The organism is Phyllobacterium sp. TAF24, from assembly GCF_052113785.1.
GTDB lineage: Bacteria > Pseudomonadota > Alphaproteobacteria > Rhizobiales > Rhizobiaceae > Phyllobacterium.
Window position 1 is genome coordinate 168,755 of the sequence record NZ_JBFRDN010000005.1, and the last position, 57,342, is coordinate 226,096.

The 57,342-nt window shown below is 55.2% G+C and carries 53 protein-coding genes, 1 other RNA gene, 1 pseudogene and 1 riboswitch (2 of these 56 only partly in view); of the genes and pseudogenes, 25 read left to right on the forward strand and 30 right to left on the reverse strand.

The features are described 5' to 3' along the window. From AB4Y96_RS06830 to AB4Y96_RS06890, 13 genes and pseudogenes are all read right to left on the reverse strand, one after another. Nucleotides 1-125: the 5' end (the start) of a DUF6958 family protein gene (locus AB4Y96_RS06830; RefSeq protein WP_091878634.1), read on the reverse strand. 172 nt of this gene lie to the left of the window's left edge; only the first 125 of its 297 coding nucleotides appear in the window; the start codon lies at nt 123-125; the stop codon falls past the left edge of the window. Nucleotides 126-271: 146 nt separating this feature from the next. Further along, nucleotides 272-1,933, reverse strand: coding sequence for an L-lactate permease (locus tag AB4Y96_RS06835; RefSeq protein ID WP_441916411.1), 1,662 nt, complete (start codon nt 1,931-1,933; stop codon nt 272-274). 190 nt (nt 1,934-2,123) lie between these two features. Beyond that, the gene (locus AB4Y96_RS06840; protein WP_441916369.1) at nt 2,124-2,828 is read right to left on the reverse strand and encodes a glutathione S-transferase N-terminal domain-containing protein; all 705 of its coding nucleotides are present in this window, start codon (nt 2,826-2,828) and stop codon (nt 2,124-2,126) included. 125 nt (nt 2,829-2,953) lie between these two features. Then, complete coding sequence (gene recF, locus AB4Y96_RS06845) at nt 2,954-4,120, reverse strand: DNA replication/repair protein RecF (RefSeq protein ID WP_441916370.1); 1,167 nt, start codon at nt 4,118-4,120, stop codon at nt 2,954-2,956. A 423-nt stretch (nt 4,121-4,543) separates the two neighbouring features. Further along, nucleotides 4,544-5,662: a DNA polymerase III subunit beta gene (gene dnaN / locus AB4Y96_RS06850; RefSeq protein ID WP_091878630.1), complete on the reverse strand. Its 1,119-nt coding sequence runs from the start codon at nt 5,660-5,662 to the stop codon at nt 4,544-4,546. A gap of 185 nt (nt 5,663-5,847) precedes the next feature. Next, nucleotides 5,848-7,296, reverse strand: a pseudogene (gene dnaA, locus AB4Y96_RS06855) (chromosomal replication initiator protein DnaA); the annotation flags it as partial. Nucleotides 7,297-8,261: 965 nt separating this feature from the next. Further along, nucleotides 8,262-8,528: a 30S ribosomal protein S20 gene (rpsT, locus tag AB4Y96_RS06860; RefSeq protein WP_091878628.1), complete on the reverse strand. Its 267-nt coding sequence runs from the start codon at nt 8,526-8,528 to the stop codon at nt 8,262-8,264. 156 nt (nt 8,529-8,684) lie between these two features. Beyond that, nucleotides 8,685-9,458, reverse strand: coding sequence for an enoyl-CoA hydratase (locus tag AB4Y96_RS06865; RefSeq protein ID WP_091878627.1), 774 nt, complete (start codon nt 9,456-9,458; stop codon nt 8,685-8,687). Between the two features lie 13 nt (nt 9,459-9,471). Further along, nucleotides 9,472-10,365 (reverse strand): bifunctional DNA-formamidopyrimidine glycosylase/DNA-(apurinic or apyrimidinic site) lyase, encoded by an 894-nt coding sequence (gene mutM / locus AB4Y96_RS06870; RefSeq protein ID WP_441916371.1) that lies wholly within the window; start codon nt 10,363-10,365, stop codon nt 9,472-9,474. Continuing rightward, nucleotides 10,358-11,593 carry a phosphopentomutase gene (locus AB4Y96_RS06875; RefSeq protein WP_441916372.1) on the reverse strand — a complete coding sequence of 412 codons (1,236 nt, stop codon included), beginning with the start codon at nt 11,591-11,593 and terminating at the stop codon, nt 10,358-10,360. The genes mutM and AB4Y96_RS06875 overlap by 8 nt, the downstream gene beginning before the upstream one ends. Nucleotides 11,594-11,688: 95 nt before the next feature. After that, complete coding sequence (locus AB4Y96_RS06880) at nt 11,689-12,201, reverse strand: TadE/TadG family type IV pilus assembly protein (protein WP_441916373.1); 513 nt, start codon at nt 12,199-12,201, stop codon at nt 11,689-11,691. A 140-nt stretch (nt 12,202-12,341) separates the two neighbouring features. Continuing rightward, the gene (locus AB4Y96_RS06885; protein WP_091878620.1) at nt 12,342-12,857 is read right to left on the reverse strand and encodes a TadE/TadG family type IV pilus assembly protein; all 516 of its coding nucleotides are present in this window, start codon (nt 12,855-12,857) and stop codon (nt 12,342-12,344) included. A 219-nt stretch (nt 12,858-13,076) separates the two neighbouring features. Further along, entirely contained in the window at nt 13,077-13,496 is a 420-nt protein-coding gene (locus AB4Y96_RS06890) for a pilus assembly protein N-terminal domain-containing protein (RefSeq protein ID WP_441916374.1), read from the reverse strand. Between the two features lie 276 nt (nt 13,497-13,772). Here AB4Y96_RS06890 and AB4Y96_RS06895 point away from each other — a divergent pair, with 276 nt between their 5' ends. From AB4Y96_RS06895 to AB4Y96_RS06935, 9 genes are all read left to right on the forward strand, one after another. Then, on the forward strand, nt 13,773-13,979 hold the full coding sequence (locus AB4Y96_RS06895; RefSeq protein ID WP_091878619.1) for a Flp family type IVb pilin: 207 nt from the start codon (nt 13,773-13,775) through the stop codon (nt 13,977-13,979). A gap of 49 nt (nt 13,980-14,028) precedes the next feature. Next, nucleotides 14,029-14,553 carry an A24 family peptidase gene (locus AB4Y96_RS06900; RefSeq protein WP_091878617.1) on the forward strand — a complete coding sequence of 175 codons (525 nt, stop codon included), beginning with the start codon at nt 14,029-14,031 and terminating at the stop codon, nt 14,551-14,553. A gap of 188 nt (nt 14,554-14,741) precedes the next feature. After that, nucleotides 14,742-15,545, forward strand: a complete 804-nt coding sequence (gene cpaB / locus AB4Y96_RS06905) for a Flp pilus assembly protein CpaB (RefSeq protein ID WP_441916375.1) — start codon at nt 14,742-14,744, stop codon at nt 15,543-15,545. 22 nt (nt 15,546-15,567) lie between these two features. Next, complete coding sequence (locus AB4Y96_RS06910) at nt 15,568-17,106, forward strand: type II and III secretion system protein family protein (RefSeq protein ID WP_441916376.1); 1,539 nt, start codon at nt 15,568-15,570, stop codon at nt 17,104-17,106. Beyond that, nucleotides 17,103-17,798 carry a CpaD family pilus assembly protein gene (locus AB4Y96_RS06915; protein ID WP_441916377.1) on the forward strand — a complete coding sequence of 232 codons (696 nt, stop codon included), beginning with the start codon at nt 17,103-17,105 and terminating at the stop codon, nt 17,796-17,798. The genes AB4Y96_RS06910 and AB4Y96_RS06915 overlap by 4 nt, the downstream gene beginning before the upstream one ends. 40 nt (nt 17,799-17,838) lie before the next feature. Next, complete coding sequence (locus tag AB4Y96_RS06920) at nt 17,839-19,122, forward strand: AAA family ATPase (protein WP_441916378.1); 1,284 nt, start codon at nt 17,839-17,841, stop codon at nt 19,120-19,122. 18 nt (nt 19,123-19,140) lie between these two features. Then, on the forward strand, nt 19,141-20,610 hold the full coding sequence (locus AB4Y96_RS06925) for a CpaF family protein (RefSeq protein ID WP_441916379.1): 1,470 nt from the start codon (nt 19,141-19,143) through the stop codon (nt 20,608-20,610). Between the two features lie 27 nt (nt 20,611-20,637). Next, entirely contained in the window at nt 20,638-21,651 is a 1,014-nt protein-coding gene (locus tag AB4Y96_RS06930) for a type II secretion system F family protein (RefSeq protein WP_091878610.1), read from the forward strand. Between the two features lie 14 nt (nt 21,652-21,665). Next, complete coding sequence (locus AB4Y96_RS06935) at nt 21,666-22,691, forward strand: type II secretion system F family protein (RefSeq protein ID WP_441916380.1); 1,026 nt, start codon at nt 21,666-21,668, stop codon at nt 22,689-22,691. A 46-nt stretch (nt 22,692-22,737) separates the two neighbouring features. On the opposite strand, the gene AB4Y96_RS06940 is transcribed toward AB4Y96_RS06935, so the two are convergent. After that, complete coding sequence (locus AB4Y96_RS06940) at nt 22,738-23,568, reverse strand: tetratricopeptide repeat protein (protein ID WP_091880088.1); 831 nt, start codon at nt 23,566-23,568, stop codon at nt 22,738-22,740. 147 nt (nt 23,569-23,715) lie between these two features. Here AB4Y96_RS06940 and AB4Y96_RS06945 point away from each other — a divergent pair, with 147 nt between their 5' ends. Next, complete coding sequence (locus tag AB4Y96_RS06945; protein ID WP_441916381.1) at nt 23,716-25,089, forward strand: leucyl aminopeptidase family protein; 1,374 nt, start codon at nt 23,716-23,718, stop codon at nt 25,087-25,089. An 11-nt stretch (nt 25,090-25,100) separates the two neighbouring features. Here AB4Y96_RS06945 and AB4Y96_RS06950 read toward each other — a convergent pair whose 3' ends face one another. Beyond that, entirely contained in the window at nt 25,101-25,730 is a 630-nt protein-coding gene (locus AB4Y96_RS06950) for a chloramphenicol phosphotransferase CPT family protein (RefSeq protein WP_441916382.1), read from the reverse strand. A 120-nt stretch (nt 25,731-25,850) separates the two neighbouring features. Here AB4Y96_RS06950 and AB4Y96_RS06955 point away from each other — a divergent pair, with 120 nt between their 5' ends. Then, the gene (locus AB4Y96_RS06955; protein ID WP_091878605.1) at nt 25,851-26,201 is read left to right on the forward strand and encodes a MarR family transcriptional regulator; all 351 of its coding nucleotides are present in this window, start codon (nt 25,851-25,853) and stop codon (nt 26,199-26,201) included. Beyond that, on the forward strand, nt 26,189-27,055 hold the full coding sequence (locus tag AB4Y96_RS06960; RefSeq protein WP_441916412.1) for a C40 family peptidase: 867 nt from the start codon (nt 26,189-26,191) through the stop codon (nt 27,053-27,055). Before AB4Y96_RS06955 ends, AB4Y96_RS06960 begins: the two co-directional genes overlap by 13 nt. 184 nt (nt 27,056-27,239) lie before the next feature. On the opposite strand, the gene AB4Y96_RS06965 is transcribed toward AB4Y96_RS06960, so the two are convergent. From AB4Y96_RS06965 to AB4Y96_RS07000, 8 genes are all read right to left on the reverse strand, one after another. Further along, nucleotides 27,240-27,731 (reverse strand): 6,7-dimethyl-8-ribityllumazine synthase, encoded by a 492-nt coding sequence (locus AB4Y96_RS06965; RefSeq protein WP_091878602.1) that lies wholly within the window; start codon nt 27,729-27,731, stop codon nt 27,240-27,242. 79 nt (nt 27,732-27,810) lie between these two features. After that, nucleotides 27,811-27,973, reverse strand: a riboswitch (FMN riboswitch). Nucleotides 27,974-28,021: 48 nt separating this feature from the next. Then, nucleotides 28,022-28,978 (reverse strand): 2-hydroxyacid dehydrogenase, encoded by a 957-nt coding sequence (locus tag AB4Y96_RS06970; protein WP_091878601.1) that lies wholly within the window; start codon nt 28,976-28,978, stop codon nt 28,022-28,024. Then, nucleotides 28,975-30,606 (reverse strand): ABC transporter ATP-binding protein, encoded by a 1,632-nt coding sequence (locus AB4Y96_RS06975; protein WP_441916383.1) that lies wholly within the window; start codon nt 30,604-30,606, stop codon nt 28,975-28,977. The genes AB4Y96_RS06970 and AB4Y96_RS06975 overlap by 4 nt, the downstream gene beginning before the upstream one ends. Then, nucleotides 30,603-31,748, reverse strand: coding sequence for an ABC transporter permease (locus AB4Y96_RS06980; protein WP_441916384.1), 1,146 nt, complete (start codon nt 31,746-31,748; stop codon nt 30,603-30,605). The genes AB4Y96_RS06975 and AB4Y96_RS06980 overlap by 4 nt, the downstream gene beginning before the upstream one ends. Beyond that, entirely contained in the window at nt 31,748-32,851 is a 1,104-nt protein-coding gene (locus AB4Y96_RS06985) for a microcin C ABC transporter permease YejB (RefSeq protein ID WP_441916385.1), read from the reverse strand. The genes AB4Y96_RS06980 and AB4Y96_RS06985 overlap by 1 nt, the downstream gene beginning before the upstream one ends. Nucleotides 32,852-32,881: 30 nt before the next feature. Next, a complete protein-coding gene (locus AB4Y96_RS06990) occupies nt 32,882-34,756 on the reverse strand; it encodes an extracellular solute-binding protein (RefSeq protein WP_441916413.1) in 1,875 nt (624 codons plus the stop codon). After that, entirely contained in the window at nt 34,756-36,579 is a 1,824-nt protein-coding gene (locus tag AB4Y96_RS06995) for an extracellular solute-binding protein (RefSeq protein WP_441916414.1), read from the reverse strand. Before AB4Y96_RS06995 ends, AB4Y96_RS06990 begins: the two co-directional genes overlap by 1 nt. Before the next feature lie 206 nt (nt 36,580-36,785). Beyond that, nucleotides 36,786-37,439: a c-type cytochrome gene (locus tag AB4Y96_RS07000; RefSeq protein WP_441916386.1), complete on the reverse strand. Its 654-nt coding sequence runs from the start codon at nt 37,437-37,439 to the stop codon at nt 36,786-36,788. Nucleotides 37,440-37,617: 178 nt separating this feature from the next. Between AB4Y96_RS07000 and AB4Y96_RS07005 the strand changes: the two genes are divergently transcribed. Beyond that, nucleotides 37,618-38,358 carry a 3-deoxy-manno-octulosonate cytidylyltransferase gene (locus tag AB4Y96_RS07005; RefSeq protein WP_441916387.1) on the forward strand — a complete coding sequence of 247 codons (741 nt, stop codon included), beginning with the start codon at nt 37,618-37,620 and terminating at the stop codon, nt 38,356-38,358. Between the two features lie 2 nt (nt 38,359-38,360). Next, entirely contained in the window at nt 38,361-39,224 is an 864-nt protein-coding gene (locus AB4Y96_RS07010) for a prephenate dehydratase (protein WP_441916388.1), read from the forward strand. An 802-nt stretch (nt 39,225-40,026) separates the two neighbouring features. On the opposite strand, the gene nudC is transcribed toward AB4Y96_RS07010, so the two are convergent. Both nudC and AB4Y96_RS07020 read right to left on the reverse strand, forming a co-directional pair. Then, nucleotides 40,027-40,971, reverse strand: a complete 945-nt coding sequence (gene nudC / locus AB4Y96_RS07015; RefSeq protein ID WP_441916389.1) for an NAD(+) diphosphatase — start codon at nt 40,969-40,971, stop codon at nt 40,027-40,029. Nucleotides 40,972-41,023: 52 nt separating this feature from the next. Next, nucleotides 41,024-41,428 carry an HIT domain-containing protein gene (locus tag AB4Y96_RS07020; RefSeq protein ID WP_091880083.1) on the reverse strand — a complete coding sequence of 135 codons (405 nt, stop codon included), beginning with the start codon at nt 41,426-41,428 and terminating at the stop codon, nt 41,024-41,026. A gap of 69 nt (nt 41,429-41,497) precedes the next feature. On the opposite strand from AB4Y96_RS07020, the gene ffs reads away from it, so the two are divergent. The 5 genes from ffs (at nt 41,498) to AB4Y96_RS07045 (ending at nt 46,167) form a co-directional block, all read left to right on the forward strand. Continuing rightward, an RNA gene (gene ffs / locus AB4Y96_RS07025) (signal recognition particle sRNA small type) lies at nt 41,498-41,594 on the forward strand. A gap of 72 nt (nt 41,595-41,666) precedes the next feature. Beyond that, entirely contained in the window at nt 41,667-43,529 is a 1,863-nt protein-coding gene (locus AB4Y96_RS07030) for a DNA polymerase III subunit gamma/tau (protein ID WP_441916415.1), read from the forward strand. Between the two features lie 18 nt (nt 43,530-43,547). After that, nucleotides 43,548-43,871 carry a YbaB/EbfC family nucleoid-associated protein gene (locus AB4Y96_RS07035; protein WP_091878585.1) on the forward strand — a complete coding sequence of 108 codons (324 nt, stop codon included), beginning with the start codon at nt 43,548-43,550 and terminating at the stop codon, nt 43,869-43,871. 428 nt (nt 43,872-44,299) lie between these two features. Next, entirely contained in the window at nt 44,300-44,905 is a 606-nt protein-coding gene (gene recR / locus AB4Y96_RS07040) for a recombination mediator RecR (RefSeq protein ID WP_441916390.1), read from the forward strand. 26 nt (nt 44,906-44,931) lie between these two features. Continuing rightward, entirely contained in the window at nt 44,932-46,167 is a 1,236-nt protein-coding gene (locus AB4Y96_RS07045) for a lytic murein transglycosylase (RefSeq protein ID WP_441916416.1), read from the forward strand. Here AB4Y96_RS07045 and AB4Y96_RS07050 read toward each other — a convergent pair. Then, nucleotides 46,151-47,062 (reverse strand): LysR family transcriptional regulator, encoded by a 912-nt coding sequence (locus tag AB4Y96_RS07050; RefSeq protein WP_441916391.1) that lies wholly within the window; start codon nt 47,060-47,062, stop codon nt 46,151-46,153. The two genes, AB4Y96_RS07045 and AB4Y96_RS07050, sit on opposite strands and share 17 nt — an antisense overlap. A 126-nt stretch (nt 47,063-47,188) precedes the next feature. Between AB4Y96_RS07050 and ilvD the strand changes: the two genes are divergently transcribed. The 5 genes from ilvD (at nt 47,189) to AB4Y96_RS07075 (ending at nt 53,034) form a co-directional block, all read left to right on the forward strand. Next, nucleotides 47,189-48,862, forward strand: a complete 1,674-nt coding sequence (ilvD, locus tag AB4Y96_RS07055) for a dihydroxy-acid dehydratase (RefSeq protein ID WP_441916392.1) — start codon at nt 47,189-47,191, stop codon at nt 48,860-48,862. 92 nt (nt 48,863-48,954) lie between these two features. Then, a complete protein-coding gene (locus AB4Y96_RS07060) occupies nt 48,955-49,953 on the forward strand; it encodes a glutathione S-transferase family protein (RefSeq protein WP_441916393.1) in 999 nt (332 codons plus the stop codon). 218 nt (nt 49,954-50,171) lie between these two features. Further along, nucleotides 50,172-50,723 (forward strand): MaoC family dehydratase, encoded by a 552-nt coding sequence (locus AB4Y96_RS07065; protein WP_441916394.1) that lies wholly within the window; start codon nt 50,172-50,174, stop codon nt 50,721-50,723. Next, the gene (locus AB4Y96_RS07070) at nt 50,723-51,886 is read left to right on the forward strand and encodes a CaiB/BaiF CoA transferase family protein (RefSeq protein WP_441916395.1); all 1,164 of its coding nucleotides are present in this window, start codon (nt 50,723-50,725) and stop codon (nt 51,884-51,886) included. Before AB4Y96_RS07065 ends, AB4Y96_RS07070 begins: the two co-directional genes overlap by 1 nt. Nucleotides 51,887-51,906: 20 nt before the next feature. Continuing rightward, nucleotides 51,907-53,034, forward strand: coding sequence for an extracellular solute-binding protein (locus tag AB4Y96_RS07075; protein WP_441916417.1), 1,128 nt, complete (start codon nt 51,907-51,909; stop codon nt 53,032-53,034). On the opposite strand, the gene AB4Y96_RS07080 is transcribed toward AB4Y96_RS07075, so the two are convergent. Beyond that, nucleotides 53,025-53,291, reverse strand: coding sequence for a hypothetical protein (locus tag AB4Y96_RS07080; protein ID WP_441916396.1), 267 nt, complete (start codon nt 53,289-53,291; stop codon nt 53,025-53,027). The two genes, AB4Y96_RS07075 and AB4Y96_RS07080, sit on opposite strands and share 10 nt — an antisense overlap. Nucleotides 53,292-53,503: 212 nt before the next feature. Beyond that, nucleotides 53,504-54,430 (reverse strand): transglutaminase-like domain-containing protein, encoded by a 927-nt coding sequence (locus AB4Y96_RS07085; protein ID WP_441916397.1) that lies wholly within the window; start codon nt 54,428-54,430, stop codon nt 53,504-53,506. A 302-nt stretch (nt 54,431-54,732) separates the two neighbouring features. On the opposite strand from AB4Y96_RS07085, the gene AB4Y96_RS07090 reads away from it, so the two are divergent. Continuing rightward, nucleotides 54,733-54,915 carry a hypothetical protein gene (locus AB4Y96_RS07090; RefSeq protein ID WP_091878572.1) on the forward strand — a complete coding sequence of 61 codons (183 nt, stop codon included), beginning with the start codon at nt 54,733-54,735 and terminating at the stop codon, nt 54,913-54,915. 8 nt (nt 54,916-54,923) lie between these two features. On the opposite strand, the gene AB4Y96_RS07095 is transcribed toward AB4Y96_RS07090, so the two are convergent. Then, nucleotides 54,924-55,073, reverse strand: a complete 150-nt coding sequence (locus tag AB4Y96_RS07095; protein ID WP_162700273.1) for a hypothetical protein — start codon at nt 55,071-55,073, stop codon at nt 54,924-54,926. 105 nt (nt 55,074-55,178) lie between these two features. Next, nucleotides 55,179-57,342, reverse strand: partial view of an efflux RND transporter permease subunit gene (locus tag AB4Y96_RS07100; protein WP_441916398.1) — the 3' portion only. The gene runs 935 nt beyond the window's last position; 2,164 of the gene's 3,099 nt are visible here — the last part of the coding sequence; its start codon lies off the right edge, out of view — the gene reads right to left on this strand; it ends in the stop codon at nt 55,179-55,181.

The window sequence follows — 57,342 nt, forward strand, 5'->3', positions numbered from 1 at the left end:
GGCGTTGCTGCTGGCAGGACCTGCAGATATGCTTCTTTCATGGCATCGTACTTAGCCTGATCAAGGCGCTGTTTGTTGCCGGGATGGTTGACGTTCTCTACCTGCACTTTCTGTGACTGGGGCATTTCATTCTTTCCTTCTGACGTCCGCCCCACACCGGGCGTTGCTCAATAGGACGTATAGGCGGGTTAAAAACCGACAGCCGTACGAAAATAGCTCAAACCAATCGCGGCCAACGGAAGCCGCGACGTCTGTTAGCTGGTGATTACGCTCAAGGTGGCGTAACGATCATCCAGGTAAAGACGTAGGCCTGAAGCATCACAAGCACGCCGACGAGACAGGCAAGGATGATCGAGTGCTTGAAGACGAAGCGCAGGATCGTCCCTTCATGCCCGTACCAGTTGGTGGCTGTCGAAGCGACGACGATGGACTGCGCGTCGATCATCTTGCCCATGACACCACCCGATGAGTTGGCGGCGCCCATCAGGATCGGCGAGAGACCAAGCTGTTCGGACGTGATTTTCTGCAGATTGCCGAAGAGCACATTGGAAGCGGTGTCCGATCCCGTCAGGGCAACACCCAGCCAGCCCAGCAATGTGCCGAAGAACGGGTAGAGCACACCCGTGGCGGCGAAAGCGAGCCCGAGGGTGGCATCAATGCCCGAAAGGCGCGTCAGCGTTCCAATGGCCAGCATGGCTGAAATGGTGATGAGGGAATAGGAGCACAGTTTGATCGTGCGCCCATATACCTTCAACATTTCTATAGGCTTGTAGCCCATGACAAGCCCGGAAATAACAGCCGCAATCAGCATGCCTGAACCCGTATAGGACAGCCACGTAAAGGCAAAGACCGCTTTCTCAGGCGTTGGCTGTGCGGCGATGGGCGCTACTTTCATAATCAGGTTGTTAAGGCCGGGAACGCTGTAGCTCAAGGTCGCCCATGGATTGACTGTATTCTTGAACCAGTCGGTGCCCCAGAGCAGAAGCACAGCGCAGACAATGATCCACGGGGTCATTGAAGCCCAGACTTCTGCCCGGGTTGGTGTGGTCTTCGTTGTCTTCACCGGCGGAACTTGTGAGGCGGAATCATCGCGGGTGCGCAATGCGGCGGATGTCCATATGACTTTTGGCTGCCATATGCGCAGGAAGCCGATGAGACAGGCCATGGAGATCAGCGATGCACCGATATCAACGATCCATGGATTGATAAAGTTCGAGATGAGAAACTGCGGTACCGCAAAGGAAACGCCGGTAACGAGAATTGCCGGCCAGACCTCTTTCATGCCCTTATATCCGGCAAAGGCCCAGACAACCCAGAACGGCACGATCAGCGAGAAGAACGGTAGCTGGCGGCCAACCATGGCGCCAAGCAGGAAAGGATCAATGCCGGTGACGCTGGAAAGCCCGGCAATGGGTGTGCCCAGAGCACCATAGGCCACCGGCGCCGTATTGGCGATCAGCGAAAGCCCGGATGCCGCCAGCGGCGAAAAGCCAAGGCCGATGAGGATCGCGGCAGTCACTGCCACAGGCGTTCCGAAACCCGAGGCACCTTCGAAGAACGCACCAAAGGAAAAGGCAATCAGCAGGATTTGCAGACGCCGGTCGCGCGTTACGCCGCCAATGGTGTTTTGCAGCGTTTCGAACACGCCTTTCTCCACCGTGAGCCGGTAGAGAAAGATGACGTTGAGGACGATCCACCCGATGGGAAAAAAGCCGGTGATGACGCCAAGCAGCGATGCCCGGATCGACATATCCGCTGGCATGGTGAACACAAAAATTGCAATGAGATTGGCGACAATCAGCGCAATGATTGCCGCGATGTGCACCTTGACCTTGTTGGATGCGATCATCGCCAAGAGCACGACAACAGGTATCGCTGCTGCCAGTGTTGAAAGAACGGAATTGCCAAACGGATTATAGACCTGATTCCACATCATAATGCCCCCCATCATGGAGCACCGCGACGATCCGAATACCTCGAACAATCGTCCGGTACTCTAGTATATGTGTCAGATCGCTCTATTTGTGCGGCGTTCGAAGGAGAATGCAACCGGACAAAAAGCAAACGCCGCCGAAATGGCGGCATTCACTGGCTTTTCAACAGGAATGACTGATTAAAAGCGTCTAGAGGCGCTTGGGAATATCCAGGCCGCGCTGTACTGCCGGACGTGCAAGACCACGTTCCAGCCATGCCGGAACGTTCTTCAGGCTGGCATAGTCAACAAGATCGCCCGCGCCATAGAAGCCCACCAGATTGCGCACCCAGCCAAGCGTGGCGATATCGGCGATAGTGTATTCATCGTCCATGATCCACTGGCGGCCTTCCAGACGCGTTTCAAGCACGCCAAGCAATCGCTTGGATTCATTCTGGTAACGTTCAAGCGGGCGCTTGTCCTCGATCTCACGACCGGCAAACTTATGGAAAAAGCCAACCTGACCGAACATCGGGCCAATTGCGGCCATCTGGAAAAACACCCACTGAATTGTCTGGTAGCGGCGCGCTGGATCAGAAGGCAGGAATTTGCCGGTCTTTTCGGCGAGGTAAAGCAGGATCGCGCCGGATTCGAACAGTGCCAGCGGCTTACCATCAGGACCATCCGGGTCGATGATCGCAGGAATTTTGCCATTCGGGTTGAGCGACAGGAATTCCGGTGTCCAGCTTTCGTTCTTTCCGATGTCGATGAGATGAACCTCGTAGGGCAGACCAAGCTCTTCCAGCATGATCGACACTTTCACGCCGTTCGGTGTTGGCAGGGAATAGAGCTGAAGAAGCTCAGGGTGCTGGGCTGGCCAGCGTTGGGTGATTGGGAAGGACGAAAGATCAGACATAGGGATTCCTTTGTTGGATCAAGTGGCCGAGGGCCGTAGAAGCTTTGTTTGATGGGGGTTGCTGCAGAAGATTTCGATTCCAGGACATGCTAACACGGTGACAGACAGACTTTCCATGGTCTGTGCTAACCGGCATGCACTTCTCCGTGAGCCACGTCGAAAAACTGGGCGCGACCGGCGAGACTTGAAAACAGCGCCCGGTCGGTGCCGGTCATGAAGGCCTGACCGCCAAGCTCTTCGATAATGTCGAAAAGTGCCGCCCGGCGACCCTCGTCAAGATGGGCGGCGATCTCGTCCAGCAGAAGGATGGGCGCCATGCCTGCCAGTTCGCCTGTTAGCCGCGCATGTGACAGGATAAGGCCAATGAGCAGGGCTTTTTGCTCGCCCGTCGAGCAAAGTTCAGCGGGCATGCCCTTGGGCCGGTGCCGCACCAGCAGATCGGATCGATGCGGTCCATCAAGTGTTCGCCCCGCTGCCCGATCACGGCTGCGCCCGTCATGCAGTGCGCGGCGAAAGGTTTCTTCCACATCGGTGGCCGATTCGATGCCAATGCGGGCTTCCAGTTCGCCGTTGAGGATGCAGTCAGCTTTCGGGAAGGGACTGTCGTCGGGCAATCGCTCGATCATGCCGTTGATCAGGCGCATAAGCTCGGCTCGGGCCGCTGCAATGGCAATGCCAAGCTCCGCCATAGGGGTCTCGATAGCATCAAGCCAGGCGCTGTTGCTGCGCTCTTCCGTCAGCAGGCGGTTACGGCTGCGCATGGCTTTCTCATAGTCGAGAACGCGGCGGCCATGCGCCGGATCAATGGCAAGCACCATACGGTCAAGAAAACGCCTGCGATCACCAGCAGGACCGGTGAAGAGCCCATCCATGGACGGCACCAGCCAGAGAATGCGGGAATATTCCAAAAGGTCATCGGCGCTCGATGCAGTCACGCCATTGATACGCACACGCCGTGCCGTATCCCCCGGGGCATTGCCGGCAAGCCCGGTACCAACGTCGACGGAGCCGTCCTCCGTTTCGATAGCCGCGTGGATGGCAAAACCATCAGGCGCATCATTGCGGGTAACATCCGTATAGGTGGCGCGGCGCAACCCGCGGCCCGGTGAGAGGAACGAAATCGCCTCAAGCAGATTGGTCTTGCCCGAACCGTTTTCACCCGTCAGCACCACATGCGAGGGCCCAAGCCGTAGCGACAGGTTTTCATAATTGCGGAAATGAGCGAGCTTCAACCGGCTGATCGAAACGCGGGCCGGTTTGCCAGCTTCGGGAGAAGGGAAGTCGTTTGTCATGCTGATGTACTGCCGCTCTTTACTCTCCCCCAATGTGGGGAACGTCCTGATTGGAGGGAGGAAAGCGTTGGCATCAGTGAACAGTCGCGTTGATGAAAGAAATCATATGACATTGCATTGTTCATTCTCCCACTGCGCTATTGATGATGTTTGTCGGGGTTCAGAGCGTGGTTGGTGTTGCAGGGTGCGTGGTTCGTGGTTCGACAAGCTCACCATGAGGGAGAGAGGTGATGCAACGCTAATCGCAAAGGTTGCAGATCACAAAGATCGCGGATCATAAAGGGTCCAGAACTTGACCCCCTTTCATCCACACTCTCCCTCATGGTGAGCTTGTCGAACCACGAACCACGAACCCCATCTCTTACCCCTACACTGCGGAGGAGGGCTAGCAACTCCAGCGTCAGAAACGTTCGTCAGCCAGCGTTAAACCCGCATTGGCATGAGCACATAGAGCGCATTCGCATCGCCCGTATCACGCACCAATGTTGGCGAACCCGCATCAGCCAGCATGAAAATCGCCTCGGAGCCGGAAAGCTGGGCTGTGATATCAAGGAGATATTTGGCGTTGAAACCAATCTCGATGGGATCGGAGTCGTAATCAGCGGCAAGCTCGTCCGTAGCGCTGCCCGAATCCGGGTTGTTCACGGTCAAGGTCAGCTGCCCGTCGGCAATGGTCAGTTTGACCGCGCGGCCACGCTCGCTCGAAATGGTCGAAACGCGATCAACAGCGGAGGCGAAACTCTGGCGGTCGATGGTCAGCTTCTTGTCATTGCCGGATGGAATGACGCGCTGATAGTCAGGGAATGTGCCATCAATCAGCTTGGAGGTGAGAACCACCGAGCCAATGGTGAAGCGGATTTTTGTGTCTGACAATTCGATTGTGACCGCGACATCCGGATCATCGACCAGCTTCTGCAACTCGGCGACAGTCTTACGCGGGATAATAATGCCGGGCATGCCTTCGGCACCTGACGGCGCTTCGAGTTCCGCGCGCGCCAGACGATGTCCGTCCGTGGCGACAGCGCGCAGTTTCAGGGAACCCTCGCTTTCAATGGCATGGAAGTAAATGCCATTGAGATAATAGCGGGTTTCTTCAGTGGAGATGGCGAACTGGGTCCGCTCGATCAGGCTTTTCAGCGCTGTCGAGGTAATGCGGAATGTGTGAGTGAAGGAGCCCGCCGTTAGCTCGGGAAAATCCGATTGCGGGAGGCACTGCAGGCGGAAGTTTGACCGGCCAGAGGTCACAGTCATCGAATTGCCGTCGGTGTTGGTCGCCAGCATGACTTCCGCACCATCAGGCAGCTTGCGCACAATGTCATAAAGCAGATGTGCGGGTACAGTGGTCGCGCCAGATTGTTCGATCTGGGCTGCCGTGGCTTCGGTTACTTCAAGATCAAGGTCGGTCGCTTTGAGGGCAAGACTTGCACCCTCGGCCTGCAAAAGAACGTTCGAAAGAATCGGAATGGTGTTACGCCGTTCCACCACGCGATGGACATGGTTGAGCGACTTCAGAAGATTGGAACGTTCAAGAGTTACACGCATGATAAACCGGTCTCACTGTCTTTTTCGACCCAAAGCCTTTAGGGGCCTGCGGCGCTTTTTCTGGCGAGAGGGTGAAGTTCCCCCAAGGTCAAGCAAATTGGCAGAAAGTCACCATAAAAAGCAAGCCTGCGGCTGGCATCAACGTACCATACCACAGGCTTTCTGTTGATAAGTGGTGTGGTGGCTTACTGGGCCTGATCGTTGATCAGGCGCTTGAGGAGTTCAAGTTCCTGCGACAGTTTCTGGTCCTTGCCGACAATATCCTCGATCTTGCGCACCGCATGCAGAACTGTGGTGTGATCACGGCCGCCAAAGCGCCGGCCGATTTCCGGCAGCGAACGCGGTGTAAGCATCTTGGCAAGATACATGGCAATCTGGCGTGGCTTCACGATGGTGCGTGTACGACGGTTGGACAGAAGGTCCTGCTTGGACACGTTGTAGTGGCGGGCAACAATGCGCTGGATTTCTTCGATGCGGATGCGCTTGGCTTCGCCGCCGCGCATCAAATGGCTCAGCAACTCATCGACCCGGTCTACGGAAAGGTTGGGCTCGAACGTCTGACGGAACAGAAGCTGGTTGAACGCGCCTTCGAGTTCGCGGCCGCTTCCCGTAACGGACTGGGCAACGTGATCGAGAATCTCGGGCGAAATATCAAGCGACTGGTCTTCGTGCTGAGCTGAAACCAGACGGCGCTTGAGAATTTCCAGACGCATTCCATAATCAGGGGAGATCATTTCAAGAGCTACACCACCCTGCAGGCGCGAACGTACACGCGCATCAAGCGATTCCAGTTCTGACGGCGGACGGTCGGCGGCCACAACAACCTGCTTGGCACTGTCGAGCAAGGTGTTGATCAGATGGCAGAATTCATGCTGGATCGACTTGCCCTGCAGGAACTGCATGTCATCGATAATCAGAAGGTCGATATCGCGTAGCTGTTCCTTGAACGACAACGCGTTGTTGTCGCGGATAGCGGTTGCAAAACGCCACATGAAATATTCAGCTGTGAGATAAACCACACGGGCGCGTTCCGAGCGCTTCAATGCATCAGCAGCAATTGCCTGCAAAAGGTGTGTCTTGCCGAGACCCACAGAGGCATGGATGAACAGCGGGTTGAAACGGACGGCGCTGGCACCTGCATCAGCGATGGTGCGCGCAGCAGCGAGGGCAACGCGGTTCGGCGTACCATCAACAAATGTCTCGAATGTATAGCGAGGGTCCAGCGGCGAACCGAAGACAGAGTTCTGTCCTGGACGATCCGTCGCGCGGTCAGCGAAATGTGCCGGTGCCTTCTTGTCCTGCGATGTGCTGCCGACAGGGAAAACTGGCTTGTCACGGGTAATGGCACGAGGGTCGGCACGCAATGCTGGCTCTGCTTCCAGCGAAGGACGGCAGGCACGGCTGGCGCTACGGAATACGATCTCGACCTTGAGAACCTGTTCGTCCTCTTCACGCCACAGCGTGTTGATCATGTCGGAGTAGTGGTTGTTGATCCAGGAACGGAGAAATGCGGTTGGCACGGAAAGGCGAACGATGCTCTTCGACGTTTCATCCAGTTTCAGACGACCAAACCAGCTGGAGTAAACTTCGTTTCCGAGTTTGGCCTTGAGCTTGGTCTTGACCCTCTCGAAAATCATTTCGCCCTCGTTKCCGGCCGACATGTTTTTCCCTTCATCCATATGGAGCGGTACCATGGCTGCATTCGTGCCGTTTTCCATTATTCCGCTGGTCATTGTCATCGCCTCATCCTGATATTTATCTGTTCGGGCTTTATTGTGCCCGTGTTCTCATGTGGACCGGTCTGAGACCGGTTGGCAGTCCTGAAAAACCGATCACCCCTATGATCGGCTCCCACTCTCCTGAAGCTAATGGTTGGACAGGGTCAAGGACGCGTAATACAGATCAGAACAATCTCGCACTGAAATTCTAAAAACTGCCACGTCCATTTCCTTCTCAACTTAGGCGCAAAAAGACTCACGCCCGGCTGATGCCAGCGCCGCCAACTTGCTTCTTTTCTGAAACGACCCAGGCCCGTATAAAACCTGAATACCGACAAAACTTACTCGTTACGCAAACAAAAAATCTGCGTCCGAACCCACTAAATTTATAAGCCTGTTAAATGGGTTTTTGCCCACCCCTTCGATGTCTGGACCTTACAAAAACCTTTGCGGTGAGGGCAAGGGCAGGCACGACGCTTTTTTAGTAAATAAAAGGTTAACGCTTTTACGTTTTTTTTAACGACTCCCGGTTCAGCCGGGAAAAAGCCTTCGGATTCAAAGCCTTTTTTGGAATGCGGATTTTGCTGCACCGCAGACTCACGCGATCAAAAAAAAATATTAAATTATCGCTTGACAGTGGCTGGGGTGGCAGATTCTCCCGGCTGGGGTCGGCATACAATGACTACCTTCTGTAAGTCATTGATATTAAACAAGAAATGATGATTGTCGCTTTTTGTATGAAACTCTTTGTGACCGGCATATGTCAGGGTTTTGATATGCCACAATCTTTTTCACTGGAAACGAATTTATGCTCAAAAAAACGGCAAATAAAAAACCCGGCTAAAGACCAGCCGGGTTCAAAATAGACTATTTCTGTCTAGTTACGCAGACATGCCCTTAAGGCGCTGTGCAAGACGGGAAACCTTCCGGGATGCCGTGTTCTTGTGCATCACGCCTTTGGTAGCAGCGCGCATTACTTCCGGTTCAACAGCCTTGAAGGCTACGGAAGCGGCTGCCTGATCACCGCTTGCCACCGCATCTTCGAACTTGCGAAGGAAGGTGCGCACGCGTGAGCGGCGGGATTTATTTACTTCGGTGCGGGCTTCAATCTTACGCGCCGCTTTCTTGGCCGAAGGAGTGTTGGCCATGATGCCTCTCTTTTCTGTCAGCTACTCGGCAGCTTCAAAGCGGCCGTCACAAAATAATAGGGTGGCCGAGGGGCCACCAAACGTTGTCGGGCTTATAGATGACGTTTCCTGTTGCGTCAACTTGGAATCGTCGCCTTGCCGGTGGATATTTCTCCCTCAACGATTCTTGAAATTTGGCGTGCGCTTTTCCGCAAAGGCCGCCATTCCCTCTTTCTGATCTTCCAGCGCAAACATGGAATGGAACAAGCGCCGTTCGAACCTCAATCCTTCTGACAGCGTTGTTTCATAGGCGCGGTTGACCGTCTCCTTGGTCATCATGACAACCGGCAGAGAAAAGGAGGCAACTTTCTTGGCCGCCTTCAATGCTTCCTCAATAAGCTCGCCAGCGGGCACCACGCGCGCCACAAGGCCGCTCCGCTCCGCTTCTGCAGCGTCCATCATGCGTCCGGTCAGGCACAGGTCCATTGCCTTGGACTTGCCGACAAAGCGCGTTAACCGCTGGGAGCCACCCATGCCGGGCATGACGCCAAGTGTAATCTCGGGTTGCCCGAATTTGGCGGTATCTGCTGCAATGATGAAATCGCACATCATGGCAAGCTCGCAGCCACCGCCCAGCGCATAGCCGGCCACCGCGGCGATCAGTGGTTTGCGCAGACGCGTGACCCGCTCCCATTCGCTGAAATAATCGCTGAGATAAGCATCGGCGAATTGGAGTGTCTGCATTTCCTTGATGTCGGCACCGGCAGCAAATGCCTTCTCAGAGCCGGTAATGACAACGGCACCGATCCGGTCGTCCTTTTCGAAGTCTTCCAGCGCCGCGCTCAGCTCGGCAAGCAAGGCGGAATTCAGCGCATTCAGTGCCTGCGGTCGATTAAGTTGAATGAAGCCAACCTTCTCGCGCGTTTCGACGATGATATTTTCGTAGGCCATGCGGGTACTCCTCCTAATGCTGGCAGATCGGGCAGAAAAATGTCGACCGTCCGCTTTGGACGATGCGCGTTACCGTGCCATCACAGGCAGGACGCGGGCAAGGCTCGCCTTCGCGATCGTAGACAGAAAATGAATGCTGGAAATAGCCAAGCTCCCCGTCGGTCTGCCGGTAGTCCTTCAGACTGGACCCGCCTGCGGCAATCGCATCGGAGATGACGGAGCGAATGGAGGTGGCAAGCCGCTCCGCCATGAGAGTAGGTTCGCTGTTCCCGCCAGTTATGGTCCCGGCGACGCGCAGAGGTGACAGCTCGGCGCGCCAGAGAGCTTCGCAGACATAGATATTGCCAAGGCCGGCAATCAATGTCTGATCCAGCAGGGCTGCTTTCAACGGCGCATTCTTGTTCTCGAAAAGTTTTGCGAGCAGTGCGCCATCCAGTCGGTTGCCCGTGGGCTCGATGCCGAGATCCTGAATGAATTTGTGGGTGTTGAGCGCACCGGGTTCAGCAAACAGCATAAAGCCGAAACGGCGTGGATCGTTGTAGATGATACGACTTTTCACACGTTCTTTTGATTCCACATGGATCACCACATGGTCGTGTGTCGTATTGCGCGATCGTTCATGGTGAAACACACCCGGCGCCGTTTCTTCCTCGTCCTGCTCGATCCGGTAGGAGCCAGACATTCCCAGATGGCTGATCAATCCCAAACCATCGTCGAGATGTACAATCAGATATTTGGCCCGGCGTTCCAGAGAATCGATCCGGCGCCCCGTCAGCCTTTGCGCGAAATTTTCCGGAAAGGGAAAGCGCAGATCCGGCCGGCGCTGCTCGACACGCGCAATGGTGGCGCCTTCCATGAAGGGCTGCAACCCACGGCGAACTGTTTCGACTTCAGGAAGTTCAGGCATGGGATGCTGTGCCTCGCAGAAAGCTCTTGCCGTGTGGGCCGGGTGCAATGTCGAGATGAGCAGCAATAGTTTCACCAATATCGGCAAAGGTCGGACGCACACCCAGCGATCCGTGCGGCAGGTCAGGCCCGAAACACAGAACCGGAACGCGTTCGCGCGTGTGATCTGTCCCCTTGAAGGTTGGATCACAACCATGATCGGCTGTCAGGATGAGCAGATCACCGGCCCGCAATTTTGCCAATGCTTCCGGCAGGCGGCGGTCAAAGGCTTCGAGGGCTGCGGCGTAACCGGGTACATCACGGCGATGGCCGTAAAGCATGTCAAAATCGACGAAGTTGGTGAACACCAGATCACCGTCCTGCGCATCGTCCATGGCAATCAACGTTTCGTCAAAAAGGGCCATATTGCCATTGGCCTTGCGCACTTGCGATACGCCCTTATGCGCATAGATATCGCCGATCTTGCCGATCGCGATGACAGTGCGGCCAGCATCGGTCAGGCGGTCGAGCAATGTCGGTTCGGGTGGTGGGACGGAATAGTCGCGGCGATTACCGGTGCGCTCAAAGGTTTCTTTGGTTTCGCCCACGAAGGGCCGCGCAATCACCCTGCCAATATTCAGCGGATCGACCAGCTCGCGCATGATCTCGCAAAGCTTGTAAAGCCGGTCGAGGCCAAAATGCTGTTCGTGCGCAGCGATCTGGATTACGGAATCCGTTGACGTATAGAAAATCGGCTTGCCGCTGCGAATATGCTCTTCGCCATACTCCTCGATGATGTCAGTTCCAGACGCATGTTTGTTGCCCAGAATACCCGGTAAATTGGCACGGCGGACGGCTTCTGCAATCAGACTGTCAGGAAAGGTCGGGATTACCTGCGGGAAGTAACCCCAGTTAAAGGTTACGGGTACGCCAGCGATTTCCCAATGACCTGACGGTGTATCCTTGCCATTGGAAACCTCTTCTGCGGCTCCCCACAATCCGACCGGATCAGTTATATCAGACGGAATTTCAAAGTCAGACGCAAGATTGGCTGCGTGGAAGAGACCGAGTGAAGCCATTTTTGGCAGAGCGAGCGAGCCGGAACGCAACCCATCCTTGTCGCCGCGTCCTTGAGCGCATGCTTCCGCAATATGCCCCAGCGTTGTTGCGCCTGCATCACCAAAAGCTGCAGCATCCGGCGCGCCGCCTATGCCAAAGGAATCGAGCACAAAAAGAAAAGCGCGAGACATGCATTACTCCATCAGAACCACCTTCCACAGATAGGTGAAACTGAAGCGGATGACAAACATCAAGTAACAGCAGCTCTTGAAGGCGATCTGCTATCTCAGCAATTGCTGCAAGCGACCGCTGTACCTTGACGGACGCGGCCATAGATCATCTTCGCCATGGCAATGCCTTTGCCTGAGGTGTCGATTGTCCAGGCGACGAGCGGTATGTAGGTGATATTTGTGTCAACACGTACAAATGTGATGTTTGTGCCCGCGACGCGCAGATTGGGATCAATGGCGATTGTGCTGCCTTTCGCATAAGGCGTTGTGACCGACTGGTTGACCCGGCGCTGCGACCACGCAACCGTCGCACTGCTGCCATCTCCAGGAACATTGATGGATGTCACCGTGATTTGCGGTAAATCACGCTGGTAAGGCAGAAGCGTCAGACCGGCGATCTCCATGATATTGTTAATCTGGTCCTTCGTGACCGATTGCTGCTGCGTCACCAGATCGGCCACCATACTCCCGGAGCGCGCGAGTTTTCTGTTGACGTCAATTCCATTCGTCACTTCAACGCTGCCAAGCAGAAGCAGGATCATCACCGGTGCAATCAATGCAAATTCCATTGCTGCAACACCACGTTGATCTCTCAGGAAATCCGTAAAAGAGGCTTTCAAATTACTGGCGATTGCAAACAGGCTTTTACAGGGCTGCATGGTGCGGGCTCTCGCTGAAGACAGGGAATGTTGGGAAGGCTGGCGGACAATCACAGATAGGGCTCGTTTTGCCAGGTTGCCGTTGAGAAGAGCAGGGTCTTCCCTTGCCCCTTTATGCTTTCAATGCGGGGCTTCATCAAATCGGTAAGGATAGGCCAGCGGTAAAAGACCCGCAGCTGATTGATTGTTCCTGCGCCACCGGGAGCGTTCTTGAACCCGGACGCGTCGACATCGTTGTCCGCCTTGAGTGGAATGGTCTTCGGCACAGCCTTGAAGGTCGCATATGTTTGCAAATCGACGACGAGATCAGGGCAACCGGCTGCGGGCATGAGCAACTGGCCGCAAATGAGCGTCGCCAACTTGGTGCCGCTTACGTCGCTGGCTTTGAGCTGGCCGGTTCTCAGTTTGCGCGAGAGATCATCAACGGTGTTGGACATGACCTGTTCGGCGGTAAAGCTCAGGCTGATTTCAATAATAGCAAAAATGAGCAGGAAGAAGGGAAGGGCAATCAGGGCAAACTCGATTGCAACGGTACCGCGATTGTTCCTGCAGAACCGTGCAAACATTGAAGGCCTGCGTTCGCCGCATGCTGGTCCAGAAGGGCCATTACCTTCCTGTAAATCAGTTGTAACAGCTCCCCGCACCATGGATTGTCTTTCTCCGTATTATCGCGCCGGACAAAGCTCTATCAGCCAGATGTTAGAATCTCGTTTGAAGCCAGATGCAAATTGCGACGAGCGAATTCACTCTTTCTCAACTTTGATGCAGGTGAACGGGGGAGATTATCAGTTGCCGCCGATTTCCGTATCGGATTTCTTTTCAGCGTCGGTCTTCTGGGACGTTTCGCAAAAGGGCGAGCATGAGAGTGTCTGGACAGCAGCGCGCCTATAGACACGCACGGTGTTGGCGACGCTGCGGCTGACGAGAACGTGATCATCGACAATGGCGCTGCCATCGGCGTCCATGATGACAATGTTCGTCACACCGAAACCTTTTCCTGTCAGCACCACCGTTTTTGAATCTTTCACAACCGCATCGGCTATTTCAGGATCGCCGACAACGACCGTATCCGCAGGGCGGGCCAGCTTCAGAACGGTGGCCTGATTCATCACAACATGGATGCCGGTATCAGCACCAGCTTGTGCCGCGCTCGACAGAGCAGCCAAAAGCGCAAGTGCAATGATCGTGCCGTGATGTCGAACCATGGGAATGCCCTTCGCAAAATCGTTGGATGAACCATGCCCGTGATTGGTGAAAGAAGGCTTAATCCGTGAACCGCTTGTTAAGCATAATTTTGAGCGGCTGCTCTGTTCGCGGCAATAGGTTATGAGTGCACGTCGAGCCAACAATTTTAGGCTTCAGGTTCATCCTTTCGTAACGGTCTTTTTTAAGATGAAAGCAATTCGTCGCGGATAATCTCCAAACATATCACGTTACAAAAATGGCCACGATAAATGGCAACAGAAGTGCGGGAGATCACAATGTTCAACGTAAAACATCTCGCAGAGCCGGGTGACAATGCTTTCACCGGCTTTCCCCGGAACAGATCCGGAGCAACTGCCATTGAATATGCCCTGATTGCGGCCATCATCTCCATCGGGATCGTCTCCAGCGCAGGAACGCTCGGAACTGCCGTCAAAGCCACCTATGAAAGCGTCTCTACCAAAGTTGTAGACGTGGCCCAGTGATGTTCAAACGCAAAAACGGCTCAGACGCTCGGCGTGATGGACAAGAGCGATGATTGAAGCAGCAATATTGATCGTCTTCCCCTTTGCGATGGCATTTGCGGGCGTATCCGATCTTCTCTCCATGACAATCCAGAACCGTGTCTCGGTCATCTTGCTCGTTTCGTTTGCCGTGCTGGCTCCTCTCACCGGAATGCCTTGGGATATTTACGGCCTGCATTTTGCAGCCGGTGGTGCAGTTCTTGCGGTCACGTTCCTGCTGTTTGCGACCGGAACCATGGGCGGCGGCGATGCCAAGCTTATGACGTCAACGGCAGTCTGGATCGGATGGAACATGGAATTGGCAGGCTATCTGCTCATTCTGTCGCTGCTTGGCGGGGCTCTGACACTGGCAATCCTTAGATATCGAAGCTCGCATCTGGCTATTGTATATGCGGGGCGGCTTAATTTCATGCAACGATTGGCACAGAAAGAGGAAGGCGTGCCCTACGGTGTGGCTCTCGGAGCAGCCGGTTTGCTAGTGTTTCCGTCATCGCCCATGTGTCTGTGGGTTGTGGACCGATTGGCCCATATTTAACAGCCTCTGGTTGGCTTTCCGATCCTCCGCACGGCATGCGCGTAGGATTGGATTGAAACAGTACAAAATACGACCAGATTGTCCCCATTAATCATCATTTTAAGCAAAGTATTAACCATAATTACACGATTGCGAAGCCAAGGTACAACCCTGGGTAAACTTAGACAAAAGTCTATTGGGGTTGGTCGATGCAAAAGGCACGCGTTGTTATTCTCATCGTGGCGATAACGGCTGCCGGTGCGGCTGGCTATATCGCAATGAATATGAAGCCCGATGCTCCGGTTGTTGAAGCCGTCGCGCCACCTCTGCCCCAAATTGAACTTCAGGATGTGTTGGTTGCCACCGATGGCCTTGGCGTTGGTGCCGAAATGCAAAACCAGATGCGCTGGCAGCCATGGCCTGTAGCGGCATTGGCTGACGGCTATATCAAACGTTCAGAGCGACCAAACGCTGAGAAAGAACTGAGCGGATCTACCGTCCGGTTGCAGATATTTCCGGGAGAACCGATCCGTGAAGCCAAGCTGATCGGCAAGGGCCAGAGCTTCATGTCAGCGCAATTGCCCGCCGGGATGCGTGCAGTGGCAACGCAGATTGCAGCTGACACTGCCGCTGGCGGCTTTATCCTGCCCAATGATTATGTCGACGTGATCATGATCCGGCAGGTGGAAGGCGAACAGAAGCAATTCACTACCGAAACAATTCTCAGCAATGTGCGGGTTCTCGCCATTGATCAAACAATTCAGGAAGACGAGACCGGCCAGAAAAACAAAGTGGGCTCCACCGCAACGCTCGAACTGACCCCGCAACAGGCAGAGATATTGTCGGTCGCGCAGCAGATGGCGAGCCGGATGACGCTGGTGCTGCGATCCCTGCAGGATGTGCAGGAGCCGACAGGGCCCGGTGCTGAATATCTCGTCAATTCACCGGGACGTGCCGGAAACGTCAAACTCATCAAATCCGGAACTGTCACTGAAATATTGGGGCGCAAATAAAATGGGGTTCGGATCAATCGTCATGACGCGCAAATGCGACAACCGCCTGTCTCGATTCTGGAAAGCCGGACTCATTGCAGCAGGCTGCGGCATCGCTCTTTTGCCAATACAGACAAGTGCCGTTGCTGAAAGTAATGTGGTCAAGCTGAACCAGGGGCAGGGCGTATCGAAGCGGATCAACCTTGCTCTCAATAAGTCGCTTGTCGTTGATCTCCCCGCGGATGCCTACGATATTCTTGTTGCCAATCCGACGGTTGCTGACGCTGTTACCCGCACGGCCCGCCGCATCTATCTCTTTGGAAAACAGGTCGGTCAGACGAATATCTTCGTCTTCGGGCCAAATGGCGAGCAGCTTGCAAGCTTTGATCTGGTGATCGAACGTGATGTCGCTGGTCTTGAAGGCAGTCTGAAGAAATACATCCCCGATTCCGACATCAAGGTCGAGCTTCTCAATGATAATGTGATTTTGACGGGAACAGTGCAGACCCCGCTCGACGCCAAGCGTGCGACCGATCTTGCAACCTTGCTGGTAACAGGCGGTGAAGCAACAACCGGTCAATATTCGCAGAACAGCGTAACCGGCGGTAGTGGTACCAGTGTCATCATTGGCAATCAGGATGAGGCACGCCAGAAAAGCAAGATCGTCAATCTGATCCAGATTGCCGGCGAAGATCAGGTGACGCTCAAGGTTACCGTGGCGGAAGTCAGTCGCACCGTGATGAAGCAACTGGGTGTGAACCTCGTGGCTTCAGGGAGCAGCAACGGCATAAGCTTTGCCGGGCTTTCTCAAAACATTGCAGGTCTCGGTGTGCCTTTGAGTGGGTCTGGAGCCGGTATAAATGCAAAGATCGGCAGTACATCGATCGGGGCATACCTGAATGCAATGGAATTGGCCGGTGTGATGAAGACATTGGCCGAACCAACCCTCACAGCGATATCAGGCGAAAAGGCAACCTTCCGCGTAGGTGGGGAATACAACATTCTTTCGGGACAGGATGTTGACGATAAAGGCAAGGTCACGCGCGAACACAAGACGGTGGAATACGGCATCGGCCTTGAATTTGTGCCCGTCGTCCTTTCGCCGGGGCGCATCAGTCTCAAAGTCAGAACATCTGTGTCTGAGCCTACCGTTGAAGGCTCTCTTCCTATGGGTACGTCTGCCCAAGAGCTGTCAGCAAATATCATTTCGATACGCAAGCGCCTCGCTGACACCACAGTTGAGCTTCCGTCCGGCGGATCAATGATGATCGCAGGACTCATGCGCGATGATGCTCGCCAGGCAATATCGGGCTTTCCGGGACTTTCCAAGATTCCAATACTCGGCACCCTCTTCCGCAGCCGTGACTTCGTGCGCAACGAAACCGAGCTTGTCATTATCATCACGCCCTATCTCGTTCGCCCGGTGGCCCGAAATGCGCTTGCCCGCCCTGACGATAATCTCAACCTTGCCAGCGATGCGGCGGGAATGTTCCTCGGCAAAGTCAATCGGGTCTATGGCACGAACGCTTCTGCCGCCCCGGCCGGGCGCTATGAAGGCGTTGTTGGATACATCTACAAATGAGCAAGGACCTCTCCATGTCAGACAAGAAATCCATGCGCATGCAACAGGTGCTTGCTCTCATTGCGATCACATTCCTTGCCGGTTGCGCTGACCGCAGTGGAACGGTTGGCAGCATCCCGGATGATTATCGAACCAATCACCCGATTGTCATCTCGGAAAAAGAGCAGGTTGCGGATATTCCGGTGGGCCATGCTGACAGCAGGCTCTCCATAACCCAGCGCAGCATCGTTCAGAATGTGCTGGCCAATTATCATGCCAATGGGTCCGGCGTTATTCATATCCTGTTGCCATCGGGCACATCCAATGAGCGTGCTGCCGCCCGATTGCGGGATGATATTATCGCGACCTTGCGCAAAAGCGGCGTAAAGCCGTTCAATATTTCCAGCGAGCGCTATAAGGCTGATCCTGATGAATCGGCGCCCATTCGCCTGTCTTATTCTGCAATGACCGCCTCGACTGGCCCTTGCGGCCAGTGGCCCAAGGATATTCTCGATACCGCTGACAACAAGCATTATCAGAATTTTGGTTGTGCCAGTCAGAACAATCTCGCGGCACAGATTGCCAATCCGGCTGATTTGCTTGGACCAAGAGCGACCACTTCAATTGATGCCGAACGCCGCGGCAAGGTAATCGATGCCTACAGAAACGCCACAACGCCACAGCCTGTCTACACGCAGGAAGTCAAATACTAACAGATGAACAGCACCTCTTTTTGAAAAGCGGAATGCCAGAATGAGCCAGTTGGCCTTTGAATCAGAAATTCAGTTGGAGGACGGCAGCGGGCGTGCGGCCACTACCGGGCTGCATGCCTACAGGCCCATACCTCGTATATCGATACAGGCATTTTGCGAAACGGACGCTGTTGCACAGCAGATATCGCGGGCAAGCGAAGACCGCCGTATGGCGAAGACCCATGCCCAGCTGCATATGGGCGGGATAGGCAGTGCCGTCGAACTCTTTCAGACGATGCCGACGCCCAATCTCATTCTTCTGGAATCATCGGCAGCGCCTCGCGATATGTTGGAACAGCTTGCCGCGCTTTCTCAGGTCTGCGATCCGAGCACCAAGGTCGTCATTATCGGTCACTACAATGATGTCTGGCTTTACCGCGAACTTCTGCGCAACGGCATTTCCGAATATATGGTCGCTCCAATTGATCTGGCCGATATTATCGGCGTGATCGGCGGCTTGTTCGTTGATCCAGACGCCAAGCCTTTGGGAAGTTCCATTGCATTTATCGGCGCCAAGGGTGGTGTTGGTGCGTCTACCATCGCGCATAATATTGCCTGGTCCATCTCGTCGCTCTTTAAGAACGAAGTCGTCATTGCTGATATGGATTTGCCCTATGGCACAGCCAATATCAATTTCGATCAGGACCCGCCGCAGGGCATAGCGGAAGCGGTCTTTTCGCCAGAGCGCATTGATGATGTCTATCTCGACCGGCTTCTTGCCCAATGTGCGGAGAACCTGTCTCTGCTTGCCGCGCCATCCACGCTCGACCGCGTGTTTGACTTTCGCGAGGATTCCTTCGCTCATCTGATTGATGTTGCCCAGCGCTCTGTTCCCCATGTGGTACTGGATATTCCGCATAGCTGGAACGGCTGGACCCGCACTACGCTCGCACGGGCTGACGAGATCGTCATTGTCGCTTCGCCTGAACTAGCCAATCTGCGCAATACCAAAAATCTGCTCGATACGTTGAAACAGTTGCGGCCAAATGACGGGCCGCCGCGCCTCATTCTCAATCAGGTTGGAATTCCCAAACGGCCTGAGATTGCACCGGCGGATTTCTGCAGCCCGCTGGGAATTGCGCCGCTGGGTGTGATTCCATTTGATCCTGCACTGTTTGGAAATGCTGCCAACAATGGACGGATGCTTGCGGAGACTGATTCCGCCAATGCAATTGTCCAGAATATCAATGAGATTGCCCACATCCTGACTGGCCGCCTCGAATTGAAGGCCAAGAGGAAGCCGGTACTTTCTTCAGTCCTGTCGAAACTGAAGCGCAAGAAATGACATTGAAGGAATAAACCCATGTTCGGCAAACGCGGAAGTACGGGAGAAGGCCGCCCGATTCAGGAGTTTCGGGCAATTGCGCTTGAGACGGCGTTGCCGATGCACGCTGCACCGGATGCTGCGCGTTCTCCGCGCGATGTTGCCGAGATAAAGCGTCTTGCCGTTGTCGAACAGCCGCCAAAACCAGCCGCACCGCAACGCGAAAAGAACGAGAGCTACTACGACACCAAATCGCAGGTGTTTACAGCATTGATCGATACGATCGATCTTTCGCAATTGTCGAAACTTGATCCAGACGTTGCGCGCGAAGAAATCCGCGACATCGTCAACGACATCATCGCGATCAAGAACTTTGCCATGTCGATTGCCGAGCAGGAAGAACTGCTCGATGATATCTGCAACGATGTTCTTGGCTATGGTCCGCTGGAGCCTTTGCTGGCGCGCGATGACATTGCCGATATCATGGTCAACGGCGCGCGCAAGACCTACATCGAAGTCCTCGGAAAGGTACAGGAGTCCAGCGTCCGGTTCCGCGACAATCAGCAACTTCTGAACATCTGCCAGCGCATTGTCAGCCAGGTTGGCCGCCGCGTTGATGAATCGAGCCCCATATGCGATGCGCGTCTTCCTGACGGCTCGCGTGTCAATGTCATTGCCCCACCTCTTGCGCTTGACGGGCCGGTTCTCACCATCCGCAAATTCAAGAAGGACAAGCTGACCCTTGATCAACTGGTTCGCCTTGGCGCCATCTCGCCTCCCGGCGCTGAACTGCTGCAGATCATTGGTCGTGTTCGCTGCAATATTGTTATCTCGGGTGGTACGGGTTCGGGCAAGACGACGCTTCTGAACTGCCTGACGAACTATATCGACAGGGATGAACGTATCATCACCTGCGAGGATTCCGCTGAACTTCAGTTGCAGCAGCCGCATGTGGTCCGTCTTGAAACCCGCCCGGCCAATCTGGAGGGCGAGGGCGAGATCACCATGCGTGATCTCGTGAAGAACTGTCTGCGTATGCGCCCGGAACGTATTATCGTCGGTGAGGTGCGTGGACCCGAGGTGTTTGATCTTCTGTCTGCCATGAACACCGGCCACGATGGGTCGATGGGTACCATTCACGCCAACAGCCCGCGCGAATGTTTGAGCCGCATGGAGTCTATGATTGCCATGGGCGGCTTCGCGCTACCGCAAAGGACCGTGCGTGAGATCATTGTTGGTTCTGTCGATATTATCATTCAGGCCGCACGTCTGCGCGATGGCTCCCGGCGCATCACCCATGTGACCGAGGTCGTTGGCATGGAAGGCGATGTGATCATCACGCAAGACCTCATGGTCTACGATATCGAAGGCGAAGACGCCAATGGCCGTCTTGTTGGAAAGCATGTCTCGACGGGATTGAGCCGTCCGAAATTCTGGGATCGCGCACGATACTACAATGAAGAGCATAGGCTGGCGCAGGCCATCGACGCGATGGAAGTCCAGTCATGAGATTGTTAGCGCGGCGGGAGCATGGCGATGTTCGGTCTTGATTTCGAGCAACTCGCATTTGTCGTGCTGACAACACTTTCGCTCGCCTCCTTGGCTTATTTCTGCGTCTTCGACCAAATCGAACAGCAGAAAAAGTCCGATGATCGTTTAAAGTCGGTCAAGCTGGCAGCAACCGACAGTCTGAGTAAATCCAGCGCCCGGGATAAACAGGCGGAGGCCGTGAAGCGCCGCAAATCGGTGCAGGACACGCTGAACGATATCGACCAGCGGCAAAAGCTGCGGGACAAGAACATCAAATCCCCTCCGCTGAAGATGCTGCTCCAACAGGCGGGCCTGAAAGTCACAGTCAGGCGCTTTTATATTTATTCGGGCATTGTCGGGATTGTTCTGGTCTTTCTGCGCGTATTCTTCGGTGCGCCGCTTTATCTGGCGCCCGGCTTCTTCCTGATTGGCGCTTTGGGTCTGCCACGCGCCTTTGTTTATTATATGCGACGGCGGCGCGTTGCCGCCTTCCTGCACGAATTTCCAAACTCCATTGACGTCATCGTGCGCGCCATACGGTCGGGACTGCCGCTCAATGATGGAATTCGATTGATTGCGCAGGAAGCGCGGGAACCTGTCCGCACGGAGTTTCGGCGGATTGTCGATATGCAGCAGGTCGGCGTGAGCATTCCGGAAGCGGCAATGCGCATGTCGGAGTTCATGCCCTGTCCCGAAGCAAGCTTCTTTGGGATCGTCATCCAGATCCAATCGCAGGCGGGCGGCAATCTATCCGAAGCACTTGGCAATCTTTCGCGCGTATTGCGGGACCGCAAAAAAATGAAGGCGAAAGTGCAGGCTCTGTCCATGGAAGCCAAGGCATCCGCCTATATTATCGGAGCATTGCCCTTCATTGTTGCCGGGCTCGTTTACATAACAAGCCCCGGTTACATTTCGCTGCTGTTCACGACCGATAAAGGTAACCTCATCATGATGTGCGCAGGCGTTTGGATGTCCATCGGCATCCTTGTGATGCGCAAAATGATCAACTTCAAATTCTAGACGGAGCAAGCGCGGTGTTTTCTTCCCTTCTCAAAGCCGTGCATGACAATCCGGACACCGTTCGGGCTGTGCTTGTGGCTGTTTCAGCCTTTGCAACGGTTATGACGATTTTCCTGCCGAAACTTCGCACATCCGTTTTGAAAACGCGGATGAAATCGGTGGCTTTGGAGCGGGATCAATTGCGTGCGAAAGATCGCACGCGTCTTGCGGCTGAAAGCATCAGCCGACATAAGGCCACTTCGCAGGGTAGCCTGCGCATGGCCCAGCGGCAGGGCGTCCGGCAATTTGTCGAAAAGCTGGACCTGCAACGGGCGCTTGCCGATGAAAAGACACTGGCATCACTCCGCACGGCCGGCTTTCGCGGGCAGAATGCACTGAATGTGTTCCTGGCGGCCCGTTTCGGTCTGCCATTTCTGACATTCACCCTGACAGCCTTCTGGATATTCGGCCTGAATGGTCTTTGGGGGCAGCCGACAATGGTACGCGTACTCGTATGTCTTGTTGGCGGCTATGTCGGTTTTTACGCGCCCAATCTGTATGTCAGCAATGCGGGCAGCAAGCGCAAGCACTCGATCCAGATGGCGTGGCCGGATTCCCTTGATCTCATGCTGATCTGCGTTGAATCCGGAATGTCGATCGAGGCCGCCTTCAAGAAGGTGTCGGAGGAGATCGGCGTTCAGTCAACGGCGCTGGCCGAAGAGTTTGTCCTGACGAATGCAGAACTTTCCTTTCTGCCCGAGCGGAGGTTGGCCTATGAAAATCTTGCAACGCGCACTGGGCTGGAGTCGGTCAAATCAGTCGTACAGGCCCTGACCCAATCCGAACGTTACGGTACATCCATAGGCGGCGCGCTTCGAACCTTGTCCGATGAAAGCCGCGAAGCCCGTCTGAATGCTGCCGAGAAGAAGGCGGCAGCCTTGCCGCCCAAATTGACCGTTCCGATGATTGTGTTTCTTCTGCCGGTGCTTTTCGCGGTCATTCTCGGACCCGCGATCATTCAGGTTTCGGCGCAAGGCGGCATTTTCGGCGCGCTCAAATAAACAGGCCGCTTCTCATCATGCGGCTGTTTCCATGCTCTTGGAAGGTTCAACTGTTGTTGGGCTTCTTCTTGTCTTTCAGCATGTTCCAGGAGTTCTGCTGGGCAAGCATCGAGCGAAGATACCTGACATTGGTCTCTGCCTGTTGCGGCGAGAGTTCCTGTTTGGCGATTGTTTCCGCTTCTGCGAACCGGCCCTGAAGTCCGACAACGAGCGCCAGATTCTGCCTGACACGGCTATCGGCACCTTGAGCGCCAACAGCCTTGCGCATATACGTCTCCGCCGTATTCAACTCGCCTGACAGGACATAGGACATGCCAAGATTGGAGAGCAGCGATGCCTCATTTGGATTGATGTCCGTAGCCTGCTTGTAGATGTTGCGGGCCTCGCTGGTCTTGCCCAGCTGGTCAAGGATAGCGCCTTCAGCGGAAAGCAGTTTCCAATCGGGATATTCGGGTGTCTGCGCGCGGCGAATTGCATCAAGCGCGGCTTCAAATTCGCCGCTGCTCGCCAGTGCCTTACCATAGGCAGCAAGCACATCACGGTCTTTCGGGTAGGCAATGGCCAGACTGCGCATCACCGCTAGTGCCTGATCATTGCGGCCTGTCATACGCAGCACGGTGGAAAAATTCATCGCCGTGGTCTTGTCCTTGGGATTGCCTTGATAACGCGCTCCAAGACTGGATGATGCTTGCGCGAGCTGCTGCGCATTCATCTGATCGAAATTGCCCGCTGGTGCTGCCGTGGTGGAAGCGGGGGAAATAGATCCAGTGGTTGTTTTGTCGGTTGTAGCGCAACCGGAAATACCCGCGGCAAGGGCAATTATTGCGGCGGAAAAAATGAGACGGCGATTGCGTTGAATAATCCCTGCGCTTGTCATAATTTGCCCCGTCAGATCCCACCGCACGTTCATTGGTGCGTTAACCAATCCCATGCGAAAGAAATATTCTGTTAACCCTAACGGACCGTTAATGACGCCATGTTTGCAGGCGTAAATGCATAAAATTGACCCCAGGAGTAAACAATCATGTCTGCCGAAATCACCAAACAGAAGTCACCGGGCAGCAGGCCCGTCTGGTTCGTCCCGAAGGGCGGGTTGGAGGCCCTTGGACTTGACGCGGTAACGCTCGCCTGGGCCCATGCAAACGGGTTTGAAGGTCAGGCTGGCAGGCTGCTTGTTGTTCCCGGTGAAAAGGGTGAAATATCCGGCGCACTGCTTGGCACAGGCAAGGATGAAAACCGGCTGGCCGCAGGCAAACTGGCGCAGGCTTTGCCCAAAGGTGCATGGCATCTGGCCGGTCCGGTTAACCAGCCGGATCTTGCAGCACTCGGCTTCCTGCTCGGCGGCTATAAATTCACCCGTTATGTGAAGAAGGACGATACGGAAGTCTCGCTTGCATTGCCTGATGGCGCGGATAAGGCCGACGTCAAGCGGCAGGCAAGGGCGGTCACGCTCGCGCGCGACCTCATCAACACCCCGACCAATGATATGGGTCCCGACGCGTTGGAAGCCGCTATGCGCAAATTGGGCGACGAGCACAAGGCATCTGTCGATGTGATCAAGGGTGATGCGCTGCTCAAGAAGAATTTTCCGATGATCCATGCCGTTGGCCGCGCTGGAAGCGAAGAGCCGCGCCTGATCGATCTGGTCTGGGGCAAGAAGGATGCACCAAAGGTAACGCTTGTCGGCAAGGGTGTCTGCTTCGATACCGGCGGTCTTGATATCAAACCAGCGAGCAGCATGCTTTTGATGAAGAAGGATATGGGCGGCGCAGCCAATGTGCTGGCACTTGCAAGCATCATCATGGATGCGAAACTGCCTGTTCGCTTGCGTGTTCTCATTCCAGCTGTCGAAAACTCCATTTCCGCCAATGCCTTCCGCCCAAGCGATATTCTGACCAGCCGCAAGGGGATCACGGTTGAAATCGGCAATACCGATGCGGAAGGGCGGCTTGTCCTTGCCGACGCGCTGGCGCTGGCCGATGAGGAAGAGCCGGAAATCCTGATCGATATGGCAACCTTGACTGGCGCAGCGCGTGTTGCGCTCGGCCCTGATGTGCCGCCATTCTATTCGAACGATGAGATTTTTGCGGCCGATGTTGCCAAGGCTTCTGAAGCTGTAAGCGATCCGGTATGGCGGATGCCGCTTTGGCAGCCCTATGAGGCAAAACTTTCATCCCGTGTTGCCGATATCAACAACGTAACAACAGATGGTTTTGCCGGTTCAGTGACAGCAGCTCTGTTCCTGAAACGCTTTGTTGAAAAGGCCAAAGTCTGGGGCCATTTCGACATTTACGGCTGGAACCCGGTGGAAAAGCCGCATTCACCCATTGGCGGTGAAGCGCAGGCGATAAGGGCGCTATATCATTTGCTGAAGGCTCGTTTCCCGGCCAGCAAATAACGGTGTTCTTATCAGTGTCCGGCAGCGAGTTCTTCAAACGCTGTCGGGTGCACCGGACCATGATTTAGTCTTTGGGCGATCAATGCAGCACAATCCTGCGGGCTTTGTGCTGATGTGTCGACTTCCAGATCATAAATGCCGGGATGATGAACAGCCTCCTGCCAGCGCAGTACGGCTGCCGGCATTGGCGTATCAACTGTTCCCGTCTCATACTGGCCATCACGTCCCGGCTGACCGGCATTGCGGCGCTGCATGATGACCTCGAGAGAACAGCGAACGCCGACAAACAGCACAGGCAGGCCACTCAAACGCCGCGCACAATCGATGAGGATATGAAGCGGCTTTGTGTAGCTGTCGTGATGACCGATATCGGCCACGACGTTCAGGCCAAGCCGACTATGCGCCGCAATGGATTCATAAAGGGCCGCATAGAACATGGGAAGGAGCGGTTCGATATCTGGCCGCTCACCGCCGGGGCGCAATCCGATACCCGGCTGATAGCGCGGCGGTGTGATCCGCATCGTGTGGTCAACGCCCAGATTCATCCAGACGCCGCTGAATGTTTCCTGAATGACTTCAACGATGCTGGATTTTCCGGAGCGGGGTGCTCCGTTCAGGATAATGATTTGGCCATATTCCATGGAAAACCTCGCTCTATACAGGCTCAATTTAACCCGACTTGCCGAATAAAATGAACAGCTTGCACTTACCGTGGCAGAGAATAAAATGATACGGAACCGAAATGATCTCGGAAGCCTTTTATGCAGATTGAACTCAAGCCGTTTCAGGCGCTGACATTGTGGAAGGAAATTGCCATCTCCGAAGTGCGGGATGATGCGCATGATCTGACAATGCGGCAATTGGCCGTGCTGTTGACTGTCTATCTGGAACCGCCGCCGCATACGATCCGTGGTATGGCTGCGAAATTGAAAGTGACCAAGCCGGTGATCACCCGTGCGCTTGACACAATGGGTGGCTATGGATTGGTGGATCGTCATCGTGATGAAAAGGACAAGCGCAATGTTCTCGTCAAGAGAACGGTAAAAGGTGCGCTCTATGTTGAAAAGCTCGGCGACCTTGTGATTGCCAAAGCAAGAGGATTACCCCTGTGACATTGGATAAACGGTTGAATGCATTCCGCCCCGATCTGGCGGATGAAAGCCTGCGCGGACAGGTCGAGGCGGATCAGTTTGTCGAAGGCAAGCCCATGCGCATTTCCGATCCGGTGGTCGATGTGCGGGGCGAAGCGCGCGGCGATGCCGGTGTGACCACGCAATTTCTGTTTGGCGATGATGTCCTGGTGTTTGAAGACAGCAATGGCTGGTGCTGGGTCCAGAACGAACGCGATGGCTATGTCGGCTATATCGTCGATACCACGCTTGATCAGCGCTATGACGAGCCAACCCATATTGTTATCGCACCGCGCACCTTTGTCTATCCGGGTTCGGACCTGAAGTTTCCGCCGACCAACGCCCTGTCCATGGGATCGCTGGTCACGATAAAGGGCGGTGAGGAACGCCGGGGTACGCTTTATGGTCTTTTGCCAAGTGGTGAGGCGATCATCGCCAAGCACCTCGTGCCTATTGATGAAGTTACTGACGATCATGTGGCTGTGGCCGAAACCTTGATTCACACCCCCTATCTCTGGGGCGGCGTATCAGGCTTTGGCATCGATTGCTCCGGTCTTTTGCAATTGTCGCTGCTGATGACCGGGCAGTCCGTATTGCGCGATTCGGATATGCAGGCGGCTTCCATAGGCGACGCGGTGGAGCCGGATGAAAATTATAAAAATCTGAAGCGCGGTGATTTTGTTTTCTGGAAAGGCCATGCCGCCATGATGGCCAGCCATTCCATGTTGCTTCATGCGAGTGGCCATACCATGAGCGTGACGCTTGAACCTCTGCATGATGCTATCGAGCGGATTGATTATCTCTATGGCAAGCCGACAGCGGTGCGGCGGTTGTAGTTTTTCACCCCCCTCTGGGCTGTCGCCCATCTCCCCCACAAGGGGGGAGATCAGCCTTCAATACCATCTTGCACAATCTGAAACATTTCCGGTTGTGCAAAGGCGTTACTGCCAATGTGATCTCCCCCCTTGTGGGGGAGATGCCCGACAGGGCAGAGGGGGGGTGAATGCTCCCTCTCTCAGATCAAGCAGCCGTCAATTCAGCCACGCGCCTGAACGTTCCGATAATCTGCAAACACGCACGCGCTGCTTCCTGACCTTTGGTCAGAAAATGCTTGGTGAAGAACTCGATATGTTGTGCGTGTTCCTGAAAATGATGCGGGGTCAGCACTGCTGACAGCATCGGAACACCCGTTTCCATCTGGGCGGTGAGAAGCGCATTCACCACTGTTCCGGCGACGAAATCATGCCGGTAGATGCCGCCATCAACGACCAGACCCGTTGCGACGATTGCATCATAATGCCCGGTTTCTGCCAGCTTCTTGGCCAAAAGCGGAATATCGAATGAACCCGGCACGTCATAGACATCGAATCGTGCGGGGATGACGCCCTGACTTTTGAGTTCGCCTTCAAAGCCGATACGGCATTGATCGACGATTTCCGAATGCCATCGGGCCTGGATAAAGGCGATGCGTGGTGCGGGATGTGGGGTATTGTTATTCTGGAACTGATCCATGTCTGTCTCCTACGAGTTGACGTGAATCAGGGCACAACCAAAAATGCTCAGGGACTGCCTGACGGCAGCCCTTGCTTTCAGTTGTTCTCTTTCATCCGGACTATACCGTCGGCTTCGGAATTGCACCGAAATCTGCTGACCTTTCCGGCGAACCGGAAAGCGCTCGCGGGCTCGCACCTGACATCTTTCGACACCCAGTGATTACCGCCGGTGGGGAATTACACCCCGCCCTGAGAACACTTACGGGGGCAATCTATCCGAACAGCAGCGGCGGTCAAAGCCAAATTTTTCTAATACTGCGCTTGTCTGTCGACAATATTTTTCAGTGGCTCACCACGCTCATAGGATTCAATCTGCGCGATGATCTCAGGAACAAGTGCGGATGGACTGGAGCTTGCCGCTGCGTGTGGTGTGATAATCACCTGTGGATGCGTCCACAATGGACTATCCTTTGGCAATGGCTCCTTATTGAAAACATCAAGCGTGACAGCCGAGAGCATGCCGCGTTCGAGCGCCGCCAGAATATCCGCCTCGTTCTGCAGGCCGCCACGACCGGCATTGATCAGGCTTGGCGGTCCAAGAGGACCGTCGTGTTTCATCTGGGCAAAAAGGCTCATGGAAAGAATGTTTTTGGTTTCTGGCGTCAATGGCAGCAGGGACACAACAATATCCGCATCCTTCAGGAAAGCCTTCAACCCATCGGGACCATGATGGCTGGTCACACCCTCGACGGACTGCGGCCTGCGGCTCCAGCCGCTCACCTTGAAGCCCAGCGCGCGCAGCTTGAGGGCAGCATCGCGGCCAAGTACGCCCATGCCGAGAATGCCGACATTGACTTCATGGGCGGCGGGCTGGCGCCGGTCTTCGTGCCAGACCTTGCCAGCCTGTTGCTGCCGGTAGCGCAAGCCGAGGCGATGGTGATCCAGCACCTGCCAGACCACATATTCGGTCATGCGCATAGTCAGGTCAGGCGAGACAATGCGAACGATTGGCACATCGGGAATCCGGTCGTCATGGAAAACGTGATCAACGCCAGCACCGAGCGAAAAGATGACTTTCAGGTTCGGCAGATCGGCAAGCGATCCCGGACGCTGCTTCCACACCAGCGCATAACGGACCTTTTCCTTGTCCGTATCGGTGTTCAGCACGAGTTTGCGGGCAGGATCGTTCTTGGCAAATTCCGAGAGCCAGACTTCCGGGTCCCAACCCGTTACAGCCAGAAAAATCGTGTCGCTTGTCCCGGTCATTCGCTTACTGCTCCCTGTTCGGCCGTTTCTATCCTGAAGGCTGCTGCCATCAGTGCTTTTGTATAGTCGCTCTTCGGATTAGCGAAGATTTCCTCCGACGGACCATATTCTACCGCCTTGCCATTGCGCATCACCAGCACATCATTGGCCAGCGCTTTCACCACTTTGAGGTCGTGGCTGATGAAAAGATAGGCCAGATTGTGCTTTTGCTGCAATCCGCGCAACAGATCGACCACCTGTGCCTGCACGCTCATATCGAGCGCAGAGGTTGGCTCATCCAGCATGACAAAGCGCGGATTGAGCACCATGGCGCGGGCAATGGCAATGCGCTGGCGCTGGCCGCCCGAAAACTCGTGCGGATAGCGGAAGCGGTTCTCCGGATCAAGATTGACTTCTTTGAGAGCCGCAACAACACGCGCATCCCGTTCATCCGCCGACAGTTTCGGCTCGTGGACGGCAAGACCTTCAGCCACAATATCGGCAATCGACATGCGCGGCGACAGCGAACCGAAGGGGTCTTGAAACACGATCTGCAATTCCCGCCGCAGGGGCCGCATCTGCTTGAACGAGAACTGGTTGATGTCCTTCTCACCAAAGCGAATGACACCTTGCGATGAAATCATGCGCGACAAGGCGAGGCCAAGCGTGGTTTTGCCCGAACCGGATTCACCGACAACACCCAGCGTCTGTCCGGCGCGAATAGTGACATCGATACCATCCACCGCCTTCACATGATCAACGGTACGGCGCAGGAAACCCTGCTTGATCGGGAACCACACCTTGACCTGTTCACCGCGCATGACAGGGGTGGCTGAAAGATCAGCTGAAGGCGGATTGCCCTTCGGTTCAGCGGCCAGAAGGTGGCGCGTATATTCATGCTGCGGGTTGTCGAAGATTTCCTTCGTCGGCCCCGTCTCGACAATCTTGCCCTTGGTCATGACGCAGACGCGGTCGGCAATTTTGCGGACAATGCCAAGATCATGCGTGATGAACAGCATCGACATGCCCTGCGCCTTTTTAAGGTCCGCAAGCAGTTGCAGGATTTGCGCCTGCACGGTCACGTCAAGCGCTGTCGTCGGCTCATCGGCGATCAGCAGCTTCGGCTTGTTGGCCAGCGCCATGGCAATCATGACACGCTGCCGCTGCCCGCCTGACAGTTGGTGTGGATAGGCATCGAGGCGCTTTTCCGGCTCGCGGATACCCACTTCATTGAGCAGTGCAAGCGTGCGCTGCTTGGCAGCCTTGTCACCCATGCCCTGATGCAGCTTCAGCACCTCAACGATCTGTTTCTCGATCGAATGAAGCGGATTGAGCGAGGTCATCGGCTCCTGAAAGATCATGGTGATGTCATTGCCACGCACGCGGCGCAAATCATCCTCGTCGCTATCAAGAAGGTCCTGCCCGTTGAACAGAATTTGCCCGGATGGATGCGAAGCTGGTGGATAGGGCAGGAGCTTCAGGATCGAGAGGGCCGAGACTGACTTGCCGGAACCGGATTCGCCGACAAGGGCAACTGTTTCACCTTGAGCAATATCAAAGGAGATGTGATCGACCGCAATCGACTGGCGGCCATTCTGGGTGAAGGCAACCGAGAGGTCACGCACGGAAAGGAGAGGGGACGCACTCATTTGAAAGCCTTGCGCGGATCGAATGCGTCACGGGTCGCTTCACCGACAAAGATCAGCAGCGACAGCATCAGCGAAATAACGATGAACCCGGTCAGGCCCAGCCATGGCGCCTGCAGATTGTTCTTGCCTTGCGCGAGTAGTTCGCCAAGCGACGGTGAACCGGGCGGGAGGCCAAATCCGAGAAAATCAAGCGACGTCAGCGTCGTGATCGAACTGTTGAGGATGAAGGGCAGGAAGGTCAGCGTCGTTACCATGGCATTGGGCAGAAGATGCCGGAAGATGATGGTCCGGTCAGGCACGCCAAGCGCCCGTGCCGCATTCACATATTCAAAATTGCGGGCGCGCAGGAATTCCGCACGGACAATGCCGACAAAATGCACCCATGAGAACAGCAGCATGATCCCGAGCAGAATCCAGAAACCCGGAGGCAGGATCGAGGCCATGATCAAGAGCAGATAGAGCGTTGGCACCGAGGACCAGATTTCGATGAAACGCTGTGCCAGAAGGTCAAGCCAGCCGCCGAAATAGCCCTGCAAGGCACCCGCCGTCACGCCGATCACAGCCGAAGCTGCGGTCAGGATCAGGCCGAACAGCACGGAAATACGAAAACCATAAAGCGCGCGGGCAAACACATCACGCGCCTGATCATCGGTTCCCAGAATATTCATGTTGCCGAACGTGCAATTGGCGTCGTTCACCCCTTGGGGATAGCGCGCACAACGCTCCTCAGCCGTGTAGAGCCAGAAGGGCTTTGACGGCGCCGTATCGGGAAGCTCGTTGTTGACGGTCCGGTACGAATAGCGGACAGGCGGCCAGATGGCCCAGCCATTGGCCTTGATCTCGTCCTGAATGACCGGATCGCGATAATCCGTCACCGCATAGAAGCCGTTGAATTTTTCCTCCGGATAATCGACCAGCACCGGAAACAGGATCTCGCCCTTGTAGGAAACAATGATTGGCTTGTCATTGGCAATGAGCCCGCCGCCAAGTGAGCCAATGAACAGGAACAGGAATATCCACAACGCCCACCAGCCGCGCCGGTTGGCCTTGAAATTCTGCCAGCGCCGGGCGTTGAGCGGTGACATACGCGCACGACGCGTTGCGGCGGGTGCAGCTTGGGTACCGATGGTCGTATCGCTCATCAGACGTCCCTCCGCTCAAAATCGATACGCGGATCGATCCACGTATAAAGCAGATCGGAGAGAAGGCTGATCACCACGCCAACCAGCGCGAAGATATAGACCGTGGCAATCACGACAGGATAATCCCGGTTGATGATCGATTCATAGCCAAGCAGTCCAAGCCCATCGAGCGAGAAGATCGCCTCAATCAGCAGCTGGCCGGTGAAAAAGATCGAGATGAACGCGCTGGGAAACCCGGCGATGACAATCAGCATCGCATTGCGGAAGACATGACCATAGAGAATCTTGCGTTCGGTCAGGCCTTTGGCGCGGGCTGTCGTGACATATTGCTTGCGGATCTCATCGAGAAACGAGTTCTTGGTCAGAAGCGTCGTCGTGGCGAAGGCCGAGAGCAGCATGGCGGTCAAGGGCAAGGCGATATGCCAGGCATAGTCCACAATCTTGCCGAAGAAGGAGAGGTCGGCGAAATTGTTCGAGGTCAGGCCGCGCAGCGGGAACCAGTCAAAGAATGAGCCACCGGCAAAAAACACGATGAGCATGATACCGAACAGAAACCCCGGTATGGCGTAACCGACAACGACAACGGCACTGGTCCAGACGTCGAAGGCAGAGCCATCCTTGATGGCCTTGCGAATGCCCAGCGGTATGGAAATCGCATAGGATATCAGCGTCATCCATAGCCCCAGCGATATGGAAACGGGCAGTTTTTCCTTGATGAGTTGCACCACGCTGATATCGCGAAAATAGCTCCGGCCAAAATCAAAGCGCAGATAGTTCCACACCAGAAGGCGGAAACGCTCCAGCGGCGGTTTGTCCAAGCCAAACTGCTTTTCAAGGCTGGCGATAAAGGCAGGGTCGAGGCCCTGCGCACCACGATATTTCGAATTGGCTGCGCCCGTGCCAAGCGATTCATTGGTCTGGCCAAAATCGGCTCCGCCACCGCCGATACGATCAAGTGCATTGCCGCCCTGACCGGTCAACTGACCGATAATGCGCTGCACAGGACCACCGGGCACGAATTGTACAATCACGAAGCAGACTAGCAAAACCCCGAACAGGGTCGGTATCATCAGAAGCAAACGCCGTAGAATATAGGCTCCCATTAAGACGGTGCTCCGCAGGGGAGGATCAGTTCAAAACTTGCCAATTGCCTTTGCCTTTGCTTCGTCACGCCACCATAGCGTTTCCACCGGAAAACCATAATCGGGCTTCGGCTCCTTGAAACCGAACATATCCCAATAGGCGATCAGGTGATTCGCACTATACCAATTTGGAATCCAGTCGCGTCTTATACGCAAGAGCCGATCCAGAACACGCATAATCGTGATCAGCTCCGCCCGCGATTTGGCCCCGCTCACCTTCTGGATCAGCGCATCGACGGTCGGATCAGCAAGCCCCGCGAAATTTGTTGATCCCGGAATAGCCGCGGATTTGGAGCCGAACATTGCCTGCAGGCTTTCCTCGGTCGGCGTCGGGCCAAGCGAATAGGCTGCGCCGATCATATCGAAATCGAAATCCTGCAGCCGGACCTGATATTGTGTGGGATCAACCAGCCGCAACGATGCATTGATGCCGATGGCGTTAAGGTTGTTGATAAACGGCGTTGAAGACCGGGTGAAGACTTCGGCAAAAATCAACAGCTCAAGATTGAGCGGTTTGCCTTTGGAATCGGCAAATTTGCCATTCTGGCGGGTGAACCCCGCTGCCGTTATCAATTCGACGGCCCGGCGTAGATTGTTTCTGTCGCGTCCTGATCCATCCGAGGTTGGTTGCAGGAGCGCATCACCGAAAATCTCCGGCGGCAGCGTGTCGCGCAGTGGCTCCATGACAACAAGCTCCTCCGGCGATGGCTTGCCCTCAGCGCGAAACTCCGACTTCTCAAACAGAGATTGCGATCGGTTGTAGACGTCGTAAAAAAAGTTCTTGCTGGTCCACTCAAAATCAAAGCAGAGCGCAATGGCTTCGCGCACGCGCTGATCCCGGAATTGCTCGCGGCGCTCATTGATTGCCCATGCCTGCAGGACTGGACGCTTTTCGCTTGAGAATTCGCGTTTCACCACGCGTTTTTGCTGAATGGCCGGGAAATTATATTCCGTAATCCATGTTTTCGCGACAGATTCAGTTCTCCAATAGATATCGCCCTTCTTGAAGGATTCGAAATCCGCCTGACGCTCGCGAAAGAACTCAATGCGAATGCGGTCAAAATGATTGGAGCCGCGCTGGACAGGCAAATCCTTCGCCCAATAGTCCGGGACCCGTTCATATTCGATTGTTTGTCCCACCAGAATTGTTGCGGCACGATAGGCCCCCGAACCCAGTGGCGCTTCCAGCGTCGAGGCGTCAAAATCGCGCGTCGCATACCAGGCTTTGGAAAAGATAGGTATTGTCGCAGCAATATCGAGAATGGCGCGATCGGAATGCTTGCCGGAAAAGCCAAGACGCAGCGTATGATCATCCTGCGCAACAATCTCTTTAAGTTCCGCCATCAGGACGATGAGATCGGGATGCCCTTTGGTCTTGAGTGTTTCATAACTGAATGCAGCATCATGCGCCGTCAGCGGCGAACCATCATGAAAACGCGCTTCCGGCCGCATCTTGAAGACAAATGTCTTTTTATCTTCGGAAACCGTCACATTCTCGGCAACCAGACCATAGATCGAATCAGGCTCATCAAGTGCAGATGCCATCAGGGTGTCGAAACACAGCTCAATACGGGGCGGCGCATCACCGCGCGCGCTGAAACCATTCAATGTGTTGAAGGTTTGCGGCGACTGATTGAAAAACCAGGTGCCCGGTGAAAAACAGAAGGTGCCACCCTTCGGCGCATCGGGATTGGTATATTCAAAATGGGTGAAATCCGCCGGATATTTCAGCTCGCCAAAAGCCGAAAGGCCATACAGTGGCACGCCGGTTTTGACCTCCGCCAGCGCCCCGCGCGGGGCAAGCGCTGATAGCGCCGCCGCACTGGAATATTTCAGCAGGTCCCGGCGGTTAAGACGGCTTCCCATCATTGCGCCCGGGCTTTCAGCGCTTGTTCCTTGGCGGTGTCGATCCACCATGAGAACATGTCGATGCCGAGATACTCCGGCTGCTTCTCTGGAATACCGAATTTGTTCCAATAGGCAATATCGATTGTATCCTTGGTCCATTGCGGGACAACGTAGTAGTTCCACAGGAGAACCCGGTCGAGTGCATGGGTTGCTGCGACTAGTTCGTCACGATCCTTGGCAAAGACCACCCGGTCGATCAGCTTGTCAATCGCCGGGTTCTTGATGCCGCTATAGTTTCGGCTGCCGGGAGTATCTGCGGCGGAGGAACTCCAGAAGTCGCGTTGTTCATTGCCCGGTGATTGAGTCTGCGGCGTGACAATCATCATGACGTCATAATCAAAATTATTCAGTCGATCGAGGTATTGACTGTTGTCGACCACCCGGATGGACGTCTGAATGCCAAGCCTGCGCAAGCTATCCATGAAGGGTCCAAGGACACGCTCGTCAGATGGATCATCTGCAAGAAATTCCATTGTCAGTGCCTGACCGGTCTTTGTGTTGACGAGCTTGCCGTTCTGTTGATCGTAACCCGCCTCACGCAGCAGATTTACCGCGTGGCGCAGGTTTTCCCGGGCAGTCTGAGGCGTGTCATACACCGGAAGTTTGAATTCTTGGGTAAACAGGTTTTCCGGGACTTGTCCTCGGACTGTCTCAAGAATTTCCAGCTCCTTTCCCGTTGGCAATCCGCTGGACGCAAGATCAATACCAGCAAAGTAACTGTTAATCCTCTGGTATTGGCCAAAGAACAAATTCTTGTTCATGCTCTCAAAATCGAAGGCCCAGGTAAGGGCTTCGCGTACTTTCGGATCTTTGAACTTGTCGCGACGCGTATTGAGATAAAAGCCCTGCATCTTGCCGATTGAATGAAAGGGAAATCGCGCCTTGACGACATCACCTTTTGTGACCGCCGGGAAGGTGTAGTCCTGCGTCCATCTCCGGATCATATTCTCCTGCCTAAGATCGTTGTAGCCCCCCTTCTTGAAGGCCTCCCAACTGGCAGTCACGTCTCTAAAATACTGGTACTGAAGACGACCAAAATTGTAGCGTCCGACATTCACCGGCAAATCCTTGGCCCAATAATCAGGAACCCGCGACCATATGATTGTCTTGCCCAGATCGACGCTTTCGATCTTGTAAGCAGATGAACCGAGCGGAATCTCGGTGGATGGCTTGCTGATATCGCGCTTCTTGCCGCTGGCATCAGCGGCTTCCCACCAATGTTTCGGCAGAACAACCAACTGACCCATAATATTCGGTAGTTCCCGATTGCCCGGACTTGAAAATGTAAAGGTGACTTCGCGCTCGCCTGTAATCTCGGCCTTGGCCACGTCGTGATAATATTTGTTGTAAAGCGGGCTTTGTTTTTTCACCACGTCAAAAGACCAGACGACGTCATCGGCGGTGATGGGCGTACCATCATGCCATTTGGCCGCGGGATTGAGACGGAACTTCACCCAGGCAAAGTCATCCGGATAGGCAACGGCCTCCGCGATAAGACCGTAGTTCGTGCTGCCTTGATCCGGAGAATCGCTCATCAGCGTATCGTAGAGAATTCCGCCGCCAAACCCTACCAGACCTGACGCCGGAGTTCCCTGCACGACGTATGGATTGAGGCTATCAAAGGTTCCAACAACGCTCTGATTAAGTGTTCCTCCCTTTGGCGCATCTGGATTGACATAGTCCAGATGCTTGAAATCCGCTGGGTATTTGGGCTCGCCGAGCATACTCACCGCATGCCGCCATTCCGGCTCCGCAGCCCTCGCATTTGACAGGGGAGCCATCGCGGTGATGGCGAGGAGGGCGAGGCTGGCAACGAGTGGGCGGAAGTGCAAATCAGGTCTCCACAATTTCTCTTTTGGGTCAGTCTAAGAGAAAATGCGGCAGAGAACAGGCCTTCAGCAAAAAAACACGCAGTCTTGATGGCGAGATCAGTCCGATACAAAAAAGCCGGGCACAAGGCCCGGCTTTCAGTGTTCTTTTGTTTGGCTTATTTCGCTGGGGCAGGTGCTGCGCCTTCAGCAGGCTTTGCGTCTTCAGCAGGCTTTGCGCCCTCGGCTGGCTTGTCGCCGCCCGCAGGTGCTGCGTCAGCAGCCGGAAGTGGCTTCGGACTATCGGAGAGTGTGCGCAGATAGGCGATCAGGTCAGCGCGCTCATTGTCCTTCTTGTCGCCGGCAAAGCCCATGGCTGTGCCCTTGATATAGGCCTTTGGCGAGGTCAGGAAGTGGTTGAGATGGTCAAAAGTCCACAGCTCCTTGCCGCCTTTCGAAAAATCCTTGATGGCGCCGGAATAGCTGAAGCCTTCATGGGTAGCCATTGGACGATCAACAATGTCCCAAAGGTTTGGGCCAACCTTGTTTGCTCCGCCCTTTTCGCCGGTATGGCAGGCCTGGCAGCGCTTGAAAACAGCTTCACCGCGTGTCGCATCGGCAGATGCCAGCAGTGTTGCAATCGGCACGGCAGCCGCAGCGGCCGGTGCGCCGGCTTCGCCTTCACCGCCAGCTTCCGCTGCCTGAATGATAAAACCGGGTTTTTCGGGCGCATGTGAATCAAATACGAAATCCGAAAGGATGCCCGCTGTCATGACAACGAAGACTGTTGCCAGAAACGCCATGGCATATTTGTTGAACGCGCTCGAATCCATTGTCGATCATTGCTCCTCTTGCGGAGGTTCTCATTATCTGGTCAATGCAAACAGCTGCATTTACTTGACGAGAGTCCCCTCGTGATCGCGCGGAAACTAGGTCTTTTGCTCAAGACTTGCAACACATATAAGGGCTGTTCTGCCTGAGACTTTTTGACACCGTAGGTTACTTGCGACGATGAAAACATTGACCCTGATTCCCGCCCGTATGGCCTCCACCCGGCTTCCCGGTAAGCCATTGGCCGATATTGCCGGAAAGCCGATGATCGTGCATGTGGCCGAACGTGCGCTGGCCGCAGGACTTGGCCGCGCTGTTGTTGCCACCGATAGTGCCGAGGTGAAAGCCGCGGTCGAAGCGCACGGACTGGAAGCTGTGATGACGCGCAGCGATCATGAATCCGGTTCGGACCGTATCTATGAAGCACTGCTGGCGCTCGATCCGGATGGCACTGTCGATGCCATTGTCAACGTGCAGGGTGATCTGCCGACCATTGATCCTGAACTGGTCAGGCGTGCCCTTTTGCCGCTGCAACAGGGGCCAGCCGATATCGCCACGCTGTGTGTTGAAATCACCAGGGAAGATGAAAAGACCAACCCCAATGTTGTGAAAGTGGTTGGATCTGGCATTGGTACAGGCAAAATGCGCGCTCTCTATTTTACCCGCGCGACAGCGCCTTACGGCAATGGCCCGCTTTATCATCACATCGGTCTTTACGCCTATCGTCGCGCGGCGCTGGAGCGCTTCGTCGGCCTCGGGCCTTCACCGCTGGAACAGCGCGAGAAACTGGAACAATTGCGCGCGCTGGAAGCTGGCATGCGCATTGATGTCGAGATCGTTGATTCGGTGCCACTGGGTGTTGATACCCCTGAAGATCTCGAACGGGCACGTGATATTCTTACATTCATAAAGGGCAATTGATTATGGCCAAAACCAACCGCATCTCCTTTCAGGGCGAACCGGGTGCCAATTCCGACACAGCGTGCCGGAACATGTTTCCGCAGATGGAACCGCTGCCATGCCCGACCTTCGAGGATGCGTTCAATGCGGTTGAGAGCGGTGCAGCCGATCTTGCCATGATCCCGATCGAGAACACGATCGCTGGCCGTGTGGCTGACATCCACCATTTGTTGCCGGAATCGCGTCTGCATATCGTTGGCGAGTACTTTCTGCCTATTCATTTCCAGCTGATGGTGCTGCCGGGCACAAAACGCAGCGATATTGTCACTGTTCACAGTCATATCCATGCGCTGGGCCAGTGCCGCAAATATATCCGCAAGAATGGCTGGAAGCCGGTTATTGCCGGTGACACCGCCGGTGCAGCGCGGCTGGTTTCCGATGTGAAGGACAAGACCATGGCAGCGCTTGCACCGCGTCTTGCCTCCAGCCTCTACGGTCTCGATATTCTGGAAGAGGATGTCGAGGACACCGAGAACAATGTGACGCGCTTCGTCGTTCTTACGAAAACGAAGAAATGGGCCCCGCGCAAGTCGGACGAACTCATGATGACGACGTTTGTGTTCCGCGTACGCAACGTGCCTGCCGCGCTCTATAAAGCCATGGGCGGCTTCGCGACGAACAGCGTCAACATGACCAAGCTGGAAAGCTATCAGATTGACGGCAAGTTCACGGCAACGCAGTTCTATGCGGATATCGAAGGACATCCTGATGACAAGAATGTCGCCCATGCGCTGGAAGAGCTGGAATTCTTCTCCAAGGAAGTACGGATTCTGGGCGTCTATCCCGCAGATATTACATTCCGCAGCTTGCAGAGTGATGACGAGTAGGTAGTTATTGGCTTCTGCTGCATGAAACACGCATCAGTAGTGCTCACCCCCCTCTGTCCTGTCGGACTACCGGGGCGAGCCACGGGTCTCGCCCGTCCTTCGGACCCCCCCCCCACAAGGGGGGAGATCAGCTGTATCGCCGCCTTTGCACAATCTGCAACGTTTCCGGTTATGGGAAAGCATTACCGTCAATGTGATCTCCCCCCTTGTGGGGGAGATGTCCGACAGGACAGAGGGGGGTGATTGCATCCACCAACATTTCAATTGCGGAACACACCTCCCCCGTTACCACACCCGCTTTTGCGTCTGGCTATTGAAAGGTGGGAAAGACGGGCGATCCAAAGGGGAACGCGGGGTCTTGGTATTGGTAGTGTAGTCAGTGCGTTCCCCGGAGATTTTCCTGTTTGAACCAAGAAAATAACCGGATCTCCCGTCCCGATGACTGGTTTTACCCTTGTGAGATAAAACCTTTCCTCTGCGGTTGGGTTCTCCCCGCAGGTGAAATCACCGATCCTTTCCTGACTTCGAAAGTTTTCCGGAGCATTCCCGCCGGAAAGGACACCATCAGAATAAGCGAGGTGAGATGGTGTTGGATAAGTTGGTGTGATTTTTTTGGAAAAGATTGTTGCAGTAACATTGTCGCGCCCTTCGACAAGCTCAGGATGAGGGAGAGGGAGGGTTGCAAAGATAATCGCCGACATTTCAGATCACAGGTGTTGCAGCGCAAAGGTTGCAGAATATAGCTCCCTTACATCACCCAAGCCCCTCATGGTGAGCTTGTCGAACCACGAACCACAACACCTTACGTTCCGCTCTCAACCCAACTGCGGATGAGATGGGCGGCAATGGCGCCGGGAGGGGGTGTCATCAACCCGTCCGGATGGGTACGGTCCAGCATCAGGATTACTTCCTCACGCGTAAACCAGCGTCCCGCTTCCAGTTCCGCCGTATCAAGCGTGTAGTCGTCGGACAGTGCTTCCGCATGGCAGCCAATCATCAGCGAATAGGGAAACGGCCACGGCTGCGACGCGTGATAGACAACGCGGCCGATGGGAAGGTTCGTTTCTTCGAGCGTCTCGCGCCGTACGGCATTTTCAATGGTTTCACCGGGTTCAATAAATCCGGCAAGGCAGGAATACATGCCCGGCCCAAAATGGGCGCCGCGCGCCAGCAGGCACTTGTCGCCGCGCACCACCATCATGATGGCTACGGGATCGGTACGGGGGAAATGCTGGGCGTCGCAATTGGGGCATGTACGGCGATAACCGCCATCCCGCATCACTGTTTCCGAACCGCAGCGTCCGCAGAAGCGATGATTCTCATGCCAGGTCAGCAATGAGACCGCCTGCGCCATCGCGCCGAGCTGATCCTCAGGGATAAGACCCTGCGTATAAACAGGGCGATATTCAATGGCCTTGATTGTTTCCGGCAGTGCCGCGAGATCGACGCCGCTTAAAGTCGCGAGAACCGGCGTCTCGTCCTGCATGCCCAAATAGATCGTCCTGTTCGGGTTCGGCAGCAATGCGACAGCATCTTCAAGGGCGAAAAGAGCATTGCTGATGCCGTCACCTTGGGCCACCAGCACATGACCTTGTCCAATCAGCAGCATGCGTGTGTTTGTGTCCGCCAGTGCAACCGTGACCACATCATCGCTGCGCTTTTCCGCATGGCGGTTGATCCGGTTGCCGGCAAAACCGACGAAATGGCTCGCTTCCGCTTCCGGAACATCATAAAGGCGAAACGACATGGATGAAGCTCCAGAAAACTGGTCCGGAAAAGGACTCACATGGTGTGAATGATTAGATAGCCCCGAGAATGGCGTTCGCAAAGTCCCTTGCATCTTTTTCGCCATAGGGTTCGCGAATACCATGTCCCCAGACCGGTCCGGGCCAGGCCGGATCGCCCGTGTTGCGGGCGATCACATGCAAATGCAGCTGCCGCACAATATTGCCAAGTGCGCCGGTATTGATCTTTTCGCAATTGGCGACAGTTTTCAGCGCCTGTGCCGCTATTCCCGACTCGAAAACAAGCATGGTCTGATCAAGCGGCGTGAGGTCATGAATCTCGCTGATTCCAACCCGTTGCGGCACGAGAATAAGCCAGGGCCAGCGCCGGTCATTCATCAGGCGCAGGTCGCAAAGGCCCAGCCTTGCAATGGGAATTGTATCAGCTGCAAGTTTGCTATCGAGTATGAACGTCATGATTTGCAACAAATAGCAGTTTTTTTGTCGTTCCGCTTGCTTTTTGCGTAAAGATTGCCGATATGAGCCTCGGGAGGTTGGTGGTGGACGAGCCACTCGCCAACCGGGTCAGGTCCGGAAGGAAGCAGCCCCAACGAGCCAGGCACGGGTCGCCGTGCCAGCCTCCCACCCTTTATCCTCTTCAAAGCCGTCATCCGGCATTGACGCTGCGGTGTGCGGCGGTACAAACTTGTCTGACGCAATGAAGAGCAATGCAGGAGCGGAATCAACCGGGATGGACACCAAAACGGCAGATAGCGCCTATCGCGTGCTCGCCCGCAAATATCGCCCGCAGAATTTCGACGATCTGGTCGGCCAGGAACCTATGGTGCGCACGCTCACCAATGCGTTCGAGACTGGCCGTATAGCGCAAGCATGGATGCTGACAGGTGTGCGCGGGGTCGGCAAGACCACCACAGCCCGTATTCTGGCCCGAGCACTCAATTACAAGACAGCCGAGATCGACAAGCCGACCATCGATTTGTCTGTTCCCGGTGAACATTGTCAGGCGATTATGGAAGGCCGCCATGTCGACGTGATCGAGATGGATGCCGCCTCCCATACGGGTATCGACGATATCAGAGAGATCATCGAGCAGGTGCGCTACCGCCCGGTTTCGGCCCGCTATAAAGTCTATATCATCGATGAAGTGCACATGCTGTCCAATCAGGCCTTTAACGGCCTGCTGAAAACATTGGAAGAGCCACCACCCCACGTCAAATTCATTTTTGCTACGACGGAAATCCGCAAAGTTCCGATCACGGTCCTGTCGCGCTGCCAGCGTTTTGACCTGCGCCGCATCGATGCGAATATGCTGACTGGCTTGTTGAAGAAGATTGCCGACAAGGAAAGCATCACGGTTGATGCGGCATCGCTGGCGATGATTGCCCGCGCCGGTGAAGGCTCGGCGCGCGATTCTTTGTCGATCTTCGATCAGGCGATTGCCCATGGTGCTGGTAATGTCGATGCGGACACCGTGCGTTCCATGCTGGGGCTTGCTGATCGCGCCCGTATCATTGATCTGTTTGAAATGCTGATGCGCGGCGATGTGGCCTCGGCCCTGCGCGAATTCCGCGCGCAATATGATGTGGGGGCCGACCCGAGCGTTGTGCTTTCCGATCTTGCCGATTTCAACCATCTGGTCACGCGCATTCGTTTCACCCCTGATGTAGCTGATGATATTTCCCTGTCGGAAGACGAACGGGTACGCGGCAGGGATTATGCGGAAAAGCTTTCCATCCGCGTGCTTTCCCGCACATGGCAGATGCTGCTGAAAGGCATTGCCGAGGTGGATGCATCCAACCGTCCGGTGCAGGCCGCCGAAATGCTGTTGATCCGGCTGGCCCATGCGGCTGATCTGCCGACATTGGATGAAGCGCTGAAATCGCTGGAGAACGGTGCGTCTCAATCCGGCCAATCGCCGCGAAACGATGGCCCGCGCCCCGGCAATGGTGGTGGACAGGCCATGAGCCGTTCGGCGCCAGCGGATGCTATAACACCTGCCCGTAATACCGTAAGCTCAGGCGGCGGTGCCACCATGCGGCTGGTTGAGCAGACGGCACAGCCGGAGCCAGTTGTGCAGGTTCAGCCCGTGGTGGAAGAACAGGCTCCGTCGGTTCCGGTAAACAGTATTGCCGATATCGTCGCGCTCGCGGAAAAAGAGCGCAACATGCAGTTCAAGATTCTGGTCAAGAATTGCGTCCGGCTCGTCAGCATCAAGCCGGGCAGGCTTGAGATCAATCTGACCGACGATGCGCCCAAAACCCTGATCACGGATCTGTCGCAAAAACTGACCGCATGGACCGGCTCACGCTGGATGGTATCGCTGTCCCGCGAGCAGGGCGGCAGGACGATCAATGAAACCGAAACGGCGCGCCGCGATTCGATGCTCAGCGATGCGCGCGCTGATCCGGACGTGGCAGCGATCCTGTCGCGTTTCCCCGGGGCGAAGATTATCAATGTGCGGATTGCAACGCCTGCCGGGCAGGCCAATGGCGATCCGGATGCAATGGACGGAACAGGCCTTGCTGATGATACGCTGGCGCCCGTCGAAGAAGACGATTGATCAAAAGGAGTTTTTCCCATGCGTGACATTATGGGCATGATGAAACAGGCCAAGGAAATGCAGGGCAAGATGGCCGCCATGCAGGAGGAAATCGCTGCACTTGAAGCCGAAGGGCATTCGGGCGGCGGTCTCGTCACGGTGAAGCTGTCAGGCAAGGGTGCGTTGACCTCGCTCAAGATCGATCCGTCCTTATTCAAGGAAGATGATGTCGAGATTCTTGAGGATCTGATCATCGCCGCCCATAATGAGGCCAAGGCGAAGGTCGAGGCAATCATGGCGGAGAAGACTCAGGCGCTCACCGCTGGTCTGCCTATTCCGCCCGGTTTCAAGCTGCCGTTTTGATCGTTTTCGGTACAATCACAAGTTTATTGGAAATAGCGAACGCTTGGTTTATAGTGCTCTTGGAGCGGGGATGAGCTATCGCCCACCCCCAACCTTTATTTTTTGAATTGAACCCGGACGGTCCATGACCAGCTCGTCCGGGTTTTTCTCAAAATAAAGGTGATACTAAACGGAAAAATCCGCATAATTTCACCTCCAAGTTCAAAGGCAAGGCTGTTGCTACAGTCGGGTAGCCCATTCTCCCGATGCACCGGCTGGCACAGTGCTGCTGCTTCGCCTTCGAACCATTGCGTCTTGCAACGCTTGCGGTGATGATTACTTGGTTCTTGGCTGTCGACAACGAATGCAGGGTTGTGAAATTTCTGACGTTTTCCGCTCAGGTTGCGTCTGCGATTCCCTACAGGCCGAATTTGCTTTAAACCGTCGATATGTCGAAACGAATCGCCGGTCCTGAAATTGAACGCCTGATCCAGCTTCTGGCCAAAGTGCCGGGGCTTGGACCGCGTTCTGCACGCCGGGCGGCGCTGCATCTGATCAAGAAAAAAGAAGCACTGCTCATCCCGCTCGGTTCCGCCATGCAGGATGCTGCGGAAAAGGTACGCATCTGTTCCACATGCGGCAATGTCGATACGTCTGATCCGTGCATGATCTGCACTGACCCGCGCCGGGAACGGGCGACGCTGATCGTGGTTGAGGATGTTTCCGATCTCTGGGCGCTTGAGCGTGCCGGCTCCATGAATGTCCGCTACCATGTGCTTGGCGGCCGCCTGTCGCCGCTGGATGGTGTCGGCCCTGATGATCTCAACATTGCAAGCCTTGTCACCCGGGTGGCGGAAGGTGAGATCAAGGAGGTCATTCTCGCTGTTAATGCGACGGTTGAGGGGCAGACAACGGCCCATTACATCACCGACCAGCTTGCGGACTTTGAAGTGCGCATCACACGGCTTGCCCATGGGGTGCCTGTCGGCGGCGAACTGGATTATCTGGATGAGGGCACGCTGACGGCGGCCCTGCGTGCACGGACGACGTTATAGGGAGAAGGCTTTTGATCAAACGCCCGATGAAATCAGTCCTTGGGGCGGTGATAGCCGTACTTCTCTATACAATAGTTGGTTTTGCCGCTTCCAAGCCTGAAATCGAAGCGCAATTCCGGACGTGGCTTGCCAATGATCTGTGGCCGGAAGCCAAGACGCTAGGCGTTTCCAAAGCGGTTTTCGATGATGCCTTTTCCGGCGTCACGTTGAATTTCGATCTGCCTGATCTGGTTATGCCCGGTGAAAAGCCGCAGACGCCGAAGGAACAGAAGCAATCGGAATTCGGCTCACCCGGCAAATACTTCAACGACAAGACGGTTGGTGCAGTCACATCAGGCGGTACGGCACGAGCCGGTCAATATGCCAAAATTCTCAAAGCCGTTGAGAGCAAATATGGTGTACCCGGCCCCATTGTGCTGGCGATCTGGGGCCGCGAAAGCGGCTATGGCAGCGTCAAGATTCCCAACAATGCCTTTACCGTGCTTAGCACCAAGGCCTTTTTGGCCACACGAAAAGACATGTTCCGTAAGGAATTGATCGCGGCACTGCAGATTGTCGAAAAAGGCTATATTGGCGTCGGCGCCATGAAAAGCTCATGGGCTGGCGCGCTCGGGCAGCCGCAATTCATGCCGACGTCCTATCTCCAGCATGCGGTGGATTTTGACGGGGACGGCAAACGCGACATCTGGAATTCGGTTCCCGATACGCTTGGTTCCATCGGCCATTATCTGGCACAATATGGTTGGCAGCGTGGGCGCGACTGGGGCTATGAAGTCAACGTTCCCCAAAATGTCAGCTGCTCGCTGGAAGGACCGGATCAGGGCAAGCCCTTCGCTGCATGGGCCAAGCTCGGCATTACCCGCGTCAACGGCAAGCCGTTTCCATCGAGCGAGACAAATCGCGAAGGCTTTTTGCTGATGCCTGCGGGGCGGCATGGACCGGCTTTCGTCGTGACCAAGAATTTCTATGTCATCAAAGAATACAATATGAGCGATCTTTATGCGCTCTTCATTGGCCATGTGGGTGATCGCATTGCCAATGGCGCTAAGGGTTTCTCGGTTGGCTGGGGTGATGTGGGCGGGCTTTACCGTTCGGATATTGCCGGCTTGCAAAAGGCGCTGGAGAAAAAGGGCTATGACGCCGGTGGCGCCGACGGTTTCCCGGGGTTCAAGACAAGGCGCTCCATTGGCGATTGGCAGGCGAAGCAGGGCCAGCCTGCCACCTGTTTTCCGGATAAGGACCTGGTCAAGGCAATTCGCTGATTTTCGCAGCGATGGCCACCAGATGTTTCAGGGTAGGGGATGGATCATCCCTGCGCCAGATCAGCCCGGTTTCGATGACGGGCGGCTCGCCGGAGAGTTTGAGATAACGCACACCGGTGCGGCCAAGATTTTGCAGCGATTCCGGCACCAGCGCGATCCCCATTCCGGTGGAGACTAGGCTGATGATTGTCTGCATCTGGATTGCTTCCTGTCCGATCAGTGGAGCGGCACCATTGTCGATGTAGTAGCCGGTGATCAGATCATGAAAGGCTGGCGCGCTGCGGCGAGGAAAGATGATCAACGGCTCGGACAATGCGGTGGTGATATCCAGCATGCCATCGATGCTTTTCAACCTCCCTGATAGTAACCATTCTTCCGGTATGGCGGCCACCAGTTCTTCCTGAAGCAGCGGCAGGTAGGTTAGCGAGGCGTGAAGCGCCGCCTGCGGCGGTGGAATGATCAGACCCGCGTGGATGTCGCCCTGTAAGAGAGTTTCGATCTGCCAGTCGCTGGTTGCCTCCTGCAAATTGACGTGCACTTCGGGATAATCAGTTCTGTAGCGGCTGAGCAGTTTTGGCAGCAGGCTGTAATCGGCGGTGCTGACAAAGGCGAGTTTCAAAGTGCCCAGCGTTCCGCGTGACAGTTGCCGGGCGATTGTGGGCAATGCCGCCGCGTCGTCCAAAATCTTCCGCACATGATCAAGCCATTGCGCACCCGCCGGTGTCAGCACAACACTGCGCTTGGTGCGGGCGAACAATTCCACGCCGATTTCCTCTTCGAGCGCGAGAATGGTCTGGCTGAGGGGCGGTTGGGTCATGTTCAGCCGTGCGGCAGCCCGGCCGAAATGCAGTTCCTCGGCAACAGTGATAAAGTAGCGCAGCTGACGCAAATCCATATCGCGTTTGTAATATGGAAAACGACCTAATCAAGCATGAATTATATATTTCACACTTGTTTGGAAACGCTCTAAACAAAAGACGATCGGGTCTTCGAACCAAAATGTCCTTGCGGAGGAATAGCCATGGCAGTCAATGAACGATCGAAACATATCACGCAGGGCGTAGCGCGCTCGCCCAACCGCGCCATGTATTATGCGCTGGGTTATGAGAAGGCGGATTTTGACAAGCCGATGATCGGCATCGCCAACGGCCACTCCACCATCACGCCATGCAATGCCGGATTGCAGCCATTGGCCGATGCGGCGGTTGCCGCAGTCAAGGTGGCGGGCGGCAATCCGCAAATCTTTGGCACGCCAACCATTTCCGATGGCATGGCCATGGGCACGGAAGGCATGAAATATTCGCTGATCTCCCGCGAAGTCATCGCCGATTGCATCGAAACCTGCGTCAACGGTCAGTGGATGGATGGCGTTCTGGTGCTTGGCGGCTGCGACAAGAACATGCCGGGTGGTATGATCGCCATTGCCCGCACCAATGTTCCGGCGATCTATGTCTATGGCGGCACGATCAAGCCGGGCAAATGGAAGGGCAAAGACCTTTCCATCGTTTCCTCTTTTGAAGCGGTCGGGTCTTTCATGGCTGGAAAAATGAGTCAGGAAGATTTTGAAGGTATTGAGCGGCATGCCTGTCCTTCCACCGGTTCCTGTGGCGGCATGTACACGGCCAATACGATGAGTTCTTCGTTCGAGGCGTTGGGCATGTCGCTGATGTCGTCATCGACCATGGCCAATCCCGATGCCGAAAAGGTTGATAGCACAACAGAGTCCGCTCGCGTTCTGGTGGAAGCGGTACGCCGGGGCATCCGTCCGCGCGATATCATCACGCGCAAATCCATCGAGAATGCCGTGTCGCTGATCATGGCGACCGGTGGTTCCACTAATGGTGTTCTGCATTTCCTCGCCATTGCCCATGCGGCTGAAGTCGAATGGACTCTCGATGATTTCGAACGCGTCCGCCGCAAGGTGCCGGTTATCTGCAATCTTCGGCCATCAGGCCAGTATATGGCCGTTGACCTGCATCAGGTGGGCGGCATTCCGCAGGTTTTGAAAATCCTGCTCAATGCGGGGCTGCTGCATGGCGATTGCCTGACAATCACCGGTCGCACCATCGCCGAGGAACTGGTTCACGTTCCAGATGCGCCGCCCGCTGATCAGAATATCATCCGGACCATCGACAAGGCGCTCTATAAGGAAGGGCATCTGGCGATCCTTAGGGGTAATCTGGCAACAGAGGGTGCTGTCGCCAAGATTACCGGTCTAAAGAATCCTGTCATTCAGGGCCCTGCACGGGTGTTTGATGACGAGCAATCGGCGATGGATGCCATTCTCTCGGATAAAATCAGGCCCGGTGATGTGGTCGTCCTGCGCTATCTCGGACCCAAGGGCGGCCCCGGAATGCCTGAGATGCTGGCACCGACATCGGCGATTATCGGGCGTGGTCTCGGCGAGAGTGTCGGGTTGATCACCGATGGTCGTTTCTCCGGCGGGACGTGGGGCATGGTCGTCGGCCATGTTACGCCTGAGGCCTTCGAAGGTGGTGCGATAGCGCTGATCAAGGAAGGCGACACGATTACCATTGATGCGCATAAGCAGCTTCTGCAACTGGAGGTGAGTGATGCGGAACTCGCCGAGCGCCGCAAGGCCTGGCAGCAGCCCGCCCCCCGCTACACGCGCGGCGTTCTGGCAAAATTTGCCAAACTCACCAAATCTGCCAGCGAAGGTGCGGTCACGGATTAGATTGAGAACAGTCTGTCAAAAGCATGGGCGGTATGAATGCCGCCCATGAAATGCGATCCTGATGCATCATTGAATAGTCAGGAAATCAGTCTATGCCAGCCCTCGTGAATGGACAGTGGATCAAAGGCGACGTTGCCGCCAGTGAAATGAAGGATGGGGCATTCCATCGTGAGCCGACCCGGTTTCGCAACTGGATTACGCCGGATGGCGTACTCGACAAAGAGGGCACTCCCACCTTCAAAGCAGAGGCTGGCCGTTATCAGCTTTTTGTATCCTACCTCTGCCCCTGGGCTTCCCGGACACTGATCTTTCGACACCTCAAAGGGCTGGAAAACATCATCAGCGTGGCAGTGGCTGAGCCTGCCCTGGGGGAAAATGGCTGGACATACACCAATCTTGTCGATGCGGGGTCAAAGGCACCGCCGATCCATTACCTGCACCAACTCTATACGGCTGGTTTGCCCACTTACACCGGCAAGGTTTCTGTTCCGGTGCTCTGGGATCGTCAGGAGGGGCAGATCGTCAATAATGAGTCGGCTGATATCATCCGTATTCTGAATTCCGCATTCGATGGGCTGACCGGGGATCGCAGGGATTTCTATCCGGAGAGCCTGCAGCCGGAGATCGAACGGTGGAACGCGCTCATCTATGACAATATCAACAATGGCGTCTACCGTGCCGGGTTTGCCAAGACGCAAGGAAGCTACGACGAAGCGGTGAGAGATGTCTTTGCGGCGCTTGACCGTGTGGACGCACATCTCGCCGATCATCGCTATCTGGCAGGGCAATATTTAACCGAAGCCGACTGGCGTCTGTTTGTGACGCTGGTCCGGTTCGACGCTGCCTATAATGGTGTTTTCAAATGCAACATCCGCCGGTTGGAGGATTATCACCATCTGTCCAATTATCTGCGCGAACTCTATCAGTTTGAAAACGTGCGCGAGACGGTGAAGATTGATCACATCAAGACCGGCTATTATTCCATCGCCTCGGTCAATCCGACCGGCATCGTCCCGGCTGGGCCATTGATTGATTTTGATCGGCCGCATGACCGGGAGCGCCTGACCGGCAAAGGCATCGTCCTGCGTTAGAGCGCTGACTTCAGCCGTTTTGAACCAAAGCCCGATGGCTGGATAGAAATATCCGGCCATCGGGCTTTTTGCATTGCGGCAGCTTTTTCTCTCGTTTTATGGCTTGTCAGGAATACCCATATGTGAAAATATTATTCACAAAAGAAGATTGAGGAGGATCGCACCATGGGACGCCAGTCCATTCCTGAAAGCCTGAAGTGTGCCTTTAAGGTGCCGCTGTGAGTGATTTTGCGCCCACAGTCGGCGTGTCCTCGACACAGCCAAAGAACATGCCAGCCGATCATGCGGCGCTGCCGGTCTGGAATGCGGAAAACTGGTTCTATGAGGATTGGCCCGTCGGGCACAAAATCCGCTCCCTACGCCGAACCCTATCCGAAAGCGACAGTCACCTCTTCAATACGCTGGTCACTGACATCCACCCTTATGTGCAGGATCAGATGTTTGCGGAAAGTGAGGGCATATTTGGCAGACGGCTCGTTGCGGGGGCCTTTGTCTTTTCCGCTGGTCTCGGACTTGTCGCAACCAATTGCGTCAATGCTTTTTCCTATGGCTATGACAAGCTGCGTTTTATCAAGCCGGTCTTTCTCAACGACACGATCTACACCATCCGCACCAATCTGGATAAGCGCCCGCGCTACAAGGAACTTGGGCTGATCCGCGCCAGCTACGAGGTGTTCAAGAACGAGGGCGAACTGGTTCTCTACTGTGAGCATCTGCAAACGGTGAAATACCAGAACCCCGCTGATTTTATTGGAAAGACTGAGAAATAATGACCACGGATAATGCTGATCTGCCGCTCGCCGGGCTGCTTGTCGTTGATATGAGCCAGTTTCTCTCAGGGCCCTATGCGTCACTGCGCCTGATGGATCTGGGTGCGCGGGTTATCAAGATCGAGCGCCCTGACGGTGGCGATCTTTCCCGGCGGCTTTATTTGAGCGATACGGAAATCGGCGGCGACTCGACTATTTTCCACGCGATCAACCGCGCCAAGGAAAGTCTGGCGATTGATCTGAAAAGTGAAAGCGATCTCGCCTCATTACGGACACTTCTCGGGAAAGCTGATGTTCTCATTCAGAACTTCCGTCCCGGTGTCATCAAGCGTCTGGGCCTCGATTATGAAGCTGTTAAGGCGATCAACCCGCGTCTCGTCTATGCCGGGATTAGCGGCTATGGCGAAGAGGGTCCGTGGGTCGGGCGTCCGGGGCAGGATTTGCTGGCACAATCACGTTCCGGCCTGATGTGGCTTAATGGCGATGAAAGCCAAGGGCCTGTGCCATTCGGGCTTGCCGTCGCCGATATGCTGGCGGGCGCCGCGACGGTTCAGGGTATTCTGGCTGCACTGGTAAGACGTGGCATCAGCGGCACCGGAAGTCACATCGAGACAAGCCTGCTGGAGTCTCTCATTGATTTCCAGTTCGAAGTGCTGACCACGCATCTCAATGATGGCCGCCGCCTGCCCAAGCGCTCGGATTTCCGCAGCGCTCATGCCTATCTCTCCGCACCCTATGGCGTTTATCCGACCAAGGACAATTATCTTGCCCTTGCCATGACACCCCTGCCAAAGCTTGCCGACCTTCTGGGACTGGATGCACTCGCACCTTACCGCGACACCCCAGCCAGCTGGTTTACCGCCCGTGATGAAATCAAGCGGATCATCGCCAATAAGCTTGCAACTGAGGATACGGATCACTGGCTTTCAATTCTCGAGCCCGCCGATATCTGGTGTGCAAAGGTGCTGAACTGGGAAGAACTGATGGCGAGCGAGGGCTTCAAGGTGCTCGACATGCTGCAGACCGTCGAGCGCGAGGACGATGTTTCCATTCTCACGACGCGTTCGCCCATCCGGGTCAATGGCAAACGGGCAAAATCCGACCGGGCAGCGCCGCGTATTGGCGAGCATAGCGAGGCGATCCGCAAGGAGTTTGGCCTGTGAGCAAGATCACGTTGAAGGGCATGACGTGGAGTCATCCGCGTGGCTACGATCCCATGGTTGCCTGCTCCAGACTTTGGTTTGAGAAGACTGGAATTACCATTGAATGGGACAAGCGTTCGCTTCAGGATTTTGAATCCTTTCCCGTGGAGGAACTGGCGCGCACCTATGATCTGATCGTGATCGACCATCCGCATGTCGGGCAGATCACGGCTGAGCATTGCCTTGCTCCGCTCGATGTTCCGGGGCGGGAGACAGAGCGCGCCGCGCTACTCAAGGGCAGCGTCGGGCAATCCTATCCGAGTTATCATTGGCAGGGTCATCAATGGGCCTTTCCCGTTGATACGGCGACGCAGGTCTGCGCGTGGCGGCCTGATCTTCTGAAACACTCACCCAAAACATGGGACGAGATGTTGGTTCTTGCCCGAGAGGGCCGAGTGCTTCTTCCGCTCAGGCCACCGCATTCCCTTATGACGTTCTACACCCTGTGCGGTAATCTCGGCACTCCCTGCGCAACAGCATCGGGCCAATTGATCAATCGGGAGCACGGTATGCGTGTTCTGGAAATGATGGGCGAGATCAGTGCCCTTGTTGATCCCGCCTGTTTCGAGATGGACCCGATTGCTGTGCTTGAACGCATGGCCAAAACCGGATCAGAAATCGCCTGCGCGCCCCTGATTTATGGCTACGTCAATTATGCAATCAAAGGCTTCCGGCCCAATCTCGTTGCTTTTGCCGATATTCCTGCTGCGGGTGAAAATGGCCCGGCTGGGTCCGCACTTGGTGGAACGGGTATTGCAGTCTCTGCATTTTCCGGGCATCGCGCTGAGGCCATTGATTTCGCCTACTGGATAGCCAGCGGCGGCATACAGAAAAGTCTTTATGCGGAAGCTGGCGGCCAGCCCGGACATGCGGATGCGTGGGAAGATCAAGCGGTCAATGCCGCCACGTCAGATTTTTATACAGCAACACGCAAAACGCTTAAGGCTGCATGGGTGCGTCCACGCCACAATGGCTATATGGCGTTTCAGCAATCAGCATCGGAACGCCTCAATGAGGCTTTGCTGAAAGGACACGGCGCGGGACGGGTTATTGATGATCTGAACGCGCAGTTTCTGCGCAGCTTTAGGGGCCTCGCCAATCAGGCATAGCGTTTCTCAGGTTCGACGTCCGCCCCATTGACAGCCGGGTGGGCATTGACAGCGGTGATAACCGCCAGAGCAGCAAGTGAATTCACACTGCGATTGCCGCGATTGAATGCCGTCATAACGGTTTCTGCGATGATTTTCGCTTCCTCATTTGTGCTGGATTTCACGAGGAGTGTTGCCGCCGCCTTGTCGTAGGCCGCCTGCATCAGGTCCCAATCATCCTGCGAATAGGTCGGTTCTGGTGGATTTGCGAAAGACATGGGGAGTATTCCTTCCCTGAAACGAATGAAAACCCCGCGACAGGAAAAGGCTAGTCGCTCAAATGTGGCATGGCAATTCGAAACGATTTCTTGCTGCTCTGAAAGAACTTACCGCAGTGCAAACTGGCGACCCGCCCATCGGAATATGGCAAATCCGGACAGGGATCATGAGCCGGCTTTACCCATGTATGGGTGGGTGATTCGAGCCATCGCTACAAACTGCTTTCAGCATCTGTTCTCGCCTGAATATGCCGGGAAAGACGGGACCACCGCTGACTGAACCATGGAGTGACCAAAGATATTTTTTCAAAGCGCTGGCTGGAAAAAGACGGATCAGTCTCCTCAAAGGTCCAGACCTTGAAGTTTGTCAGTTCGTGCGGCCCGAACGTGTGGATAAGCGGAATATCGGCGGCATCGCGGCCACGCGCCACAACAATCCGTCCGATACGGCGCGTGTTGTGGCGGGCGTCGAATGTGTGCCACTGATCTCCGAGATAAACCTCGAACCACGCGTTGAAATCCATCGGAGCGGGATCGGCAGGAATGCCAATATCACCCATATATCCATTGACGTATCGCGCTGGGATATTCATGCAACGGCAGAAAGCAACAGCCAGATGCGCGAAATCCCGGCATACGCCGACGCGCTCTTCATGGGCCTGTGCGGCAGTCCGCGTGGCACGGGCAAAACCATAGCTGAAAGTCAGCCGCTGGTTGACGTAATCACAGATGGCCTGAACCCGCGTCCAGCCTGGCTTGACATTGCCGAACAGGCTCCATGCCAGATTGCTCAGCTCATCCGTTTCGCAATAGCGGCTGGCGGACAGAAAGGCGAGACACTCGGTAGGCAGTTTGTCGACGGTCAATTCCTGTGCATTTTCGTCAATGGGATCAGGCAGTCCGTCATCCTCTACGACAGCATCATATTTCAATGAAAGATTGCCCGCCGGAGCCAGAAGACGCAGACAGCTATTGCCGAAAAGGTCGTGGAAATTCTCCAGTTTTACTGTGGGCGACGCCGACGGTCCCCTCTCGCAAACAATAGCGGAAAGTCGTCCCGCCTCCAGATTGAGATAGGTCGTCATCGGCGTTGGTTCGTTGCACTTGATAGCAATTTCATATCCGACACGGATCAACATGGCGCATCCTTTTGGGGTTTTGAATGGAACGCGAGAAAGGAGTTTGAGTTCCTGCCATGCCCAATAAAATTGTCGATAAATGCAAATGGGCTTTGCTCAAACCCGCGCCGAAAGGCTCTTCAGTCTTTGTTGACTATAAGATCGTAAAATTTGAAACGAATGCTGCCTCGGCCCGTTATCTCAGCAGGCCCAAACATTGCTGGAAGGGTGATAGGCGGGTGCAGAAGCATAGGCTTTTGCGGTGTTTGGCACGCGTCGGCAAATGAGTACCGATCTTGCTCCAGAAATGGATGGGAAGGGTCATGGCTGTAAAACATGGAATGCCGCATCAACCGGTTGCCACGGTCATGCGCACACAGATTACCAGGCAGGATTTTCGCAATGCCGTCCAGTCCTCCCAGCTTTCTCAGGCTGACAAGGATCTTCCCTCGCAGTTCGTTGATCTGCTCAAGCGCCTTGAAAAGGCGGAGAAGCGCAAACAATAATGAGTGGCTCAGTTGTTGCGTGTGTCCTGCATGACCTTGCCCTGATAGGCGAGGTGGGCGTCCCGGCCGTATTTGGCCGTGTAATTGACAAAACTGCCGAAGGACAAGGCAAAAGCCATGAAAATGAAAAAGACAATGCCAAGACGCTGTACAAGCATGACAGATACCCCCGTGGAACTGACACAAAGGTATGGGTTGCAACCTGAACACGCGTAGAACCAGCCGTTCATCCCGCGTTTCAATTTATTAAAATTTTACAAATTTTATGGCCGTTGCCCGGCAGCTATGGGTTTCTTTACCGACCAGCGTTCGTGCAGCCGTGCCAGCATCAGATAGATGACTGGTGTGGTGTAGAGGGTGAGCACCTGCGACACGATGAGCCCGCCGACAATGGTAATTCCAAGCGGACGGCGCAGTTCTGAACCGGGACCGGTCGCAATGATGAGGGGTATGGCACCCATAATAGCGGCAAGCGTTGTCATGAGGATTGGCCGAAAGCGCTTGAGGCACGCCTGATAAATCGCATCCTCCGCCGACAGGCCATAGCTTCGCTCGCCCTGTAGTGCGAAATCCACCATCATAATGCCGTTCTTCTTGACGATGCCGATCAGAAGAATGATGCCGATAAAGGCAATCAGTGTCAGCTCCGTGCCGGTTATGACCAGTGCAAGCAGGGCGCCAAGCCCGGCGGAGGGCAGGGTGGATATAATTGTCAAAGGGTGGGCGAGGCTCTCATAGAGAATGCCCAGCACGATATAGACTGTCAGCAGTGCCGCAAGGATAAGCAGGGGTTGGCTACCGGTGGACTGGGTGAGTGATGCGGCGTCGCCCGCAAACTCCGCGTGAAGTGAATCGGGAAGATGCATGCCGAGAACAGCTGTTTGTACCGCATTATTCGCGTCCTCAAGCGATGTCCCCAATGCCAGATTGTAGGAAATGGTGACGGACGGAAACTGCCCCTGATGATTGACGACGAGGGGCGCAAGGGTGCGCTCGATTTTGGCGACACTGCTGAGCGGCACCTGTATGCCGCCGGTTCCGGTCACATGCAGATTGGCGATTTGCTCGGGGTCGAGCGCGTAACCGGCATTGGCTTCGATCACCACCCGGTATTGATTGCGCGCCGAGTAGATCGTGGAAACCTGCCGCTGTGAAAAAGCATTGTTGAGTGCGCTGTCTATATCGCCGATGGCCACGCCCATGCGCGCAGCAGCAACCCGGTCTATCGTCACATTGGCCTGCAATCCATTGGGCTGGCGGTCCGTTGCCACATCGGTCAAACCGGGTTCCTGTTTCAGGCGGTCCAGCACCTTTGGCGCCCATGTGACAAGTTCACTGTAATTGGCATCCCATAGGGTGAACTGATATTGCGACTGGGTCGAACGTCCGCCCGCGCGGATGTCTCCCGGCGAGAACAGGAATGTTGACAGCCCCGCCACGGAGGCAAGCGATTTGCGCATACGGTCGATGACGATGGCGGTCGGGTCGCGTTCCTTCTCCGGCTTCAGTGAAATCAGCAATTGCCCGCGATTGACACCGGATGAAAACCCGCCGCCACCGACGGAGGAGCCAACGCCAGCAACAGCCGGGTCCTGACCTGCTATTGCTGCCGCCTGACGCTGCAGGTCCACCATGGCTGGATAGGAGATATCGGTTGAAGCCTGCGTACCGCCCATGATGAAGCCGGTATCATCAGACGGAAAGAAGCCTTTTGGGACTTTGACATAGAGAAAAGCTGTGATGGCAACACAGGCAAAAATGACAAGCACGGCCAGAACACGGTGATAGAGGACACTTTTTAATGTCCGGCCATAAAAGGCGATCACAGCGTCAAGCGTACCTTCGACAATACGCCCGAAGGCGCCCGGACGGGCATTGGCATCATGGGCCTTCAGCCTGTGACCGCAGATCATCGGCGTGACAGTCAGGGATACGACCGTGGAGACAAGAATGGTGAAGGCAAGGGTCAGCGAGAACGTCTGGAAGAAACGCCCGACGATACCGCCCATGAAGAACAGGGGAATGAAGGCGGCAAGCAGCGACACGCTGATGGAAACGACAGTGAAGCCAATCTGCCGCGCGCCTTCAAGCGCTGCCCGCATCGGCTTCTTGCCTTCTTCAAGATTGGCATAAATATTCTCGATCATGACGATCGCATCATCGACAACGAATCCAACCGATACGGCCAGTGCCATTAGGGACAGATTGTCGATGGAAAGCCCCCAGGCCCACATGGCGGCAAATGTGCCAGCGAGCGACAATGGTACGGTCACACCGGCTGCCATGGTCGGGGTGGCACGCCGCAGGAAAACCATGACAACCGCCATAACAAGACAGACGGTGGCCAGAAGCGTCCACTGCATATCATTCACGCTGGCATGAATGGTCGTGGTCCGGTCTGAGAGAACCGCAATATCAATGCCCGGC

Coding starts and splice junctions, on each gene's coding strand:
- AB4Y96_RS07060 (WP_441916393.1), top strand. CDS start 48,955: ATGCCAGCCCTCGTGAATGGACAGTGGATCAAAGGCGACGTTGCCGCC.
- recF (WP_441916370.1), bottom strand. CDS start 4,120: ATGACAAACGACTTCCCTTCTCCCGAAGCTGGCAAACCGGCCCGCGTT.
- rpsT (WP_091878628.1), bottom strand. CDS start 8,528: ATGGCCAACACTCCTTCGGCCAAGAAAGCGGCGCGTAAGATTGAAGCC.
- cpaB (WP_441916375.1), top strand. CDS start 14,742: ATGCAAAAGGCACGCGTTGTTATTCTCATCGTGGCGATAACGGCTGCC.
- AB4Y96_RS07045 (WP_441916416.1), top strand. CDS start 44,932: ATGAAATCAGTCCTTGGGGCGGTGATAGCCGTACTTCTCTATACAATA.
- AB4Y96_RS06945 (WP_441916381.1), top strand. CDS start 23,716: ATGTCTGCCGAAATCACCAAACAGAAGTCACCGGGCAGCAGGCCCGTC.
- recR (WP_441916390.1), top strand. CDS start 44,300: ATGTCGAAACGAATCGCCGGTCCTGAAATTGAACGCCTGATCCAGCTT.
- ilvD (WP_441916392.1), top strand. CDS start 47,189: ATGGCAGTCAATGAACGATCGAAACATATCACGCAGGGCGTAGCGCGC.
- AB4Y96_RS07085 (WP_441916397.1), bottom strand. CDS start 54,430: ATGTTGATCCGTGTCGGATATGAAATTGCTATCAAGTGCAACGAACCA.
- AB4Y96_RS06980 (WP_441916384.1), bottom strand. CDS start 31,748: ATGAGCGATACGACCATCGGTACCCAAGCTGCACCCGCCGCAACGCGT.
- AB4Y96_RS07075 (WP_441916417.1), top strand. CDS start 51,907: ATGACGTGGAGTCATCCGCGTGGCTACGATCCCATGGTTGCCTGCTCC.
- AB4Y96_RS07080 (WP_441916396.1), bottom strand. CDS start 53,291: ATGTCTTTCGCAAATCCACCAGAACCGACCTATTCGCAGGATGATTGG.
- AB4Y96_RS06975 (WP_441916383.1), bottom strand. CDS start 30,606: ATGAGTGCGTCCCCTCTCCTTTCCGTGCGTGACCTCTCGGTTGCCTTC.
- AB4Y96_RS06835 (WP_441916411.1), bottom strand. CDS start 1,933: ATGTGGAATCAGGTCTATAATCCGTTTGGCAATTCCGTTCTTTCAACA.
- AB4Y96_RS07070 (WP_441916395.1), top strand. CDS start 50,723: ATGACCACGGATAATGCTGATCTGCCGCTCGCCGGGCTGCTTGTCGTT.
- AB4Y96_RS06865 (WP_091878627.1), bottom strand. CDS start 9,458: ATGGCCTACGAAAATATCATCGTCGAAACGCGCGAGAAGGTTGGCTTC.
- AB4Y96_RS06895 (WP_091878619.1), top strand. CDS start 13,773: ATGTTCAACGTAAAACATCTCGCAGAGCCGGGTGACAATGCTTTCACC.
- AB4Y96_RS06885 (WP_091878620.1), bottom strand. CDS start 12,857: ATGTTTGCACGGTTCTGCAGGAACAATCGCGGTACCGTTGCAATCGAG.
- AB4Y96_RS06900 (WP_091878617.1), top strand. CDS start 14,029: ATGATTGAAGCAGCAATATTGATCGTCTTCCCCTTTGCGATGGCATTT.
- AB4Y96_RS06890 (WP_441916374.1), bottom strand. CDS start 13,496: ATGGTTCGACATCACGGCACGATCATTGCACTTGCGCTTTTGGCTGCT.
- AB4Y96_RS07035 (WP_091878585.1), top strand. CDS start 43,548: ATGCGTGACATTATGGGCATGATGAAACAGGCCAAGGAAATGCAGGGC.
- AB4Y96_RS06995 (WP_441916414.1), bottom strand. CDS start 36,579: ATGGCTCCCCTGTCAAATGCGAGGGCTGCGGAGCCGGAATGGCGGCAT.
- mutM (WP_441916371.1), bottom strand. CDS start 10,365: ATGCCTGAACTTCCTGAAGTCGAAACAGTTCGCCGTGGGTTGCAGCCC.
- dnaN (WP_091878630.1), bottom strand. CDS start 5,662: ATGCGTGTAACTCTTGAACGTTCCAATCTTCTGAAGTCGCTCAACCAT.
- AB4Y96_RS06840 (WP_441916369.1), bottom strand. CDS start 2,828: ATGTCTGATCTTTCGTCCTTCCCAATCACCCAACGCTGGCCAGCCCAG.
- AB4Y96_RS06985 (WP_441916385.1), bottom strand. CDS start 32,851: ATGGGAGCCTATATTCTACGGCGTTTGCTTCTGATGATACCGACCCTG.
- AB4Y96_RS06990 (WP_441916413.1), bottom strand. CDS start 34,756: ATGGGAAGCCGTCTTAACCGCCGGGACCTGCTGAAATATTCCAGTGCG.
- AB4Y96_RS06920 (WP_441916378.1), top strand. CDS start 17,839: ATGAGCCAGTTGGCCTTTGAATCAGAAATTCAGTTGGAGGACGGCAGC.
- nudC (WP_441916389.1), bottom strand. CDS start 40,971: ATGTCGTTTCGCCTTTATGATGTTCCGGAAGCGGAAGCGAGCCATTTC.
- AB4Y96_RS06955 (WP_091878605.1), top strand. CDS start 25,851: ATGCAGATTGAACTCAAGCCGTTTCAGGCGCTGACATTGTGGAAGGAA.
- AB4Y96_RS06965 (WP_091878602.1), bottom strand. CDS start 27,731: ATGGATCAGTTCCAGAATAACAATACCCCACATCCCGCACCACGCATC.
- AB4Y96_RS06875 (WP_441916372.1), bottom strand. CDS start 11,593: ATGTCTCGCGCTTTTCTTTTTGTGCTCGATTCCTTTGGCATAGGCGGC.
- AB4Y96_RS06880 (WP_441916373.1), bottom strand. CDS start 12,201: ATGGAATTTGCATTGATTGCACCGGTGATGATCCTGCTTCTGCTTGGC.
- AB4Y96_RS06970 (WP_091878601.1), bottom strand. CDS start 28,978: ATGACCGGGACAAGCGACACGATTTTTCTGGCTGTAACGGGTTGGGAC.
- AB4Y96_RS07000 (WP_441916386.1), bottom strand. CDS start 37,439: ATGGATTCGAGCGCGTTCAACAAATATGCCATGGCGTTTCTGGCAACA.
- AB4Y96_RS06925 (WP_441916379.1), top strand. CDS start 19,141: ATGTTCGGCAAACGCGGAAGTACGGGAGAAGGCCGCCCGATTCAGGAG.
- AB4Y96_RS07090 (WP_091878572.1), top strand. CDS start 54,733: ATGGCTGTAAAACATGGAATGCCGCATCAACCGGTTGCCACGGTCATG.
- AB4Y96_RS06915 (WP_441916377.1), top strand. CDS start 17,103: ATGAGCAAGGACCTCTCCATGTCAGACAAGAAATCCATGCGCATGCAA.
- AB4Y96_RS06910 (WP_441916376.1), top strand. CDS start 15,568: ATGACGCGCAAATGCGACAACCGCCTGTCTCGATTCTGGAAAGCCGGA.
- AB4Y96_RS07010 (WP_441916388.1), top strand. CDS start 38,361: ATGGCCAAAACCAACCGCATCTCCTTTCAGGGCGAACCGGGTGCCAAT.
- AB4Y96_RS07050 (WP_441916391.1), bottom strand. CDS start 47,062: ATGGATTTGCGTCAGCTGCGCTACTTTATCACTGTTGCCGAGGAACTG.
- AB4Y96_RS06950 (WP_441916382.1), bottom strand. CDS start 25,730: ATGGAATATGGCCAAATCATTATCCTGAACGGAGCACCCCGCTCCGGA.
- AB4Y96_RS07030 (WP_441916415.1), top strand. CDS start 41,667: ATGAAGAGCAATGCAGGAGCGGAATCAACCGGGATGGACACCAAAACG.
- AB4Y96_RS07005 (WP_441916387.1), top strand. CDS start 37,618: ATGAAAACATTGACCCTGATTCCCGCCCGTATGGCCTCCACCCGGCTT.
- AB4Y96_RS06930 (WP_091878610.1), top strand. CDS start 20,638: ATGTTCGGTCTTGATTTCGAGCAACTCGCATTTGTCGTGCTGACAACA.
- AB4Y96_RS06940 (WP_091880088.1), bottom strand. CDS start 23,568: ATGACAAGCGCAGGGATTATTCAACGCAATCGCCGTCTCATTTTTTCC.
- AB4Y96_RS07095 (WP_162700273.1), bottom strand. CDS start 55,073: ATGCTTGTACAGCGTCTTGGCATTGTCTTTTTCATTTTCATGGCTTTT.